The 55,018-nt window shown below is 63.4% G+C and carries 59 protein-coding genes (1 of these 59 cut by a window edge); 35 read left to right on the forward strand and 24 right to left on the reverse strand.

All coding sequences use genetic code 11. From position 1 onward, the window contains the following. The first annotated feature begins 80 nt into the window (after positions 1–80). The 7 genes from ureB (at position 81) to ACFSUD_RS15125 (ending at position 6,312) form a co-directional block, all read left to right on the forward strand. Entirely contained in the window at positions 81–341 is a 261-nt protein-coding gene (ureB, locus tag ACFSUD_RS15095) for an urease subunit beta (RefSeq protein ID WP_386375335.1), read from the forward strand. Beyond that, positions 328–2,037: an urease subunit alpha gene (locus tag ACFSUD_RS15100; protein WP_386375336.1), complete on the forward strand. Its 1,710-nt coding sequence runs from the start codon at positions 328–330 to the stop codon at positions 2,035–2,037. The genes ureB and ACFSUD_RS15100 overlap by 14 nt, the downstream gene beginning before the upstream one ends. 35 nt (positions 2,038–2,072) lie before the next feature. Continuing rightward, positions 2,073–2,723 carry an urease accessory protein UreF gene (locus tag ACFSUD_RS15105; protein ID WP_386375337.1) on the forward strand — a complete coding sequence of 217 codons (651 nt, stop codon included), beginning with the start codon at positions 2,073–2,075 and terminating at the stop codon, positions 2,721–2,723. 82 nt (positions 2,724–2,805) lie between these two features. Beyond that, positions 2,806–3,534, forward strand: a complete 729-nt coding sequence (locus ACFSUD_RS15110) for an urease accessory protein UreD (protein ID WP_386375338.1) — start codon at positions 2,806–2,808, stop codon at positions 3,532–3,534. 18 nt (positions 3,535–3,552) lie between these two features. Further along, positions 3,553–4,293, forward strand: a complete 741-nt coding sequence (gene ureG / locus ACFSUD_RS15115) for an urease accessory protein UreG (RefSeq protein ID WP_386375339.1) — start codon at positions 3,553–3,555, stop codon at positions 4,291–4,293. Between the two features lie 190 nt (positions 4,294–4,483). Beyond that, positions 4,484–4,837: an MliC family protein gene (locus tag ACFSUD_RS15120; RefSeq protein WP_386375340.1), complete on the forward strand. Its 354-nt coding sequence runs from the start codon at positions 4,484–4,486 to the stop codon at positions 4,835–4,837. A 212-nt stretch (positions 4,838–5,049) separates the two neighbouring features. Then, the gene (locus tag ACFSUD_RS15125; protein ID WP_386375341.1) at positions 5,050–6,312 is read left to right on the forward strand and encodes an MFS transporter; all 1,263 of its coding nucleotides are present in this window, start codon (positions 5,050–5,052) and stop codon (positions 6,310–6,312) included. 4 nt (positions 6,313–6,316) lie between these two features. On the opposite strand, the gene ACFSUD_RS15130 is transcribed toward ACFSUD_RS15125, so the two are convergent. Genes ACFSUD_RS15130 through ACFSUD_RS15150 form a run of 5 tightly spaced genes read right to left on the reverse strand, consistent with a single transcriptional unit; the run spans position 6,317 to position 11,119 of the window. Beyond that, complete coding sequence (locus tag ACFSUD_RS15130) at positions 6,317–8,185, reverse strand: monovalent cation:proton antiporter-2 (CPA2) family protein (RefSeq protein WP_386375342.1); 1,869 nt, start codon at positions 8,183–8,185, stop codon at positions 6,317–6,319. Further along, complete coding sequence (locus ACFSUD_RS15135) at positions 8,182–9,159, reverse strand: pirin family protein (RefSeq protein ID WP_386375343.1); 978 nt, start codon at positions 9,157–9,159, stop codon at positions 8,182–8,184. The genes ACFSUD_RS15130 and ACFSUD_RS15135 overlap by 4 nt, the downstream gene beginning before the upstream one ends. 15 nt (positions 9,160–9,174) lie before the next feature. Continuing rightward, a complete protein-coding gene (locus ACFSUD_RS15140) occupies positions 9,175–9,474 on the reverse strand; it encodes a GNAT family N-acetyltransferase (RefSeq protein WP_386375344.1) in 300 nt (99 codons plus the stop codon). An 11-nt stretch (positions 9,475–9,485) separates the two neighbouring features. After that, a complete protein-coding gene (locus tag ACFSUD_RS15145; protein WP_386375345.1) occupies positions 9,486–10,193 on the reverse strand; it encodes an alpha/beta hydrolase in 708 nt (235 codons plus the stop codon). After that, the gene (locus ACFSUD_RS15150; protein ID WP_386375346.1) at positions 10,190–11,119 is read right to left on the reverse strand and encodes a ring-cleaving dioxygenase; all 930 of its coding nucleotides are present in this window, start codon (positions 11,117–11,119) and stop codon (positions 10,190–10,192) included. The genes ACFSUD_RS15145 and ACFSUD_RS15150 overlap by 4 nt, the downstream gene beginning before the upstream one ends. A gap of 108 nt (positions 11,120–11,227) precedes the next feature. On the opposite strand from ACFSUD_RS15150, the gene ACFSUD_RS15155 reads away from it, so the two are divergent. After that, a complete protein-coding gene (locus tag ACFSUD_RS15155) occupies positions 11,228–11,569 on the forward strand; it encodes a winged helix-turn-helix transcriptional regulator (RefSeq protein WP_386375347.1) in 342 nt (113 codons plus the stop codon). Here ACFSUD_RS15155 and ACFSUD_RS15160 read toward each other — a convergent pair. Then, entirely contained in the window at positions 11,566–12,474 is a 909-nt protein-coding gene (locus tag ACFSUD_RS15160) for a LysR family transcriptional regulator (protein ID WP_386375348.1), read from the reverse strand. The genes ACFSUD_RS15155 and ACFSUD_RS15160 overlap by 4 nt on opposite strands. 114 nt (positions 12,475–12,588) lie before the next feature. Here ACFSUD_RS15160 and ACFSUD_RS15165 point away from each other — a divergent pair, with 114 nt between their 5' ends. The 4 genes from ACFSUD_RS15165 to ACFSUD_RS15180 all read left to right on the forward strand — a co-directional run bounded on the left by ACFSUD_RS15165 (position 12,589) and on the right by ACFSUD_RS15180 (position 15,327). Beyond that, positions 12,589–13,020, forward strand: a complete 432-nt coding sequence (locus ACFSUD_RS15165; RefSeq protein ID WP_386375349.1) for a DoxX family protein — start codon at positions 12,589–12,591, stop codon at positions 13,018–13,020. A gap of 118 nt (positions 13,021–13,138) precedes the next feature. Beyond that, entirely contained in the window at positions 13,139–13,693 is a 555-nt protein-coding gene (locus ACFSUD_RS15170; RefSeq protein ID WP_386375350.1) for an NADPH-dependent FMN reductase, read from the forward strand. A gap of 36 nt (positions 13,694–13,729) precedes the next feature. Next, positions 13,730–14,353, forward strand: coding sequence for a glutathione S-transferase family protein (locus ACFSUD_RS15175; protein ID WP_386375351.1), 624 nt, complete (start codon positions 13,730–13,732; stop codon positions 14,351–14,353). Next, positions 14,350–15,327 carry a DUF5996 family protein gene (locus ACFSUD_RS15180; protein WP_386375352.1) on the forward strand — a complete coding sequence of 326 codons (978 nt, stop codon included), beginning with the start codon at positions 14,350–14,352 and terminating at the stop codon, positions 15,325–15,327. Before ACFSUD_RS15175 ends, ACFSUD_RS15180 begins: the two co-directional genes overlap by 4 nt. A 15-nt stretch (positions 15,328–15,342) precedes the next feature. Here the strand turns inward: ACFSUD_RS15180 and ACFSUD_RS15185 are convergent, their stop codons facing one another. Beyond that, a complete protein-coding gene (locus ACFSUD_RS15185; RefSeq protein WP_386375353.1) occupies positions 15,343–16,257 on the reverse strand; it encodes a LysR substrate-binding domain-containing protein in 915 nt (304 codons plus the stop codon). 90 nt (positions 16,258–16,347) lie between these two features. Here ACFSUD_RS15185 and ACFSUD_RS15190 point away from each other — a divergent pair, with 90 nt between their 5' ends. From ACFSUD_RS15190 to ACFSUD_RS15220, 7 genes are all read left to right on the forward strand, one after another. After that, a complete protein-coding gene (locus ACFSUD_RS15190) occupies positions 16,348–17,472 on the forward strand; it encodes an NAD(P)/FAD-dependent oxidoreductase (protein WP_386375354.1) in 1,125 nt (374 codons plus the stop codon). Further along, positions 17,438–17,755, forward strand: a complete 318-nt coding sequence (locus ACFSUD_RS15195) for a (2Fe-2S)-binding protein (RefSeq protein WP_386375355.1) — start codon at positions 17,438–17,440, stop codon at positions 17,753–17,755. The genes ACFSUD_RS15190 and ACFSUD_RS15195 overlap by 35 nt, the downstream gene beginning before the upstream one ends. Next, entirely contained in the window at positions 17,748–19,133 is a 1,386-nt protein-coding gene (locus ACFSUD_RS15200; RefSeq protein ID WP_386375356.1) for an FAD-dependent oxidoreductase, read from the forward strand. The genes ACFSUD_RS15195 and ACFSUD_RS15200 overlap by 8 nt, the downstream gene beginning before the upstream one ends. After that, positions 19,130–19,900, forward strand: a complete 771-nt coding sequence (locus ACFSUD_RS15205) for an ABC transporter ATP-binding protein (RefSeq protein WP_386375357.1) — start codon at positions 19,130–19,132, stop codon at positions 19,898–19,900. Before ACFSUD_RS15200 ends, ACFSUD_RS15205 begins: the two co-directional genes overlap by 4 nt. A 23-nt stretch (positions 19,901–19,923) precedes the next feature. After that, positions 19,924–20,715, forward strand: coding sequence for an ABC transporter substrate-binding protein (locus ACFSUD_RS15210; RefSeq protein ID WP_386375358.1), 792 nt, complete (start codon positions 19,924–19,926; stop codon positions 20,713–20,715). A 67-nt stretch (positions 20,716–20,782) separates the two neighbouring features. Continuing rightward, the gene (locus tag ACFSUD_RS15215) at positions 20,783–21,472 is read left to right on the forward strand and encodes an ABC transporter permease (RefSeq protein WP_386375359.1); all 690 of its coding nucleotides are present in this window, start codon (positions 20,783–20,785) and stop codon (positions 21,470–21,472) included. 2 nt (positions 21,473–21,474) lie between these two features. Continuing rightward, on the forward strand, positions 21,475–22,242 hold the full coding sequence (locus ACFSUD_RS15220) for an ABC transporter permease (protein WP_386375360.1): 768 nt from the start codon (positions 21,475–21,477) through the stop codon (positions 22,240–22,242). Positions 22,243–22,321: 79 nt separating this feature from the next. On the opposite strand, the gene ACFSUD_RS15225 is transcribed toward ACFSUD_RS15220, so the two are convergent. Beyond that, positions 22,322–23,221, reverse strand: a complete 900-nt coding sequence (locus ACFSUD_RS15225; RefSeq protein ID WP_386375361.1) for a LysR family transcriptional regulator — start codon at positions 23,219–23,221, stop codon at positions 22,322–22,324. Between the two features lie 113 nt (positions 23,222–23,334). On the opposite strand from ACFSUD_RS15225, the gene ACFSUD_RS15230 reads away from it, so the two are divergent. The 3 genes from ACFSUD_RS15230 to wrbA all read left to right on the forward strand — a co-directional run bounded on the left by ACFSUD_RS15230 (position 23,335) and on the right by wrbA (position 25,407). Then, complete coding sequence (locus tag ACFSUD_RS15230) at positions 23,335–24,267, forward strand: VOC family protein (RefSeq protein ID WP_386375362.1); 933 nt, start codon at positions 23,335–23,337, stop codon at positions 24,265–24,267. Between the two features lie 46 nt (positions 24,268–24,313). Further along, positions 24,314–24,721: a DoxX family protein gene (locus tag ACFSUD_RS15235; protein WP_386375363.1), complete on the forward strand. Its 408-nt coding sequence runs from the start codon at positions 24,314–24,316 to the stop codon at positions 24,719–24,721. A 95-nt stretch (positions 24,722–24,816) separates the two neighbouring features. Then, complete coding sequence (gene wrbA, locus ACFSUD_RS15240) at positions 24,817–25,407, forward strand: NAD(P)H:quinone oxidoreductase (protein WP_386375364.1); 591 nt, start codon at positions 24,817–24,819, stop codon at positions 25,405–25,407. 136 nt (positions 25,408–25,543) lie between these two features. On the opposite strand, the gene ACFSUD_RS15245 is transcribed toward wrbA, so the two are convergent. Continuing rightward, positions 25,544–26,341: a helix-turn-helix transcriptional regulator gene (locus ACFSUD_RS15245; protein ID WP_386375365.1), complete on the reverse strand. Its 798-nt coding sequence runs from the start codon at positions 26,339–26,341 to the stop codon at positions 25,544–25,546. Positions 26,342–26,476: 135 nt separating this feature from the next. Between ACFSUD_RS15245 and ACFSUD_RS15250 the strand changes: the two genes are divergently transcribed. The 5 genes from ACFSUD_RS15250 (at position 26,477) to ACFSUD_RS15270 (ending at position 32,074) form a co-directional block, all read left to right on the forward strand. Then, positions 26,477–27,550: an ABC transporter ATP-binding protein gene (locus tag ACFSUD_RS15250; protein ID WP_386375366.1), complete on the forward strand. Its 1,074-nt coding sequence runs from the start codon at positions 26,477–26,479 to the stop codon at positions 27,548–27,550. Between the two features lie 3 nt (positions 27,551–27,553). Further along, positions 27,554–28,465 (forward strand): ABC transporter permease, encoded by a 912-nt coding sequence (locus tag ACFSUD_RS15255; RefSeq protein WP_386375367.1) that lies wholly within the window; start codon positions 27,554–27,556, stop codon positions 28,463–28,465. Then, positions 28,458–29,261 carry an ABC transporter permease gene (locus ACFSUD_RS15260; protein WP_386375368.1) on the forward strand — a complete coding sequence of 268 codons (804 nt, stop codon included), beginning with the start codon at positions 28,458–28,460 and terminating at the stop codon, positions 29,259–29,261. Before ACFSUD_RS15255 ends, ACFSUD_RS15260 begins: the two co-directional genes overlap by 8 nt. A 20-nt stretch (positions 29,262–29,281) precedes the next feature. Then, a complete protein-coding gene (locus ACFSUD_RS15265) occupies positions 29,282–30,301 on the forward strand; it encodes an ABC transporter substrate-binding protein (RefSeq protein WP_386375369.1) in 1,020 nt (339 codons plus the stop codon). Positions 30,302–30,370: 69 nt separating this feature from the next. Next, on the forward strand, positions 30,371–32,074 hold the full coding sequence (locus ACFSUD_RS15270; protein ID WP_386375370.1) for an amidohydrolase: 1,704 nt from the start codon (positions 30,371–30,373) through the stop codon (positions 32,072–32,074). Between the two features lie 142 nt (positions 32,075–32,216). On the opposite strand, the gene fhuB is transcribed toward ACFSUD_RS15270, so the two are convergent. The 11 genes from fhuB to ACFSUD_RS15325 form a co-directional block, all read right to left on the reverse strand. Next, the gene (gene fhuB / locus ACFSUD_RS15275; RefSeq protein WP_386375371.1) at positions 32,217–34,196 is read right to left on the reverse strand and encodes a Fe(3+)-hydroxamate ABC transporter permease FhuB; all 1,980 of its coding nucleotides are present in this window, start codon (positions 34,194–34,196) and stop codon (positions 32,217–32,219) included. Next, positions 34,193–35,089, reverse strand: coding sequence for an iron-siderophore ABC transporter substrate-binding protein (locus ACFSUD_RS15280; protein WP_386375372.1), 897 nt, complete (start codon positions 35,087–35,089; stop codon positions 34,193–34,195). Before ACFSUD_RS15280 ends, fhuB begins: the two co-directional genes overlap by 4 nt. Further along, on the reverse strand, positions 35,086–35,961 hold the full coding sequence (locus tag ACFSUD_RS15285) for an iron-siderophore ABC transporter substrate-binding protein (protein WP_386375373.1): 876 nt from the start codon (positions 35,959–35,961) through the stop codon (positions 35,086–35,088). Before ACFSUD_RS15285 ends, ACFSUD_RS15280 begins: the two co-directional genes overlap by 4 nt. Positions 35,962–35,979: 18 nt before the next feature. Next, on the reverse strand, positions 35,980–36,741 hold the full coding sequence (locus tag ACFSUD_RS15290; RefSeq protein ID WP_386375374.1) for an ABC transporter ATP-binding protein: 762 nt from the start codon (positions 36,739–36,741) through the stop codon (positions 35,980–35,982). Beyond that, positions 36,741–38,828 (reverse strand): TonB-dependent siderophore receptor, encoded by a 2,088-nt coding sequence (locus tag ACFSUD_RS15295; protein ID WP_386375375.1) that lies wholly within the window; start codon positions 38,826–38,828, stop codon positions 36,741–36,743. Before ACFSUD_RS15295 ends, ACFSUD_RS15290 begins: the two co-directional genes overlap by 1 nt. A gap of 86 nt (positions 38,829–38,914) precedes the next feature. Continuing rightward, positions 38,915–39,958 carry a siderophore-interacting protein gene (locus ACFSUD_RS15300; protein ID WP_386375376.1) on the reverse strand — a complete coding sequence of 348 codons (1,044 nt, stop codon included), beginning with the start codon at positions 39,956–39,958 and terminating at the stop codon, positions 38,915–38,917. Between the two features lie 16 nt (positions 39,959–39,974). Next, positions 39,975–40,850 carry a TonB family protein gene (locus ACFSUD_RS15305; RefSeq protein ID WP_386375377.1) on the reverse strand — a complete coding sequence of 292 codons (876 nt, stop codon included), beginning with the start codon at positions 40,848–40,850 and terminating at the stop codon, positions 39,975–39,977. After that, positions 40,847–41,257, reverse strand: coding sequence for an ExbD/TolR family protein (locus tag ACFSUD_RS15310; protein WP_386375378.1), 411 nt, complete (start codon positions 41,255–41,257; stop codon positions 40,847–40,849). Before ACFSUD_RS15310 ends, ACFSUD_RS15305 begins: the two co-directional genes overlap by 4 nt. Further along, positions 41,254–41,640, reverse strand: a complete 387-nt coding sequence (locus tag ACFSUD_RS15315) for an ExbD/TolR family protein (protein ID WP_386375379.1) — start codon at positions 41,638–41,640, stop codon at positions 41,254–41,256. Before ACFSUD_RS15315 ends, ACFSUD_RS15310 begins: the two co-directional genes overlap by 4 nt. Positions 41,641–41,645: 5 nt before the next feature. Beyond that, positions 41,646–42,344, reverse strand: a complete 699-nt coding sequence (locus tag ACFSUD_RS15320; RefSeq protein WP_386375380.1) for a MotA/TolQ/ExbB proton channel family protein — start codon at positions 42,342–42,344, stop codon at positions 41,646–41,648. 232 nt (positions 42,345–42,576) lie between these two features. Continuing rightward, a complete protein-coding gene (locus ACFSUD_RS15325; protein ID WP_386375381.1) occupies positions 42,577–43,374 on the reverse strand; it encodes a dimethylarginine dimethylaminohydrolase family protein in 798 nt (265 codons plus the stop codon). A gap of 107 nt (positions 43,375–43,481) precedes the next feature. On the opposite strand from ACFSUD_RS15325, the gene ACFSUD_RS15330 reads away from it, so the two are divergent. The 7 genes from ACFSUD_RS15330 (at position 43,482) to ACFSUD_RS15360 (ending at position 49,346) form a co-directional block, all read left to right on the forward strand. Beyond that, positions 43,482–44,270 carry an ATP-binding cassette domain-containing protein gene (locus ACFSUD_RS15330; RefSeq protein ID WP_386375382.1) on the forward strand — a complete coding sequence of 263 codons (789 nt, stop codon included), beginning with the start codon at positions 43,482–43,484 and terminating at the stop codon, positions 44,268–44,270. A gap of 18 nt (positions 44,271–44,288) precedes the next feature. After that, positions 44,289–45,059: a transporter substrate-binding domain-containing protein gene (locus tag ACFSUD_RS15335; RefSeq protein ID WP_386375383.1), complete on the forward strand. Its 771-nt coding sequence runs from the start codon at positions 44,289–44,291 to the stop codon at positions 45,057–45,059. Positions 45,060–45,116: 57 nt separating this feature from the next. Beyond that, on the forward strand, positions 45,117–45,845 hold the full coding sequence (locus ACFSUD_RS15340) for an ABC transporter permease (RefSeq protein ID WP_386375384.1): 729 nt from the start codon (positions 45,117–45,119) through the stop codon (positions 45,843–45,845). Beyond that, entirely contained in the window at positions 45,838–46,611 is a 774-nt protein-coding gene (locus ACFSUD_RS15345) for an ABC transporter permease (protein WP_386375385.1), read from the forward strand. The genes ACFSUD_RS15340 and ACFSUD_RS15345 overlap by 8 nt, the downstream gene beginning before the upstream one ends. A gap of 40 nt (positions 46,612–46,651) precedes the next feature. After that, entirely contained in the window at positions 46,652–47,569 is a 918-nt protein-coding gene (ctlX, locus tag ACFSUD_RS15350) for a citrulline utilization hydrolase CtlX (RefSeq protein ID WP_386375386.1), read from the forward strand. After that, positions 47,566–48,621 carry an ornithine cyclodeaminase gene (locus ACFSUD_RS15355; RefSeq protein WP_386375387.1) on the forward strand — a complete coding sequence of 352 codons (1,056 nt, stop codon included), beginning with the start codon at positions 47,566–47,568 and terminating at the stop codon, positions 48,619–48,621. Before ctlX ends, ACFSUD_RS15355 begins: the two co-directional genes overlap by 4 nt. Before the next feature lie 86 nt (positions 48,622–48,707). Next, a complete protein-coding gene (locus ACFSUD_RS15360) occupies positions 48,708–49,346 on the forward strand; it encodes a TetR/AcrR family transcriptional regulator (RefSeq protein WP_386375388.1) in 639 nt (212 codons plus the stop codon). Positions 49,347–49,442: 96 nt separating this feature from the next. Here the strand turns inward: ACFSUD_RS15360 and ACFSUD_RS15365 are convergent, their stop codons facing one another. From ACFSUD_RS15365 to ACFSUD_RS15375, 3 genes are all read right to left on the reverse strand, one after another. Then, complete coding sequence (locus tag ACFSUD_RS15365) at positions 49,443–50,507, reverse strand: quaternary amine ABC transporter ATP-binding protein (protein ID WP_386375389.1); 1,065 nt, start codon at positions 50,505–50,507, stop codon at positions 49,443–49,445. A 9-nt stretch (positions 50,508–50,516) separates the two neighbouring features. Continuing rightward, positions 50,517–51,542 (reverse strand): ABC transporter permease, encoded by a 1,026-nt coding sequence (locus ACFSUD_RS15370; protein ID WP_386375390.1) that lies wholly within the window; start codon positions 51,540–51,542, stop codon positions 50,517–50,519. A gap of 67 nt (positions 51,543–51,609) precedes the next feature. Continuing rightward, positions 51,610–52,572: a glycine betaine ABC transporter substrate-binding protein gene (locus tag ACFSUD_RS15375; protein WP_386375391.1), complete on the reverse strand. Its 963-nt coding sequence runs from the start codon at positions 52,570–52,572 to the stop codon at positions 51,610–51,612. A 179-nt stretch (positions 52,573–52,751) separates the two neighbouring features. Between ACFSUD_RS15375 and ACFSUD_RS15380 the strand changes: the two genes are divergently transcribed. Further along, the gene (locus tag ACFSUD_RS15380) at positions 52,752–53,726 is read left to right on the forward strand and encodes a LysR family transcriptional regulator (RefSeq protein WP_386375392.1); all 975 of its coding nucleotides are present in this window, start codon (positions 52,752–52,754) and stop codon (positions 53,724–53,726) included. Between the two features lie 15 nt (positions 53,727–53,741). Here the strand turns inward: ACFSUD_RS15380 and ACFSUD_RS15385 are convergent, their stop codons facing one another. Continuing rightward, positions 53,742–55,018, reverse strand: partial view of a trimethylamine methyltransferase family protein gene (locus ACFSUD_RS15385; RefSeq protein ID WP_386375393.1) — the 3' portion only. The gene runs 241 nt beyond the window's last position; the window shows 1,277 of its 1,518 coding nt (coding positions 242–1,518); its start codon lies beyond the right edge, outside the window; the stop codon is at positions 53,742–53,744.

The raw sequence follows: 55,018 nt of genomic DNA on the forward strand, positions 1-55,018 counted from the left end.
TGACGCAACCCTCGAACGGAGAATGCCGCGGGAGAGGCCGCCGAGCCAGTCAGCTCACACGGCGATCATGGGGTCTAGAGGTGACGACAATCCGTGTCGCGAACACTTCCGACCGCCCGATCCAGATCGGCTCCCATTTCCATTTCGCCGAAGTGAACGCGGCGCTCGATTTCGACCGCGATGCAGCCTGGGGCAAGCGTCTTGCCGTGTTGTCCGGCGGTGCGGAGCGGTTCGAACCGGGGGCCGTCGCCGAGGTGAAACTGGTGCCCATTCAGGGCAAGCGCATCGTTCTGGGGCTGCGCGGATTGTGCAAAGGGGAGCTCGACAATGCAAAAGATTGATCGCCGCGAATATGTCGCCTCCTACGGTCCCACAAAGGGCGACCGTATCAGGCTGGCCGATACCTGTCTGACCATCGAGGTCGAGGAGGACCGCTCCGGCGGCGGGGACGAATCCGTCTTCGGGGGCGGCAAGTCGATCCGTGAATCCATGGGGCAATCCTCGCATACCCGTGCGCAAGGCACGCCAGATCTGGTGATTACGGGTGCCGTCATTCTGGACCATTGGGGCGTGATCAAGGCCGATATCGGGGTGCGCGACGGGCGCATTGTCGGCATCGGCAAATCGGGCAATCCCGACACGATGGACGGGGTCGACCCGGCGCTGGTGATCGGCCCCTCGACGGAAATCATGGCCGGCAACGGCCTGATTGCCACGGCGGGGGCGATCGACACCCATGTGCATTTTGTCGGACCCCAGATGTTGCAGGTGGCGCTGGCATCGGGCGTGACCACGGTTACCGGCGGCGGCACAGGCCCGACAGAAGGCTCCAAGGCAACCTTGGCCACGCCGGGGGCATGGTGGATGGAGCGGATGCTGGAAGGCTTCGATCCCTGGCCGGTCAACGTGCTGTTCCTCGGGCGCGGCAACACCATGTCGAAAGAGGCGATGTGGGAGCAGTTGCGCGGCGGTGTCGGCGGCTTCAAGGTGCATGAGGACTGGGGCGCGACGCCTGCCGCCATTGATGCCTGCCTGTCCGTCGCTGAGGAATCCGGCGTTCAGGTTGCAATCCACTCGGACACTCTGAACGAGGCCGGTTTCGTCGAAGACCTGCTCAAAGCCGTCAATGGCCGCACCTTCCACGCGTTCCACACCGAAGGGGCCGGGGGCGGTCACGCGCCTGACATCATCTCCATCGCAGGCGAGCGCAATGTACTTCCCGCCTCGACCAACCCGACGCGGCCTTTCACCAGAAACACCGTGGCCGAGCATCTGGACATGGTCATGGTCGCCCACCATCTCAACCCGCAGGTGCCCAACGATCTGGCCTTTGCCGAAAGCCGCGTGCGCGCAGGTACCATCGCCGCCGAAGATATCCTGCAGGACTTGGGCGCGATTTCGATCATGTCCTCGGATGCACAGGCAATGGGGCGCATCGGTGAAACGGTCATGCGCACCTGGCAGACCGCCCACCAAATGAAGAAACTGCGCGGCTTTGCGCCGGGCGACACCCGCGCTGACAACATGCGGGCGCGACGCTATGTGGCGAAATACACGATCTGCCCCGCGGTCGCACACGGCATGGAACGCGAGATCGGTTCGATCGAGATCGGCAAGAAGGCGGACATCGTCATGTGGCAACCGGCCCTGTTCGGCGTACGCCCCCATACCGTGTTTACCGGTGGCATGGTGGCGACGGCGGCCCTGGGCGATCCGAATGCCTCGATCCCGACGCCGCAGCCGGTGCTGGAGCGGATCGGTTTCAACGTCCATACGCCTGCAACCGGGGCGACATCGCTGGCATTCGTGTCGCAGGCGGCCATTGACGATGGCATCGCGGACCGGATCAACACCAGCCGCAAGTTCGTTGCCATCGAAAACACGCGCGGACGGGGCAAGGAGGATATGCCCGAAAACACCGCCTTGCCAAAAATCGAGGTCGATCCCGATACCTATTCGGTCAAGATCGACGGCGAGATCGCGGATCACGAACCCGCCAGTGAAGTGCCGATGGCACAGCGATACTTCCTGTTCTGATGTTGGATCGCACGGCAGGGCATCAGGCAGCTTTGTTGCTGCTCGCAGACGGTCGTTTACCCGCCGGAGGCTATGCCCATTCCGGGGGGCTGGAACCGGCCGTGCGGGCGGGGCGCGTGCGCAATATGGCGGATCTCGAAGCCTTCCTGATCGGCCGCTCGGAAACGGCGGGCCTTGTCGCGGCGGCCTTTGCCGCTGCCGTCTGTGCAAGGGCCGCCCGGGGGGATCTGTCTGATTTGGCCGGGTTGGAGGCAGAGCTCGACGCACGCATCCCTTCATCGGAGCTGCGCAAGGTGTCTCGCGATCTGGGACGCCAGCTGCGCCGCGCGATGCAGGGCATTCATCCGCATCCGCATTTCGACCTTCTGGGGCCTGCCCCACACCAGCCGCTCGTCATGGGCATCTGCGCGGCGGCATTCGGTCTTGATCCCGCGGCAGCGGCGCTCGCCATCCTGCATGAGAACAATTCCGGCGCCGCGGCAGCGGCTGCCAAGCTGATGCCGGTCGACCCCTTTGAAGTCCATGCGATCCTGGCCCGCATGACCGGACGGCTCACCCTTTTGGCGGAACAGGCCGCCGCCTGTGCCTTTGAGCGGCCCGAAGACCTACCCGCACCCGGATCACCCCTCACAGACATCGCCGCCGAGCATCACAGGAGGTCCGATGTCCGACTGTTCGCTTCTTAAGACCCGCCAGGAGACGACGGGGGCGCTGTTCGCCCGCGCGAACCTGTCAACAGAGCTTGCCGCCGCCGGAAGGGGAAGTCGGGTGAATGTGCTCCGCTCGGATGGGCCGCTGGTTCTGCGCAAGAGCAATCCGAAAGGTCCCGAGCCGCTGACGCATCGCCGGACCGACATTGCGCGGGTGGCGCTTGCCGCAGGCACGGCAGGACCGCTGGGCGGAGACGCCTATACGCTGGATGTCCATGTGGGCGCGGGCAGCACGCTGTTTTTACAGGAGGTTTCAGCCACGCTGGTGCTTCCGGGCCTCGGTGGCGGACAGTCGAGAATGTCGATCAAGGTCAGTGTTGCGCAGGGCGCGACATTCATCTGGTGGGCCGAGCCGATCATCGCGGCACGCGGGTGCAATCATCGACATGATGTGCGCATCGATCTCGCGGCGGACGCGCGTCTCGTTCTGCGCGAGGAAATGTTGCTCGGTCGGCATGGCGAAGCACCCGGTGACTTCAGCAGCCGCCTGCGGATCACCCGCGACGCCCGCGCGCTCTATGACCAGCAACTGAGCTTTGGTCCCTCCGCACAAGGGTCGGACGGTGCGGCGGTGCTGGACGGCAACCGCGCGGCAGGATCGATCGTCGTCGTAGAACCCGATTGGGGCAAAGCCCCCCCGTCGGCGCAGCCCTATCATCGGAATGCAGCACTCGCGCCGCTGGCAGGGCCCGGCGTGGCCATCGGAGCGGTGGCCCCTGACAGCCTCGCGCTGCGCCGCCTGCTGCACGACGGAATGAACAAACTCGGCGCCCCCTGGGCCATCTGAAATGAAGGAGAACCGAAGATGCATGATTTGAACGAGACAAAGCAAAGCCGCGCGCTGCGTCTGGGGGTTGCCGGCCCGGTCGGCACAGGCAAAAGCTCGGTCATTGCGGCGATCTGTCGTCATCTGCGCGATGAATTCCAGATCGGCGTCATCACCAACGACATCTACACCGACGAGGATGCTCGGTTTCTGAGATCTGCAGGCGTGTTGCCCGAAGAGCGCATCCGCGCCGTTGAAACGGGTTCGTGCCCGCACACGGCCATTCGCGACGACGTCACGATGAACCTCATCGCCGTCGAGGACATGGAGCGCGACTTTGCCCCGCTCGACATCGTGTTGGTGGAAAGCGGCGGTGACAACCTCACAGCCACCTTCTCTCCCGCACTGGTGGATGCGCAGCTCTTCGTGCTTGATGTGGCCGGCGGCGGCGATGTGGCACGCAAGGGCGGCCCGGGGATCAGCGGGGCGGATCTGCTGGTGATCAACAAGATCGATCTGGGCGAACATGTTGACGTGGATGTAAAGCAGATGGTGGCAGATGCGACGAACGCGCGCGACGGTGGTCCCGTGCTCGCCCTCTCGCGCAAACGCCCGGAGACTGTCGAACAGCTTTGTGGCTGGGTGCGGGAGATGCAGAAGACCTATGCTGCGGGGGGACATATCCCGAAAGACCCCGGTCCGATGGCTCCGCATCATCACGCGCATGATGAAGGGCACGGACACTCTCATGATCACGACCATGCCCATTCACATGATTGACCGGAATCTCACGGTCGGGGTGTCTACTGCAGGGCTGAGTGAAATGCCGCCAATGTGATGCGCCGCCGCGCTGTAAGGCGCCGCGGAGCGGATCTGCGCACCTGCCGCCGCCGCCGCGCTTCGCACCTTGCAGCGCCGCGGCGCGCGGCCTACCTCAGCGGCTGAAGACCTTCAACATAGGATGATCCCCATGCGTTTCGTATTCACCGCTCTGACCTGCTCGGCCATGGCTCTCCCCGCCACGGCGGAAACAACCCTGAACCTCTCGCTCGGCACTGCCGACAGCGTTGAGACCATCGAGTATGAGTGTGAAGAGGCCGGCCCGCTGCGCGTGCAATATGTGAATGCGGGGCCCAACGCGCTCGCGCTCATGGAGATCGACGGCGCGGCGCGTATCTTCGTCAATGTCGTCTCTGGCTCCGGCGCGCGCTATGTGTCAGGCGCGGATACCTTGTCGACCAAGGGACGTTCGGCGATCCTGGAGAACCAGTTGGACGGCACCAATTTGGGATGCGAACAGACCGCTGATGCGCCCGGAGAGTGAGCCGTCCGACAGGAGGTCGCAGGCTGGGCCCAAGGCGCCTGATCGGCAAATCGGGGACATTACCCACCGCCAGCTGATCCCGTCGGAAACACGGTCGCGGCAGACAGCGTCGCATTATCTGCACGCTGCTGTCGCGAATCGCATATCATCAAGCCCCGGTTTCGGCCGGGGTTTTTTCTTGCACAGCAGCTTTAAGAGGAAGCACGAAAGCCATGGCCCATAGCTTCTTCGCCCTGCTCGCACCGGTCAAAGCCCTGTTTGGCGGAACGATCCTGCTCATGGCGGGCAACAGCCTGCTTGGTGTCGTCCTGCCGCTGCGGATGGAGGCGGCGGGCTATCCTGTCGCCCTGACCGGCGCCGTGATGGCAGCCTATTACATGGGGCTGGCCCTCGGTGGCTTCTATACGAAACATGTCATCCTGCGGATCGGCCATATCCGTGCCTTCTCCGCCTTTGCCGCGCTCACGGCAGCGGTCTGTCTGGCCTATGGGTTCCTGGAACATCCCCTCGCATGGGCCGTTCTGAGGGTGATCAACGGATTTTGCATTGCGGGCATGACCACCTCCATCGAAAGCTGGCTGAACGACCGCAGCAGCAACCAGACCCGTGGGCGGGTGCTCGGCTATTATATGTTGGTCTTCTATCTGGCGATTGCCATGGGGCAGACCCTGGTGAACGCGGGCACGGTCGGGGACAGCGATCATCTGATGATGGCTTCGACCTTGATCGTATTGTCGCTGATTCCGGTCGCCATGACCCGCCTGGGCGAACCGGATCTCAAAGACCTGCGTGTGCTTGACCTCAAGATACTTTTCGATGCCTCGCGGGTGGGAGTCGTCGGCGCGGGCGTCGCGGGTATGCTTGTCGGTTCCTTCTACGCCCTGGGCGTGGTCTTCGCCCGGCAGATCGGGCTGAGCGTGGCCGAGGCGGCCATGTTCATGAGTACGGTCGTGCTCGGCGGCCTCAGCTTCCAGGTGCCCGTTGGGATGCTTGCGGATCGTTTTGATCGACGCATCGTCATGTCCTGTCTGCTGCTGGCGGTCGGTATTTCCCGGGGTCTGCTGTCCAGCGCGCTCGCCGGTGGGCTGCCATTGGCCCTGCTGATCGCCATGGCGCTTGCCTTCGGCGGAGCGGTCAGCAGCGTCTATCCGCTCTGCGTGGCGCAGACGTTCGACCGGCTGGAAAAGCGCTTTTACGTGGCCGCTTCGGGGCGGTTGCTGATGGTCTATTCGATCGGCGCCACGGTCGGCCCGCTGCTGGCGGCATTGCTGATGTCACTCTATGGACCGACGTCCTTTTTCCTGTTCGAGTCCGGCGTCGCCGTCCTCTATGCGCTTTTCGTGCTGGTCACCGTGCGAACCGGCGGCCCGCTTCCCGTCGAGGGGCGCGAGAAATTCGTGCCGCTGCCGGATATATCTCCGGTCGCTGTGGCACTCGATCCGCGCACCCCTGAGGATGAATCCGCAAAAATCTGACGGGCTATCTCTTCAACACCGGCTCCGGGGCGATCATTGCAATGATATCTTCGCGTCCGCTCTCGTCACGCGCGACCGTGATCTGCTGATCCAGCCGCTCAGTATCGCCTTTGCGCAGGCGAGCGATCACGTCATCCGCGTCGCCATCTGCATAGCCCAGAGCTTGCAGGGTCAGCCCGCCGAGCGCCAGCGCAGACAACCAGGTCTCGCGCATGATCGCCTCGTTCGGCACCCCCTCGCCCGCCAGCCGGACCGCATGAATGCGATCATGGGCGCGGACCTGCAGCCCGGCGCCGGGGAACTTGCGCCGGACGATCCTGACGATCTCCAGCGTCGTATCCGGATCATCGGTAGCCACGACAATCACCTTGGCCGTGCCCGCCCCGGCAGCAGACAGCACGTCCGCCCGCCTGCCATCGCCGAAATGCACCCGCTCGTTGAACCGCTTGGCCTCGCGGATACGGTCGGCGTCATGGTCAAGCAAGGTGACGGGAACGCCTTCGGCAAGGAGGGGTTGCGCCACCAATTGTCCGACGCGGCCGAATCCGATGATCAGCACCGTGCCTTCGGCGTCCGTGTAATCTTCGTCGATCGTTTCGCGCGCTGGCTGGCGGACAATTGCGCGATAGAGGCGTTCGGATTGCGACGAGATCGCCATCGACAGGGTCACGATGGCGACGACAATGGAAGCGATGTCGCCGGGCAGCAGCAGCGCGGCGCTGGCAGCGGCAAAGAGCACGAAGCCGAATTCGCCGTGCTGACCCATCGCAAAGGCGATGCGCAGGGCGATGGGATGTGGCGTGCCGAAGGCCCGGTTGACCGCATAGGCGCCGACGCCCTTCAACGTGACTGTGACAGGCACGGCCAGCATGATGATCAGCCAATTGTCGGCCAACGCCCGGAGATCCAGCGAGAGGCCAACGGCGACGAAGAACAACCCCATGAACAGCCCGCGGAAAGGTTCGATATCGGCCTCGACCTCGTGACGATAGGAGGATTCTGCCAGCATCACCCCGGCGATGAACGCCCCCATGGCGTAGGACAGGCCCGCCGCAGCCATGATCAGCGCGGCGAACACCACGACGCCGAGGGCGGCGGCGGTCATCAGCTCGGGCGTGCGGGTCCGGGCGACGATGCGAAAGATCGGGTCGAGCGCATAGCGGCCGATGAGGATCAGTAGAGCGATGGCTCCGATGCCGATGGCGGTGGCCCGCAGGTTGTCGGCCAGTGTCGCCCCTTCGCCGGAAGGAGCCAGGAGCGTGACGAGCAGCAGGAACGGCACGATGGCAAGATCCTCGAACAGCAGGACCGCGATGGCGGTCTGGCCGAAGACCGAATTGCGCTCGCCGCCCTCGTCAATGCCGCGCATCACCAGCGCGGTTGAGGACAGGGCCAGCCCAAGCCCGACAATCAGCGCCACGCGCCACTCCAGCCCGACGATCAGCGCCGCCGCGGTCAGCAGCGCCGCGCAGGTCATGACCTGTGCCAGCCCGCGGCCAAAGATCGTGCCGCGCATTTCCCACAGGCGCGCGGGACGGAACTCCAAACCAATGACGAAGAGGAACAGCACGACGCCAAATTCGGCGAAATGCAGCAATTCCTCCGGATCGCGGGTGAAGGAGATCGACAGGCCGACCCCCGCCACCACCCCTGCCGCCAGATAGCCGATCACCGTGCCCATCCCCAATGCCCGGGACAGGGGCACGCAGACACAGGCCAGCGCGATCAACGCCAGCGCCTCGAGAAACGCCAGCTCCATGCCGACGAGGCCGAACATGCTGCGGGCGTTCTCCGTCTCGGCGGCGAGAGCAGGCGCGCCCGCCGTCACCGCGATCAGGGCAAGGGCGGTGCAGAGGACGGGCACATGCCTCATGGGTAGTAGACACCGCCCTGCGCGCGCATGATCTTGGGCTTGCCCTCGGGCAGCGGGATGAATTCTTCCTCGTCGCCCGGCACGGTCTCGAACCGGCCACGGCGCCATTCCTCGCGGGCCTGTTCGATACGTTCGCGGCGCGATGACACGAAATTCCACCAGATGTAGCGCGGACCTTCCATCGGCGCGCCGCCAAAGAGCATGAAGCGCGCGTGATCGCCGGTGCCGTCATCGACGCCCTTGACCGAAACTTCATCGCCCGGACGCAGGACCAGCAATTGACCCGGCTCGAAAGTATCGCCGGCGATGTCGATCTTGCCGCGGATGGTATAGAGCGCGCGTTCCTCGGTATTGGCCGCGATGGGCGCTTTCGCCCCGGGCGCGAGGGTGACGTCGGCGTAAAGCGTGTCCGACGCGGTCTTGAGCGGCGAGGCGGCGCCGAAGGTGGAACCGGCGATCAGCCGCGCGGTCAGTCCTTCGGCTTCCACCGTGGGCAGGTCTGTCTTGCCGTGATGCATGAAGTCGGGGGCGGATTCCTCTTCATTTTCAGGCAGGGCCATCCATGTCTGCAAACCGAACAGCCGTTGGCCCGAGGCCTTGCGCTCGGGCGCGGTGCGTTCGGAATGGACGATCCCCTTGCCCGCTTTCATCCAGTTCACCGCGCCGGGCTCGATCGCCAGATCGGTGCCGAGACTGTCACGGTGGTGGATCTGCCCCTCGAAGAGATAGGTGAGCGTGGCAAGGTTGATATGCGGATGCGGGCGCACGTCGATGCCCTGATCGGTCAGGAATTCCGCCGGGCCCATCTGGTCGAAGAAGATGAACGGGCCGACCATCTGGCGTTTGTCGGACGGCAAAGCGCGGCGCACTTCCATTTCCCCAAGATCGACCGCACGGGGCACGATCAGGGTTTCGATGGCATCGACACTCTGCACGTCACCGGGAACGGGATCGGGGCAAGGGCTCCAACTCATGGCATATCTCCTTTGTCAGCTTCTGTTTTGCAGGACATCCTGCCATTCGGCATGGCGTTCGATCTGCGCCTTGGCGAAAGGGCAAAGCGGCACGATCTTGCGACCTTCGGCACGGGCATCCTCGACCCCCCGACGCACCAGCGCCTGACCGACACCGCGGCCGCGCAGTGCGTCCGGCACGCCGGTGTGGTCGATGATGATCGTGCTTTCGCCCAGGCGGGAATAGGTCATCTCGGCCTCGTGGCCGTCGACCATGGCCACATAGCGCCCCTTGCTGTTGCCCTCTTCTCGGGTGATGTCGATGTCGGTCTCCATGTGCTCTCCCTTCAGCCTTCGTTGTTCAGATGCCTGCGCAGCCACGTGGCCTCCTCGGCGATGATACCATGTCCGGCGCCGGGGATGACGAGCGTGTCGATCTGCGCACCCATCGCGTCCAGAACAGTAGCGCTTTCGCGCACGCGGGCGAGCGGGATATGCGGATCCTGCTCATGACAGCCGATCAGGACAGGCACATCGGCGAGCCGACCTTCGTAGACGAAAGACTTGGCCGGACGGTCGTAGAGATCGGCGCGGGGCGGGCCACCGGCTTCACCCGTACCGACCAGACCCCCCGAAAGCGCCGCCACCGCGCGGAACGGGCGGGCGAGCCGCGCGGCAGCCTCGACCGCCAGACAGGCGCCTTGCGAAAATCCGACAAGCGCCACCCGTTCCGGTCCGAAACCCTGTTCCGCCAGATCGTCGAGCAGGTTCGAGATCACGCCCAGTCCACTGCTCAGCCCCGGCTCATTCGCCGCCAGCGGTGCGAGGAAGCTGTCCGGCCACCACGAGCGCCCCGCGGCCTGCGGCGCAAGAACGGCGAGGTCCGGCAGGGCGAGGTGATCGGCAAGGCTCACCATATCCTCGGGCGCGCCACCGCGCCCGTGAATCATTACCAGTGCCAGCCGCGCCCGGTCGAGCGGGGCTCCGGCTGTCACCAGCCGTTGCCCCGCATGCGGACCGGTACCGCGGGTTGTGGTCGCCAGCGCGCCGCTCATGACGGCACCCGGATTTCCGGCAGCACCTGCTCGATACGTGCGCGATGCGCCTCGTATTTCCCGGGCAGTTTCAGCGCCTCGCCGAGATGCGCCGGATCTTCGTCCACGGCAAATCCCGGTGGATCGGTGGCAATCTCGAACAGCACACCGCCGGGCGTGCGGAAATAGATCGCGTCGAAATACTGCCGGTCGATCACCGGGGTGACCTGCTGACCGGCAGCCGAGAGCCGCTCGCGCCATTCCAGCTGTTCCTTTTCATCGCGCGCCCGGAAGGCGACGTGATGAATGGTGCCCGCCCCCGGCCGCCCGATGGAGCGAGCATCCGAGGTCATCAGATCCACTGCCGAGCCGCGCTCGGGATCGGTGGAGCGATAGCGTATGCGGGTTTCACCGCCGCCCGTGCCGCCGGTCGCGGTGCTCTCTTCCGCCTCGCGCTCATAGCCCATCGCCTCCAGCACCTTGGCGGTGGAGGTGACCTCGTCAAGCCAGAGGGTGACGGAATGGAACCCCTCGTCCCGCGCGCCGCCTTCGATCAGTTCCACCCGCAGGCCATCGGGATCTTTCAGCGCAATCGCCCGCTCGCCGAACCGCTCGAACGGTCCTTCGAAGTCGACAGCCGCTTCGGCCAGATCACCCATGCGCTGGTCGAGATCGGGGATCGCATAGGCCACTGCAGAAGCCATGCCCGCCCCGGCCCGGCCCGGTCCGGCATCAACGAAGGGGAAGAAGGTCATGATTGACCCGGGTGCCGCATCCCTGTCACCGTAATAAAGGTGATAGGTGCCCGGATCGTCGAAGTTCACCGTGCGTTTGACAAAGCGCTGGCCCAGCGTGCCGACCCAGAAATCGAGGTTGTCCTGAGGCGGGCCGGAGATGGCGGTGACGTGGTGCAGGCCGGGGATGGCCGGGGATTTGGCATGAGACATGATGCTCTCCTTTCGGTGCCAAAGGGCTGGAAGGGCCGTCTGGCATGTTGTGTTCGTCCGTTGGAGGCTTATGTAGGCTGCAAGTTACAAAGCGAAAGTCGTTACCAAATGGAAACCACCCGAAAAAATGCACCGGCCCCGGATAACGCGGTTGAAATCGACATGCCCTGCGGGGCCGACAGGTTGCTGCGCAAACTCTGGGGTCAGTGGAAAACCCATGTGATCTATGTGCTTGGCGAACATCAGGCCTGTCGTTTCGGCGTATTGCGCCGAAGGATCGCAGGGATCTCGCCAAAGGTGCTGACCACCCGCCTGCGCGAGTTGGAGGCCGACGGGCTGGTCTGGCGCGAACAGGAAAACACCATTCCGCCGAAAGTGACCTATGGGCTGACCGAGACGGGGCTGGCCGTCCATGCCGTCCTGAAAGACATCGAGAAGATCGAGGTCTAGCTCTGCTCCCAGGGGAAGTCGGCGGCGGTTTTGACCAGATGATCGACGAAGAGCCGCAGTCGGGTCGGCTGATAGCGGTTGGGGCGAAACAGCAGGTGAATGTCGCGTTCCGGCCAGGTCTGACAGGTGGGCAGCAGGTGTTGCAGGTGTCCTTCCCGCAGATGCTCCGCGACATATAAGACCGGCAGGATTGCGATGCCGATCCCCTCAATCGCGGCACGGCAGAGCATCTCGCCTGAATCGGAGCGGAACGACCCGCCGAGAGAGACCCGCCCCACCTGCCCCCCGGTATCCCTGTAGCGCCACTCATGCAGGCTTTGGTTGCCCGAATAGGCCAGCACGTCATGCCTTGTCAGATCGTCGGGTGTTTCGGGCAATCCGTTGCGCGACACATAGTCAGGACTGGCGCAGAGCATGAACGGGCATGACGCGAGCCGCCGCGTCATCAACGAGGAATCGGAAAGCGAACCGATCCGCACGACCACGTCATAGCCATCATTCACCGGGTCGATGAACCGATCATTCAGGCTGACGTCGAGCGCCACATGCGGATGCGCGTCGGCAAAACGCGCCACGCAGCAGGCCAGGTATTTCACGCCGAGACTGTGCGGCAGGCTCACCCGCAGCGGCCCGCGCGGCTTGGCCTTCAGCTCATGGATTTCCTCTTCGGCCTCTTTCAGATCGATCAGCGCCTGCTTGGCCCGTTCGAAATAGACCGCGCCTTCTTCGGTTACCGCCACATGACGGGTGGTGCGGTTGAGCAGCTTGACCTTGAGGTCCTGCTCGAGGTTCTGAATCTGTTTCGACACCGCGGAGCTGGTCATGCCGAGCGTCCGCGCGGCCCCGGCAAAGCTCTGCGCCTTCACCACCGCAACAAAGATGCCGATGCGGGAAATCTGGTCCATGGGATTATCAACCTTTTGGAACGGGTAAGCTGCCATATCTTTATATTATCAAACACAGCGCAATGATCGATATAGGGAGCAGAACACAACGGACAGTCTCACAGGAGACAGACAATGACTTTCGAAACCAACACCAACGTCGGCGCCACCCTTGCCCGGCTGTCGCTCGGCACCATCCTTCTGGCGCATGGCTTGCTCAAGCTCTTCGTATTCACCCTGCCCGGCACCGTGGCCTTCTTCGGCAGCCTCGGTCTTCCGGCGATCGTCGCCTACCTGACCGTCTTTGCCGAAGTCGTCGGCGGCGTCGCGATCATCGCGGGCCTCTATACCCGCCTTGCCGCTCTGCTGTCGCTGCCGGTTCTGATCGGATCGTTCTGGGCACATGCCGGGAACGGCTGGCTCTTCAGCAACGAGGGCGGCGGCTGGGAATTTCCGGCTCTGCTGGTCGCGCTTGCTGTCATCGTCGCCATTCAGGGCGGTGGCGCATTCGCGCTGCGTCGGCTGCCGGTGATCGACGCCGTCCTGCCACAGGCATTGAAGGCCTGACGGATCAGGTTACCTCTCACTCCAAGAGGCGCTGCTCGCGCGGCGCCTTTTCCGCACGAACACAGGTCGCAGCCAGCCGGACGCAGGACCGCGTGACAAGGCTCTGGAAGGAAGATCAATGACGCAGATACTTGGAATTTCGGGCAGCCTCAGACAGGGTTCTTTCAATACGGCACTGCTGCACGCGGCGCAGGATCTGATGCCCGAGGGCAGCAGCCTGGTCGAAGGCAGCATCGCCGATATTCCGCTGTACAACGCGGATGATGAGCAGGCCCATGGCCTTCCCGCGGCAGTCGAAAAGCTGAAAGAGCAGATCATCGAGGCCGACGGCGTGTTGCTGTTCTCGCCCGAATACAACAACTCGATCCCCGGCGTGTTGAAGAACGCCATCGACTGGACCAGCCGCCCGGCCGGCGACATTTCCAAGGTCTTCGGCGGCAAGCCTTTCGCCGTGCTCGGTGCCTCCCCCGGCGGTTTCGGCACGATCCTCGCCCAGGATGCATGGCTGAGCGTCCTGCGTACCCTGACCACCCGGCAATGGCACGAGGGCCGCCTGATGGTCGCCCGCGCGGGGGGCATCTTCGACGACGTCGGCGCGCTCACCGACGAGAAAATGAAGGACCGTCTCAGGGCGTTCGTCACCGGCTTCACCGAATTCGCCGTCAAGCAGTAAGCCCCGGATTTCATCAACCTACAAAGGACAAGCAATATGCCCACACTCTACACAATGCCCGGAACCTGTTCGCTCGCCCCCAATATCGCGGTGGCATGGCTCGACGCGCCTGTCGAAGTCCATACGATGGCCTATGGCGATCACAAGAAGGACGATTATCTGGCGATCAACGACAAAGGCAAAGTCCCCGCCCTGCGCTTTGAGGACGGCGATGTGCTGACCGAAGCTGCAGCGATCCTCAACTGGCTTGGCGCGGCCCATGGCGGCGAAGGCTATGCCCGGGACACGGTACTGGGCTGGAAAGAAGCGGAGGCGCTTTCCTATATGACCTCCGAGGTCCACGCCGCATATGGGGGTCATTTCGGGCCGCAGAACTTTGCCGAAAGCGATGCCGCGATTGATGAGGTCAAACGCAAGACCTATGAGAAGCTCGACACCCATTACCGCCGGATGGACGGAATCCTGAGCGGGAATGGCGACTGGTATCTCGGCAAGCGCAGCTTTGCGGACACGTTCCTCTATGTGCTGACCCGTTGGATCGATCAGACGCCTCTCTCCTTGGACGACTACCCGGCGCTGAAAAAGCATATCGGGCGCATGGAAGCGGATGCGGGCGTGCAGCTTGCGTTGAAACGCCAGGATATGGAGCCGATGGGATGACCAGCGCAGAAAAGGGCGCCTGGCCCGCGCTGGACGACGGCGAATGGTCCGGAACCTGCGCGGTACTCCACCTTTGGACGCAGATTCTCGGCAAATACCGGTTGGCCCATACCCCCTGGGTCAACCATTCCTGGCATGCGACGCTCTATGTCACCCCGCGCGGCCTCACCACCGGTCCCGTACATGAGGCCGATGGCTGCCTGACCCTCACGCTTGATCTGGTCGATCATCAGTTCGTCGGCGAAGCCGACGGCGGCGCGGGAGAGTCTTTTCCGCTTGAAGCCATGCCCGTTGCCACCTTTCACAAGCAGACCGCACAGGCCGTCGAGGCGCTTGGCGGCAGCTTCGACATTCACGGCGCACCGAACGAATTGCCTGATCCGACGCCCTTTGCCGAGGACCACGCGGAGCGGCCCTATGACGCCGAAGCGGTGACACGCTATCACGGCGCCCTGCTGCATATCGTGCCGGTGTTCGAACATTTCCGCACCGGTTTTCTTGGCAAGGTCTCGCCCGTACATCTGTTCTGGGGCGCGCTAGATCTGGCCGTGACCCGCTTCTCGGGCCGACGCGCACCGCTGCACCCGGCGGGCATTCCGAACCTGCCGGACGATGTCGCGCAGGAGGCCTACAGCCACGAAGTCTCTTCGGCGGGGTTCTGGCCCGGGGGCAATGGCGTGGAGGAACCGATGTTCTATGCCTATGCCTACCCCACGCCCGAAGGTTTTGCCGAACATCCGGTGCAGCCGGAGAGCGCCTATTTCGACAAAGACCTCGGGGAGTTTCTCCTGCCCTATAAGGCTGTGCAGAGCAGCGACGATCCCCGCGCCACGCTCATGGCGTTTCTTCGATCGACGTATGAGGCTGCTGCGAAGACCGGGAACTGGGACCGTCAGGCGCTGGAATGTGGGCTGGGCAAACCCGGCGTTCCCCGGAGGCTAGACCCGCTCGCCCCGCAAGACCGGCGTAAGTAGCACCGACACGCGACGCTATGCCCGGACACCGATGAGCGTTTCAAACCGCGCTTCGACCAACTTCAGAAACTGCCCGGCAACGCGCGACGGCTGGCGGGTGGCCGGCAGAAGCAGGTCATAGCGAAAGGGCTGCGCGGGCGACAAAGGGCGCACCGCGATCCGGCCGAGATTGGCAAAATGCGTTGCCGTCACCGGCTCCACGATCGATATGCCGGCTCCGGCCGCGACCATTTCGCAGATCGACGCGGACAACTGCGCCTCGGCGACGATCCGGGGGCGGGCACCGCCTGCGGACAGGAAAGCATCCGTTTCCGAGCGGGTCCCGATCTCGGCTCCAAGCGCGATGAAGGGGCGCCGATCGAAATCTTTCGGCTCCAGCACAGGCTTCCCTTCCAGCTCATTGCCCCGCGGCAGCGCGGCCAGCATCGGCGCCGTGAACAACGGACGGCGCAGCACGGCGGGATGGTCATTGTCCAGCGCGGCAAACCCGAGGTCGAATTGCTGCGAACTGAGATGGCGCAGCACCGCCCGAGAGCTTCGCGTGCGCAGGGATACGGTGATGCCCGGTTCTTCGGCGACGAACTCCGCAATGACATCGGGCAGGAGCTTCAGAGCCAATGCCGGCATCCCGGCGATGAGTAGGCTGCCGGTCCGGAAGTCCCGAATATCCTCGATGACGCGTGAAATCTCCATCATCCCGACGAAGGCCCGCTCGACCTCTTCATAAAGCGCGCGGGCCTCCGGGGTCGGCACTACCTGACGGCCCTGGCGTTCGAACATGTCAAAGCCAGCCGCACGCTCCAGGTCCGCGATCAGCTTGCTGACCGACGGCTGCGTTGTCCCGAGCGCGGCGGCGGCGGAGGTGATCTTGCCGGTCTCCATCACAGCGCGGAAGGCTTCGATCTGACGGTGGGTAAGACGCGGGAGCATGACAATCCATAATCTGTGGGAATGATTTGTGCAAATAATACGATTATTCTTATGAAAACAATGCTGCGATTTTTATCGCGGAGGAATCACATGCAACAGCGCAGTCCTGAAATCACCATCATCGGCGGCGGGCTTGTTGGCCTGTCTGTGGCGCTCGGTCTGCTGCTGTCCGGGCGGCGCGTTCGGGTGCTGGATGGGGCTGACAGCGATGCGCGTGCCTCGCAGGGGAACTTCGGTCTCGTCTGGGGCCAAGGCAAAGGCTGGGATTTCGCGCCTTACGCCAATTGGACGATGGACGCGCTCGCCGTCTGGCCGGAATTCGCGCGGCAGTTACAGGAGCTTTCGGGCATCGACGTGGCGCTGGATCAATCCGGCGGCTACGAGTTTTTCACTAATCCCGCGGAGATGGACGGCTTCAGGGCGGAGCTGGAGCAACAAGCGGCGCATCTGGGTCACCGTGCCAACTATCAAATGCTCAATGGGGATGATCTACGCAGCCAGTTGCCGGGCATCGGACCGGAGGTTGTCGGCGCCAGCTTTTCGCCGCGCGACGGCCATGTGAATCCGCTCCGCTTCCTGCGCGCCCTGCGCTCTGCGGTTCAGACGGCTGGCGGGCGCGTGACCATGAACGCCACAGTCGCAGTGGTCACGCCGCAGCGGGGCGGCGGTTTCGCGCTGGCGCTGGCCGATGGGGAAGCACTCTACACGGAGCAAGTCGTGCTCTGTGCCGGGTTGGGCGCTGCCACTTTGGCCCGAGATCTTGGGTTCATCACGCAGGTCCGGCCGCAGCTTGGCGAATTGCTCATCACCGAGAAACTGGGCAACCGCCTGCCGTTCCTGTCCAGCACCATCCGGCAGGTCGACGAGGGCGGCGTGCAGATTGGCGGCACCAAGGCGAATGCAGGGCTGGATGATCGTGAGACTTTGCCCATCATGTCCAAACTCGCGCACCATGCTGTCACCGTCTTCCCGGCGCTTGCCGATGTGCGGGTTGTCCGGGCATGGGGGGCGCTGCGGGTCATGTCGCCGGACGGCTACCCGGTCTATGCCAAATCCAGCCTATATCCCGGTGCCTTTCTGGTGACCTGCCACAGCGGGGTCACGCTGGCTCCCCTCCACGCCAGCGTGCTCGCGGATTGGATAATGAACACATCCCCCACCCCTGATCTGGAGGCTTTCGATGAATGTCGCTTCGCGCTTTCGCACGCTGCCTGAGATCGGGGATCACGTGCAGTTCACGCTGGATGGCGAGCCTGTCACTGCGCCTGCCGGGGTCACTGTCGCCGCGGCGCTGCTGGCCCATTCGGGCGCGTGGACGCGGCAGACCGCGCAGGGCGCACCCCGCACGGCCTATTGCATGATGGGTGTCTGTTTTGACTGTCTGGTTGAGGTCGACGGCACACCCAACACCCAAGCCTGCATGACCCTTCTGCGCGAGGGGATGACCGTCCGACGCCAAACGGGCCTGCGTGAACTGAACGGAGGTCGGCGTGCCTGAGGTGGATCTGATTATCATCGGCGCCGGACCTGCTGGCATGTCAGCCGCAGCCGTCGCGGCGCGGGGCGGTTTGCAGGTGTTGATGCTGGACGAACAGCCCCAGCCCGGCGGCCAAATCTACCGCAATGTGGCGCAGAACCGGCGCAAGCGCGGCTTTCTTGGCCAAGCCTACGCTGCGGGGGCGGATTTGGTTGATGCGCTCGATCATCCCGGCATCACGCTCCAATCTGGCGCAACGGTTTGGCGGCTCGATAGGGGGCCGCAGGTCACATGGTCGCGCGGCGGTAAAAGTCAGACGACCTCGGCCGCCCATGTACTGCTGGCAACTGGGGCGCAGGAACGCCCTGTGCCTTTTCCGGGCTGGACGCTCCCCGGTGTGATGCCAGCCGGGGCCGCGCAGATTTTGATGAAGACCGCGGGGATGCTGCCTAAGGATGCCGTGCTCGCTGGGTCTGGCCCGCTGCTCTATCTGATCGCGGCGCAGATGATCGACGCCGGAAGCCCCCCACAGGCGCTGGTGGAGACACAGACCTTTGCGCAAATGCTGGGCGCATCACCGCATTTGCCCCGCGCCCTGTTTGGCTTGCCAACCTTGCTGAAAGGGCTGAGCCTGATTGCCAAGATTCGCAAAGCAGCCGTGCCGCGCTACACCGCTGCCTCGGGTTTCCATGCCACCACGACCGAAAGCGGCAAGGTCGACTTCTCCTTCCGGGCGAAAGGGCGCGATCAGAGCCTTACCTGTGGTCTGCTGCTGACCCACCAAGGGGTGATCCCTGGCACCCATATCACAAGAGCGGCGGAGATCGCGCATCACTGGAACGCCGCGCAGGGCGCCTTTCAGCCGCAGCATGATCTTTGGGGGGCGACCGACCAGCCGGGACTGCATGTGGCCGGAGACGGTGCCGGGATTGGCGGGGCGGAGGCGGCGGCGGCGGCGGGTGAATTGGCCGCGCTGAACATCCTGTGCCAATCCGGCCAGCTCAGCACCGACACCCGCAACCAACGTGCCGCCCGAGCCCGCGCTGCGCTGTTCCGCGCCCGCGCCATTCGGCCCTTCCTTGACGCCGCATACCCCCCGCCCGCCGAGATCCTTGCCCCTACAGACGAAACCATCGTTTGCCGTTGCGAGGAGGTCTCCGCCGGGGCCGTCCGGCAGGCCATTTGCGAAGGCGCGCAAGGCCCCCGCCAGATCAAAACATCCCTGCGCTGCGGCATGGGCCCCTGTCAGGGCCGCATGTGTGACGCGACCATGCGCGGGCTGCTCAGCGAAGGCAACGCAAACCAGCCCATCTCCCCACCCCGCGCCCGCTCCCCGATCAAACCGATCGCCTTGGGCGAGTTGGCCGCACTCTCACACCCTCAGGAGGAACCCGCATGAGCGCCCCCGCTGCCCTGAAAGTCAAAGACCTGCACAAGAGCTTCGGCTCGCATGAGGTCATCAAAGGCGTGTCGCTTGAGGCGCAAAAGGGCGAGGTCATCGCCATTCTGGGGGCCTCTGGCTCCGGCAAGAGCACCTTCCTGCGCTGCATCAACCTGCTGGAGACGCCCAATTCTGGCGAGGTTTGGCTGGCGGGGGAACAGATGCGGATGACGCAGAACCGCCGGGGCGAGATCGTGCCGCAAGACCTGCGACAGGTCGAAGCCATGCGCGCCCGTTTGGCGATGGTGTTTCAGGGATTTAACCTTTGGTCGCATATGACCGTGATGGAAAACGTCATGGAAGGCCCGCTCTACGTCCAAGGCACCCCCAAAGCGCAGGCGCGTGAGAAAGCCGAAGCGCTGCTTGCCAAGGTCGGCCTGTCGGACCGGGCAGACTACTACCCCGCCCATCTCTCGGGTGGCCAGCAGCAGCGTGTGGCGATTGCCCGGGCGCTGGCGATGGACCCTGATGTGATGCTCTTTGACGAGCCGACGTCGGCGCTGGACCCTGAACTGGTGGGCGAAGTGCTGGGCGTCATGCGCGATCTGGCCGAAGAGGGCCGCACCATGTTGGTCGTGACCCATGAGATGGGCTTTGCCCGCGATGTCTCGACCCGAACCGTGTTTCTGCATCAAGGCGAAGTCTGCGAAGAAGGCCCGCCCGCGAAGCTGTTTTCCAACCCGCAAACCCCAGAGTTCCAAGCGTTTCTTTCGCGCATGAACTAATTAACCACAGAGAGGACCACACCATGTTTCGTAGAACCATCCTTAGCAGCGCTGCTGCCATTGCACTGAGCGCCGTCGCCCTGCCACTGGCCGCCCAAGACACGCTGCGCATCGGCGTCGAAGGCGCCTACCCTCCGTTTTCCTCCAAGGAATCCGACGGCACGCTTGTCGGCTTTGACATCGACATCGCCAAGGCACTCTGCGCCGAGATGCAGCGCGAATGTGAATTGGTCGAGCAGGAATGGGACGGCATGATCCCGGCGCTGAAGGCGCGCAAGTTCGATGCCATCGTCGCGTCCATGTCGATCACCGAAGAGCGCAAGCGCCAGATCGATTTCTCCGACAAATACTACAAAACCCCGGCCCGTCTGGTGGCTCCCAAGAATGCCGACTTTGAAGGCACGCCCGAAGGTCTGGCCGGAAAGCGTATCGGTGTGCAGCGCGGCGCAACCCATCAGTGCTACGCGGAAAAGATGTTCCCCGATGCCGAGATCGTTCTCTACGGCTCGCAAGACGAAGTGTTCCGCGATCTCGCACTTGGCCGCGTGGACGCGCAGCTGTCTGACAGTCTGATCGCGCAGGAAAGCTTTCTGAGCGCGGAGGCCGGTGCCGATTACGCCTTCCTTGGTGGCGATCACACGGACGTTGAATGCTACGGCGAAGGCGTGGGCATTGCCGTGCGCAAGGGTGAGGACGCGCTGCGCGAGGACCTGAGCAAAGCAATTGCCGCGATCCGTGAGAACGGCACCTATGCCGAGATCAACGACACATACTTCCCCTTCGACATCTACGGCGGTCGGCCTGCGGGCGAGTAAGTCTCCGCCCTACACCTTTCATCAGGGCGGCCCTGCGCTGCCCTGATGATCCTTTAAGGAACACGCGATGAACCTGCTTTTGGAATACCAATCCCAATTGATCGACGGCACGATCATGACGATCAAACTGGCGCTCACCTCGCTGGTCATCGCCCTGATCTTTGGCCTGCTCGGTGCCTGGGCCAAACTTTCGCACAACCGGCTGGCCCAGCGACTGGCCGCTGCCTACACCACCATCGTGCGCGGGGTGCCAGACTTGGTGCTGATCCTGCTGGTGTTCTTTGGCGGTCAGGTGACGCTTAACAAAATCGGCGCGGTGACGGGGCTTTGGGGCTACGTCGAGGTCAGCCAGTTCGCAGCGGGGGCCGGTACGATCGGCGTGATCTTTGGGGCCTATTTCACCGAGACCTTTCGCGGGGCGATCATGGCGATCCCGCGTGGGCAGATCGAGGCTGGTATCAGCTGCGGAATGCGCAAATCGCTGATCTTTCGCCATATCATCTGGCCGCAGATGATCCGCTATGCCCTGCCGGGCTTTACCAACAACTGGCTGGTGCAACTCAAGACCACGGCGCTGGTGTCAGTCATCGGGCTTCAGGACCTAGTCTATAACGCCTTCACAGCCGGGCGTTCGACGGGCCAGCTTTTCACCTTCATGGCGGCGGCATTTGTCATCTACCTGCTGCTCACCGGCATCTCTGATCTGCTGCTGCGCGCGGTGGAGCGGCATTATAACCGTGGCGTGGTGAGGGCGTGATGATGGAAAACCTGCTGACCTATATCCCGCTCGACATCTCCCTGATCGCAGAGAACTTTGACCGTTTCCTCTATGGCGTTTGGGTGACGCTTAACCTGACCTTCCTGTCGCTGTTGCTGGGCGGCTTGCTGTCGATCCCCATGGCCATTGCCCGCGCGTCGAAACACCGGGTCTTTAACCCCTTGGTGCAGGGCTACACCTATGTCTTTCGCGGCACGCCGCTCTTGGTGCAGACCTATCTGATCTATTACGGCGTCGGCCAGTTTGAAGTGATCCGCCAGAGCTTCCTGTGGGATCCGATCCTGTCCTCGGCGTGGTGGTGCGCGCTCATCGCCTTCACGCTCAACACCGCCGCCTATACGACCGAACTGCTGCGCGGTGCCATTGCCGATACGCCGACCGGAGAGGTCGAGGCGGCTATTGCCACCGGGCACTCCTACCGCAGCCGGATGCGCCGGATCATTTTGCCCTCGGCCTTCCGTCGCGCGATCCCGGCCTATTCCAACGAAGTCATCTTCATGCTGCACGGCTCGGTCATTGCCAGCACGATCACCTTGCAAGATATCCTTGGCGTTGGGCGCTGGCTGAACGGGCGCTATTACCTCGCCTATGAAGGCTTCATCACTGCTGCCCTGCTCTATTTCCTCATTGTGCTGTGCATCACATGGGCCTTCCGCGGGTTTGAGCGCCGTTACCTGCGCCATTTGACCCGGCGCGACACCAACGCCTCGTCCCAAGCGACCCGCCTTCCAACCGCTGAGAGGATATGATCACGAACGAGCGTTTCCGAACCAATCAGGCCGGGAAAGCCACGTGCCCTGTTCCGGTCGGATCATCCGGCGCGGGGCGTCAAAGGCTGCACACCGTCGCCACATGCGTTTCGAAGAAGTCCGAGAACGTCGCCACGCGCAGCGGAAGCTGGTCGTAGGGCGGATAATACAGCGTCAGCCAAATCTCGGGCAACGCCCAATCCGGCAGAACCTGAACGAGGCGTCCCGCCTCGATATCGCGCGCGACGATGAAACGCGGCAGCATCGCGATCCCCTCGCCGTTCAGCACCAGCCGGGCCAGAAGATCACCGTTATTGGCGCGGAACCGGCCTTCGACCCTGTGGCTGCGCTGCGATGATCCCCTTGTCAGATCCCAGATTTCGTCGCGCGCATCCTCCGCGTAGCCAAGACAGACATAGGCGCCCAGATCCTCTGGCATCTTCGGCGCGCCGTTCGCGGCAATATACTCGGCCGAGGCGACCAGAACGCGCGGCACCGGGCAGATCTTGCGCCAGATGGTGGATTTGTCACCCGGCGGCCCCGAGACGCGGATGGCCAGATCGTAATCGTCCTCGACGATATCGACGAAACTGTCCGACAGATGCACGGCCACCTGGGTGTGCGGATGCAGCGTTGCGAATTGCGACAGCACCGGGGGGAGAACCTCGACCCCCAGCGACATGGGCGCGCTGATGCGGATGCTGCCTGCGGTCATGCCCTGCGCCTCGCGGGTTTCCTCGACCGCGCGCGACAGCTCCTGCGCCAGCGGCGCCACGCGCGCCGCATAGAGCGCACCGGCCGAGGTCAGCGACACCCGCCGCGTCGTGCGCACCAGAAGCTGCAACTGCAACCGGTCCTCCAGCGCCGCGACGGTGCGCGTGACCGAGGCTGGTGTCATCCCGAGCTGGCGCGCCGCCCCGGCAAAGCTCTCCAGCTCGGCCACGCTCAGAAAGACGCGGATGGATTCCAATTCTCCCATGCCGCCATTGTTACGCGCAGTGCAATAGTCAATGCAAGATTATAGCTGTTCAGCTGAATGACGCCCGGCCCTATCTTCAGGTTCAAGCAAGTTCACCAACCGAGGAGTCTGCCATGCTCACCCAGATCAAAGGCCTGCACCACGTCACGTCGATAGCGGCGGCTGCGCAGCAAAACAACGATTTCTTCACCAGGATTCTCGGCATGCGTCGGGTCAAGAAAACCGTGAATTTCGACGCGCCCGAGGTCTATCATCTCTATTACGGAGACCAGACCGGCACCCCCGGCACGATGATGACCTATTTTCCCTTTCCGCATATCGTGCAAGGGCGCCGCGGGACGGGGGAAGTGTCCGAAACCGCCTTTGCCATACCCGTTGGCACGCTCGGCGTCTGGCGCGATCGCCTGTCGAAGGCCGGGGTGAATGGCCTCGAAACGCTTGAGCAATTCGGCGAGAAACGTCTGCGCTTTTTCGGGCCCGATGGCGACGGCTTCGCACTGGTCGAGGTTCCGGGCGACACGCGCACGCCCTTCGACGGTGGCCCGGTCCCGACCGACATGGGCATCCGCGGCTTTCGCGGCGTGACCATGCGCCTGCGCGATGCCGAGGCGACGGCGCGTCTGCTCGGCTTCATGGGTTACCGCGAGATTGCCCGCGAGGGTGCGCTCATTCGCATGGGCCTCGAGAACGGCAACGGCGCCGATGTCATCGACATCGAAACATTGCCTGATGCCGAGCGGGCCCGCGAGGGCGCCGGATCGGTGCATCATGTCGCCTTTGCGGTCGAGGACCGCGCGGCGCAGGCCGTAGTGCGCAAGGCACTGCTGGAGGCAGGCGTGCATGTCACGCCGGTCATCGACCGCGATTATTTCTGGGCGATCTACTTCCGCACCCCCGGCGGGGTGCTCTTCGAGATCGCAACAAACGAGCCGGGATTTGACCGGGACGAAGACCTTGCCCATCTGGGCGAGGCGCTGAAGCTGCCCGATCAGCACGCCCATCTGCGCCCCCGGCTCGAGCGCGCCCTGCCCGCCCTCATTGACTGAACGCGACAGCGGGATAACTCATGCCAATCAGAAACGGAGTAAGAATATGAACGTCCGGAACTACCAAACCGTCTGGAATCCGCGTTTGCTCAGCATCTTGCGTATCGCTGCCGGGTTGACCTTTCTTTCCTACGGTTCGGAAAAGATCCTCGGCTTTCCCTCAGGCCGCACGCCCGAGATGTTCTCGATGTCCTGGAATGCCGGCCTGATCGAGCTTGTCACCGGGGCGCTGCTGGCTTTGGGACTGTTCACCCGTCCCGCCGCCTTTGTGGCGTCCGGCACGATGGCGGTTGCCTATTTCGTGGCCCATGCACCGCGGAGCTTCTTTCCCTCCGTCAATGACGGTGCCGCGGCGATCCTGTTCTGTTTCGTGTTCCTGTACCTGGTATTCGCAGGTCCGGGACCCTGGAGCCTGGACGCGATGCGCGCCAAGGCGCCCGGCAGAGATATCTGACACAACCCTCAAAACGTGCCCTTTGACCCGGCGACAGCGGATCTGTTGCCGCCACGGGCAATCATCTTTGACCACCAACCAAATGGAGAACGAAAATGACCGTCAAACTCGCAATCGTGTATTATTCCAGCTATGGCACCAATCACCAGATGGCCAGCATTGCCGCCGATGCGGCGCGCGAGGCCGGTGCCGAGGTGCGTCTGCTCAAGGCAGCGGAAACCGCGCCTGATGCGGCTGTCAACAGCCAGGACGCCTGGAAGGCCCAGGCCGAAAAGACCGCCGACATTCCCGAGGCCACAGCCGCGGATATGGAATGGGCCAACGCCTATCTCATCTCGGCACCGACCCGCTTTGGCGTGATGGCAAGCCAGATGCGCGCCTTCATCGACACGCTGGGCGGTGCATGGTCGAGCGGCAAACTGGCAAACAAGCCGGTGTCGGCGATGACCTCTGCGCAGAACGCCCATGGCGGTCAGGAAACGACGCTGCAGTCGATCTATGTGACCGCGATGCACTGGGGCGGATTCATCGTGGCGCCCGGCTACACCGACGAGGTGCTCTTCAAGACCGGCGGCAATCCCTATGGCTACAGCCACACTGCCGGAGAGGAATTCTCGGACGACGCCAGGTCCGCCATCGCCCACCAGGCCCGCCGCCTCGTCGACGTGGCCGGCAAGCTGGCCTGATCTTTATCTTTCGCGTTCGCGGATTGCATGTTCCGCGGGCGCGTCACCGATCCGCAGGCGATTTTGCCGCCGGGTGAGGCTGCTTGTTGTCCGACGCTTGGCCCATTGCGGTCCCACGGAAACTCGCAAGCGCCGGTCACAGCAGGTGCTTGAAAACGCCGAAGAGGTCGCGCTGCGATGAGATGACAAGCTTGCGGTAAAGGTTGCGGCGATGGACCTTGCAGGTCTCGGTTGCGATATCCAGCAGCCTTGCCGCCGAGCCGTTCGAATGTCCCTGCAAGACCAGCCCGGCGATCTGAGCCTCGCGCCGGGTCAAGCTGATGTTCAGCCGGTTCCGGGCATGGCCCCGGATCGCATCGGCAAGCGGCGGGCGCGTGGCGGTCGGCTGGATTGGGGGTGCCGGTGCCACCGCTTCGCAATGCTGCACCAGAAGCTCCAGCAACAGGGGCGCATAGCTCTGCAAATATTGCAATTCGGTGCGCCGGAAGGGCCCCTGCCCGTCCCGCCGGTTCAGCGACAGATGCGCGACACCGCCGTCCTGCAGGGGGGCGAGCAGGCCAACTTCGTCACAAAGCCCGGTGCCGCGATAATACTGCAGGTAATATTCGCTGGAAAAGAACCGGTCCGGCGCGATGTCGACCAGGCGGAACACGCCGCCGCCCTCAGGCGGGGGCCCATGCAGATAGAAAGGGTCAAAGCCGTAGCTGCTCTCTATATAATCTTCGAGGGGGCGGCCGAGCAGTTTCCCCGGCTCGATCCAGTGGTCCAGGAGAAGGGGCGGTCGGCCCGCATCGAAACGCAGCATCAGGAAAGTGCCAAAGGCCATGCGCGCGCTGAAAAGGGCCATGTAGGCCTCGAAGAAATCAGAAGTGCCGACGGCCCGAAAGGCATCGCGCAATTGCGCAATCGCCAGTTTTGTCAGCGCGTCGCTCAAAGGTACTCCAAGATCTGATCAAAAATTGAAGAACACTACCCCTCATGGGGTATATTCACCAATTGATATTGGCGCAATCATGCAGGTCAGGCTTTGCTCAAAAACAAGAACCAGGCTAGGCAATCAGGGGGAAAGATGGCGAAGGCAATCACCGCTCGGGCACTGCGCAAAGTATATCCTGGCCATCCGCCGGTCGAAGCGCTGGCAAGCATTGATCTGGAAATCCAGGACAACGAATTCTTCACGCTGCTGGGGCCATCGGGCTGTGGCAAGACCACTCTGCTGCGGCTGATCGCAGGGTTCGAACATCCGACCTCGGGAAGTCTGGAGATGTTCGGCGAAAGCCTGCTGGACTCTCCGCCCTACAAACGCCCGATCAACACCGTCTTCCAAAACTACGCGCTGTTCCCGCATATGACCGTCGCCGAGAATATCGGTTTCGGATTGCAGATGCTGGGCACGCCCAAGGCCGCGATCAGGTCCACCGTCGCCGAGATGATGGAACTGGTGCAGATGACGCAGATGGCGGATCGGCAGACCAGTCAGATTTCGGGCGGGCAGCAGCAGCGGGTCGCCCTTGCCCGCGCCTTGGCCCCCCGGCCCAAGATCCTGCTTTTAGACGAACCCTTGAGCGCACTTGATTTCAAGCTGCGCAAGAAGATGCAGCTTGAGTTGAAACGGCTTCAGACAGAGACCGGCATCACCTTTATCTTTGTGACGCACGATCAGGAAGAGGCGCTGACCATGTCGGACCGTATTGCGGTCATGTCCAACGGCGCCGTGCGGCAGGTCGGACGCCCGCGCGAAATCTATGACCGCCCGGCAGATCGTTTCGTTGCGGATTTCATCGGCGATACCAATTTCCTCCCGGCAAAAATCATCGGGCGCGACGGCGAGACCGCGCAGCTGCGCCTGCCCTCGGGCAAGATGGTCCAAGCCCATGCGAATGAGGCAAGCGCCGGCCAAGTGACCCTCGCGCTGCGGCCTGAGCATGCGCAACTGACCTCAGAAGCCGAAGGGCTTTTGGCCGGAAGCCTGCGTGACGTGGTCTATTTCGGGACGGATACGCATTTCCATGTCGGTCTGGACGACGGCAGCGAGTTTGTTCTGCGCCAGCAAAACGGCCCGACGGTCGCGCATTCCTATGTCACGGGTGACCGGGTTGGAGTGTCCTTCCCCGATGGGGCCGCTCAAGTGCTGAGGGACTGACGCATGGCAGAGCTTTCAAACACCGTCGTCAAACGCGCCGCCCGGACCCGTTGGCTGCTGCTGACACCGGCGCTGATAATCCTGATCTTCGCCGCCAGTGGGCCGTTGTTGATCACCTTGGTCTATTCCTTCCTCACACCCGGCGATTATGGTGGGGTGGTCTGGGATTTCTCGACCGATGCTTGGTTCGGTGTGCTGATGCAGCGCGATATTTTCGACGACACCATGGGCTGGTCGGATGCGCATCTCAGCATTTTTTGGCGGTCGCTCAAACTGTCGATCCTGACCACGATCGCCTGCCTGTTCTTTGGCTTTCCCACCGCCTATTTCATCGCAACACGCCCGAAAAAGCAGCGGGAATTCTGGATGCTGCTGATCATCATTCCTTTTTGGACGAACCTGCTGATCCGCACGTTCGCCATTTTGGAACTGATCCGGAACGAGGGGACCGTCAATTCGATCCTCATGGGTTTGGGCATTATCGATGAGCCGATCCAAATGCTGTTCACCGAATTTTCGATCATCTTGGGCATGGTCTATGTCTATCTGCCGCTGATGGTGCTGCCGATCTATGCCTCATTGGAGCGGTTGGATTTCCGGCTCGTTGAAGCGGGCTATGACTTGTACGCCACACGGCTTCACGTGCTGCGGCGGGTGATCCTGCCGCTGGTGAAACCGGGGGTGATCGCGGGCTCGATTCTTGTCTTGGTGCCGTCGCTTGGCGCCTATGTCACGCCGCGCGTGATGGGCGGGGGCAACCAGTTGATGATCGGCAACCTGATCGAGTTGCAATTTGGACAGGGACGGAACTGGCCCTTGGGGGCGGCGCTGTCGATCACTTTGCTGGCCATCGTGATGGTGGCGCTGCTGGCCTATGTCCGCGCCGCGGGGAATGAAGAGGTGCAGCATGGCTAATCGCGGTTTCGACATTCGCAAACTGACCGGATTTACCAGCATCGCGATGGCATGTTTCTTCATGCTGTACATGCCGATCATTCTACTGGTGGTCTATTCCTTCAACTCAGGCACCTCTATCGCCATTTGGGAGGGGTTCTCTTGGCGCTGGTATGTGTCGGCTTGGGACAATCAAATGGTGCAGGAGGCGACCGTCCGCAGCCTTGTCATCGCGGTCTCTGCCGCTGCAATCTCGACCAGTGTTGCGGTGCTGGCGGCCCTTGGCACCACCCGCACGGGCAAGTTTCGCGGGCAGAGCACCGTGTTTGCGCTGATCCACCAGCCGCTGATGGTGCCGGAGATCGTGACAGCCGTGGCGCTGCTGATCTTCTTTGCCTCGATCAAGGTCGTCACTGGCTACACCGGGCTGCTCTATCTGATCATCGCGCATTCCGCCTTTTGCATCCCCTTTGCCTATCTGCCCATTCGTGCGCGGTTGCAGGGGATGGACCTGACGCTGGAGCAAGCGGGCGCCGATCTTTATGGCACGCCGTTTCAGGTTTTCCGCCATGTGACCCTGCCGCAGCTTTGGCCCGGCATCCTTGCCGGGGCGATGCTGGCCTTCGTCATCAGTCTTGATGATGTGGTCATTACCGAGTTTGTGAAATCCGCCGGGCAGGACACTCTGCCGACCTATATGCTGGGCCAACTTCGGCGGGTGGTGACGCCAGAGATCAACGCAATTTCGACCGTATTGCTCTGCATCTCTGTTACAATGGTGATCGCCTATACCCTGCTCAGCAGAGCCAAAAAATAATCAACCAACGGGAGCGTAAGATGAAAAAGACATTAACGGCACTGACCCTCATCCTTGCCGGGCCAGCCTTGGCCGAAGGCGAGCTGAACATCTACAACTGGGGCAATTACACCAGCCCTGAGATGATCGAGAAGTTCGAGAAAGAGACCGGCATCAAGGTCACCATCACCGACTATGACAGCAACGACACCGCGCTGGCCAAGATCAAGGCGGGCGGTCACGGCTTTGACATTGTCGTGCCCTCCGGCACCTATGTGCCGATCTTCATCGGCGAAGGGCTGCTGATGGAGAGCAAGCCCAACGAGATGGAAAATTTCAAACATATGGACCCGCAGTGGATCGACGTCGAATTCGATCCGGGCCGCAATTATACTGTGCCGTGGCAGTGGGGGACTGTGGGTGTCACCGTGAACACCTCGGTCTATGACGGCGACATCAACACCGCCGCCGTGATCTTTGACCCGCCAGAAGAGCTGAAGGGCAAGATCAACGTGGTGCCAGAGATGAATGACGTCATGGGCATGGCGATCCATTATGCGGGCGGCGAGCAATGTACGGCCGACAAGGAGATGCTGAAAAAGGTCCGCGACATTCTGCGCAACGCCAAGCCCAACTGGCTGTCGATGGACTATGGCAATATCGAGAAATATGCCAAGGGTGACCTCGCCGCCGGGGTGAACTGGAACGGCGCGTCGTTCCGGGCGCGCAACCAGAACCCCGACATCGCTTTCGGCTACCCGCAAGAAGGCTACCCCGTCTGGATGGACAATGCTGCAATCCTTGCGGATGCCGCCAATGTGGAAGAGGCGAAGACCTTTCTCAACTTCGTGATGGACCCGGAAAACGCCGCGATGCTGTCTGAATTCGCGCGCTATGCCAATGGTATCGCGGGATCAGAAGAGTTCATGCCCGAAGACATGCAATCCGCCCCCGAAGTGGTGGTACCGCAGGAGCTGAAGGGTGCGGCCTATGTCGCCAAGGCCTGCCCGCCGGAAGCGCAAAAGCTCTACACCGCGATCTGGACCGACCTTCAGAAATAAGACCCGCGTTCACGGATAAACGCATTGCGCTCCGGCCTTGGTCGGGGCGCGTATTGAAACAAGGAACCAATGACCATGCCGGCAGATATCGTCATTCATAACGGCGCGCTGATTACCTTTGACACTGACCGGCCCAAAGCCAGTGCGCTTGCCATCACTGGCAATCAAATCACGGCTGTTGGCTCTGACGCTGAGATCAAACCGCTGATCGGCCCGCAGACCAAGGTGATCGACGCAAAAGGCGGTACGGTGCTGCCCGGCTTTATTGACAGCCATGTGCATTTGTTTGGCGGCTCGGTGGAATTGGAATATCTCAGCCTTTACGGCGTCACCGGGCTGGAGGAGATGCGCCGCCTGATCCGGCCCTATGCAGATGCCAACCCAGACGACAGGATGCTGTTTTGCGTCATGGCCGATTACGGCATCCTTGACACAGGCAAGACCCTCACGCGGCACGACCTTGATGCGATCCTGCCTGACCGGCCCCTTGCCATGTTCGCCCCCGATCACCACACGGTCTGGGCCAATACCGCCGCATTGGAAGCGGCAGGTCTGTTGGAAGGCGGAGAGGTCGACGCAGGCTCTGAAATCGTCATGGGCGATGACGGGCGGGCCACGGGGGAATTGCTTGAGCCCGGCGCCTATAGTCCGATCCTGTCGCTCACCCGATATGGGGGCCGCGACATGCTGGGCCTCACCGCTGGCCGCGACCCCGAGCCGCCCGCCACACCGCAAGAACGCGCGATGGACAAAGACGTCATCGCACGCGGACTGGCCCATTGCGCGGCGCAGGGCATCACCGGCCTGCACCTGATGGACGGCAATCGCTACCAGCTTGAACTGTTGTCAGAGTTGGAAGCCGAAGGCCGGTTGCTCTGCCGTTGTCATGTGCCGTTCCACCTTAAGGGCATTGACCCGGTGGCGCGTCTGACTGAGCAAGCCCCGGCCCTGCGCGCAGCGTTTCAGGGGGAGAAAGTCCGCTGTAGCCATGTCAAAATGTTCATCGACGGCGTGATCGAAAGCGGGACCGCGCTGATGTTGCAACCCTATCCGGGGAAGATGGGCAGAGACGGCAATAAGGGCGATGAGGTTTTCACCCAAGAGCATTTCGTCGCCGCCTGTGTCGAGGCTGACCGGCTCGGCTTTCAGATCGCCGTTCATGCCATCGGTGACGCCGCCGTGCGCCGGACCATCGACGCCTTTGAGGCCGCGCAAAAGGCCAATGGAAAGCGCGACAGCCGCCACCGGATCGAGCATATCGAGGTGATCCACCCCGATGATATTCCCCGACTGGCCGAACTGGGCATCGTCGCGTCTTTGCAGCCGGGCCACGCGCCGCGCGGTCATGTCTTTCCACCCGACGGCGTCGGGAACTATATCCGCCCCGAGCAGATCGCTGGAGCCTATGCCTGGCAGACCCTCCGGGAGAGCGGGGCGAAGGTGATCTTTTCAACCGATTGGCCGGTCATCCCCGTGGATGTGATGCCCAGTATCAAGGCCGCAGTCGCGCCGCTCGATCTTGGCAAGGACTGGCCGGACCAGACCCAGACACTTCGGGATACGCTCGCCAGCTACACGCGAGACAACGCCTGGGCCGAATTCGCCGAGACCACGCGTGGCAAGCTGAAAGAGGGTATGACCGCCGACATCGTGGTCTTGAGCCACGATCTGACCCAACTGCCCGCGGGAGATATCACCGAGGCGGTTGCGGTGACCTCGGTGATGGACGGCCAGATCACGTTCCAGCGGGAAGGCAACGGAACTGATCTATAGGCGGGCTTTGACTGATAAACGCTATAGCAGTTCCGGCCCAGCCGGTTGGTGACCCGCCGAGCCCGTTTCCTTGGATGATCCGGATCGCGGCCTGCGGATCGTTCGGTTCTCGGGACTCGATGTGGATCAGGCGAGATAGGCATTATGGCTTTGCGCGGCGTGCGCGGATCATCAGCACCAGTAAGTACCCGCCCCCGAGGATCGCCGCGAAGGTGCCCGCAGGCAGTTGCATCGGATAGACGAGGCTTCGGCCGAGCCAGTCGGACAGCACCAGCAGGCAGGCCCCGAGCAGGGCGCCGAGGCTCACTTGGCTGCCTGCGCGGCGGGCGCCGAGCGCGGTGGCCAGATGCGGCGCCAGCAGTCCGACAAAACTTATCGGCCCCATGATCGCCGTCACGATCCCCGCCAGGGAGGCCGCGAGACACAATCCGAGCAGCCGCACGCGGGTGGTCTCCAGCCCCCGGGCCGTCGCCACCACATCCCCCATGCCGATGAGATCGAGCCAGCGGCGCGCGGCGAAGCTCAGCGCCAGAGCCGCGCTCGCTGCACCGATCAGCGCCAGTGCGCCGAGGGGCGAGATCCGGTAGGTCGAGCCGTTCAGCCAGCCGAGGATCGCAACCGAGTCCGCAGTGCCCGCGGCCATCGCGATCTTGACCAGCGCATCGAGCAGGGCGCCGAGCGAAATTCCCAGGAGGGCGACAAACATCGGGGCATGGCCGTGCCGACGCCCCAGAAGGATCAGCGCCGCCAGGACCACCAGGCTGCCCAGCAGGGCGACGGCGATGCCAAGGGCATGAATGGAGTTTCCGGTGACGAGCGCGGTGGCCACCAGCGCGAAGGTCGCGCCGGATGACATGCCGAGGATATCCGGACTGGCGAGCGGATTGCGGATCACCCGTTGCAGGATCATGCCCGAAACCGCCATTGCCGCGCCCGCGCCGCTGGCCCCCAGAATCCGGGGCCAGCGAAAAGACAGGGTCAGCGGGTCAGGCCAGGCGACGGCCCAGCCCGAAGCGCCGGGGGAGAGGCAAAGGGCGCAGAAACAGGTGCCGAGCACGAGCATACAGATCCCGAGCCGCGTGCGCGGAGCGATCCGCATCGGTCCGGTCGGCATTTCGAGCGCGGCGTGACCGGCGGCGCCCAAGCGGCGGCGCAGGAGCAGGATCAGGGCGGGCGCCCCGGCCAGCGCCGCCGCGGCGCCGGTCGGGACCATGTCGCGCAGCAGGGTGCTGGCGCTCACCGCGATCAGGTCGGCACCGACCAGAAGCGCCGCACCGATCAGCCCGCTCATCAGCATCTCGCGCAGCGGGCCGCGCGCCTTGCCGAGCCCGGCGATATTCGGTGCCAGCAATCCGATAAAGCCGATCATGCCGACCGAGGCGACGCTCACGGCGGTCAGGAACAATGCGAGCAGCGCCAGCAGGCCAAGCCAGGGGGGCAGCGCAAGCCCGCGCCCCTCTGCGCCGCCCGCGCCCAGCCGCAAAAGCCCCAATACGCGCGTGCAGGCGATGGCGGCAAGGATCGCGCATCCCAGACGCGGCCAGGCCCAGCCGATGTCGTCCCAGCCGTTCTGCGCGAGATCCCCGGCACCCCAGATGAAGAGCTGTCCGAAATAGGGGCTTTGCAGCAGAATGATCGCCGAGGCGACCGCGCCGAGCAGGAGATTGACCGCCATGCCCGCCAGCACCCCGCGCAGCCCCATCAAGCCGCGCAGACCGGCGATTGCGACAAGCAGGCCGAAAGCGGCCGTGGCCCCGGCGAGACTGACCCATTCGCGTGCCGAAGCCGCCAGCTCCGGCGCCAGGAAGGTCGCGACGATCATCGCCAGCCAGGCGCCCGACGAGGCGCCCAGCGTCAGGGGCGAGGCCAGCCGGTTGCCGGTCATCTGCTGGAACAGGCTGCCTGCAATGCCGAGCGCGATGCCGACGAGCGTTCCCATCACGATACGGGGCAAAACCGCATGGGTCGCCTGAATATCGGAAAATCCCGCCGGGGCCGCCCCCGTCACCAGCTCGGCCAGTCGGCCCGCCCCGATATCCACGCCGAGCCGGAGATGCAGGAGGACGAAGAGAGACAGCGCGGCGAGCGCAAGAGGCGCGGTGAACGGGAAATCCCTGTTCATCGGGACATCGCCTGCAGGGCTTGGGTGAAGACGCGCGCATGACGCAGAAGCGACAGGTAGCCGCCATAACTCCAGACCGGCGCCGCCTCGGCAAAGCGGTCGGCCTGCACGGCGGGTAAATGGCGCCAGATCGGCGTGTCGAATACCGCCGTACCGGCCATATGCGGGCGGATCGCGATCACGGCACCGGTGCCGACCTCGATTAGCGCCGACAGGGGGCGCTGCACCGCACCCCAGCGCGACGGCGGCTGCGGCAGGGCGTTCTGGATACCCAAAGCCTCAAGGGCGGCGGCGGGCATGGAATTGGCGCCGTAGATCCAGACGCCGGCGTCATCGCGCAACCGCACAACGGCGACGCTGGGCACCTCTCCGTTAAAGGCGGCGAAGAGGGATTGCCGCAAGGCGGACAGCTCCGCGGTCATCGCGGAAATGCGCGCCTCGGCCAGCGCGGCACGTCCGGTCAGCTGTGCAATGGTCTCAAAAATGTCCCGCGCCGCGGCGATATTGTCGTGATCCTTCGAGAAGGCCTCGAAGACACGCACCGGGGCAACCCTTTCCAGCCGCGCAAGCTGGGCAGGATCGAGATCGGAGGCCAGGATGAGGTCCGGGGCCAATGACGCGATCTGTTCGAGATTGGGTTCGCTGCGCAGACCGATATCGGCGACGCTCTCCGGCAGCGCCGGGTCGATGACCCATTCGCGATAGAGCGCCAGCTCGGGCGCGCCCACCGGGGTGATGCCAAGATCCAGCAACTGTTCGGTCAGCGCCCAGTCCAGAACGACAATTCTTTCCGGCACCTGTGCGGATCCCTGCTTCTCGTGCCGCTCCGGGGCCGTCGCGGCGCCGAGCGGATTGGCCAACAGGCTCAGGGTCAGGATCAGCAGGCGGATCATGGCAGAGCCTCGGGATCGATGGTGAGCAAGCCCTCGGCAATCGCCTCGGCCATGTAGCCCAGCGAGACCGCGCCGCCAAAAGCCCAGACCGGCCCGGTCTCGGCGAACCGTCCACCCTGAACGAATGGCATGAAGCTCCAGAGCGCGGAGCCGAAAAGCGCGCGGCGCGCAGGAAACGGGGTGAAATTCACGACGATTGCCCTGTCAAACCTCGCAAGGTCTTCGACAGGCCGCTGCCGGAATCCCCAGCGGTTCGGAGCGCCGGGATCGGGATGGGGCAGGTTCATCATTGCGAGGGCGGCGCGGGCCATGCCGTTGGCACCGTGAATGCGCACCGTTGTCGGACTCAGCAGGCGGATCGGCAGCACTTCGGGGAGCGGCTCGCCAAAATGCGCATGCAATCGCGCCGCTGCTGCCTCGATACGCGCGTCGCTGCGCGCCAGCGCGGCCCTCGCCTCGGCCCCTCGCCCCAGCCGGGTGCCGAGCGCGAGAAATTCCGCCCGGGCGGTCGCAGCATTGTCCTGATCGGCGCTGAACCCCGGAACATGCCAGACCTCGGCGATCCGACCCAGGGCCGGGAGCAGGTCGCGCTGTTGATCGGAGGCGAGGATGAGATCCGGAGCCAGCGCCGCGATGGTTTCGAGGTTGGGCTCCGTGCGCAGCCCCACGTCCGGCGTGTCGAGGGCCAGTTCGGGCCGCCCGACCCAGGTCCGGTATCCCATCACATCCGCCACGCCGATCGGCACGACGCCGATTGCGAGCAGTGATTCCGCCAGCGCCCAGTTGAGGGCAACGATACGCATCGGCGGCTTTTCCTGCGCGGCAAGCGGCGCGGCGAGGGAGAGCAGAATGGCTAGGGCGAGGCGCAGCATGGCCAATACTCCGCAAGCTCAGGCAACGACCGCAACGGGCCCGGCAGGCCCGGCGATCAGCGTCATGTCGAGGTCAAAAAGGGCGCGCAACGTCTCGGGCGCGAGAAATTCGGCAGGAGGCCCGTCAAAGCCCACGCGCCCCTGCCGCAGCGCCACGATCCGGTCAGCGAAACGCGCGGCGAGGTTCACATCATGCAGGACGACGATGATACGCCGTCCCGCCGTGCGCGAGAGCCGGTGGAGCAGGCGCATCACCTCATAGGCATGGGCCAGGTCGAGCGCGGCGGTCGGCTCGTCCAGCAGCATGATCGGCGCGTCCTGCGCCAGCAGCATCGCGATCCAGGCACGCTGGCGTTCGCCGCCGGAGAGATCATCGGCTGGCTGGCCGGAGAATTCCTTGACGCCGGTCGCCAGAAGGGCCGTATCGACCGCCCGCCTGTCGAGATCGTCCCAGCGTCCGAATGCGCCGCGCCAGGCAAAGCGGCCCAACCCGCAGAGCTCGCGCACTGTCATGCCGGGCGCCGTCGGCAGACGTTGGGGAAGAAACGCCACCCGGCGCGCCAGGGCGCGTTGGCCAAACGACGCAATCGGCGCGTCATCGAGCGTGACACTGCCCTGCTCGGGACGTGCCTGCCGGGCCAGCAGCGACAACAGCGTCGACTTCCCGGAACCGTTCTGACCGAGGATCGCCGTGATCCCTGTCTCGCCGAGCGACAGACGGTCGATGTTGAGCACTTCCCGCCCACCGTGCTCCTTTGCGACGTCCCGAAGCGCGAACATCAGAACTTCATCGTGCCGGTCAGCGACACGCTGCGACCCTGTCCGAAATAGCAGGCACCGGTGTCGCAGAAGGAAAGATGATCCTTGTCGGTGAGATTCTGCAGGTTGAGCCGCACATCGTAATCGTCGTTCGACCAGCCCAGCGAGGCATCGAGCAAGGTCACCGCGGGGGTGCGCTGGCTGTCCGAACCCTCCCATTTCTCGCCGATATGCCGGATGCCCGCGCCCAGGATCCAGCCCTCCAGCACGCCGCCCTGCGGCCGCCAATCCGCCCAAATCGAACCGAAATCGGCCGGGACCTGCGCGATCCAGTGACCGGAGACATTCTCGGTATCGAGCCAAGTATAGCCGACATCGAGGAAGACATCGCCGATCCGATGTTTGAGTTCGAGTTCGACACCACGCGAGTTCGCCTCGCCCGACTGAACCTGAAACCCCGGGTTCGCCGGGTCAGCCAGCGCCAGGTTCGATTTGGTGAGGTCGAACACCGCGGCCGAGAAAAGCGTCTGCGGGCCCGCGGGCTGGAATTTCACCCCCAGCTCGTATTGCCTGCCCTGCGTGGGCTCGAACGCGCGCCCGGACGCATCCGCCCCGACGATCTCCTGACGGAAACTCTCCGCATAGCTCGCATAGGGCGCCAGACCGTTATCGAAACGGTAAAGCAGCGCCATATTCGTACTCAGCGCATGGTCCGTCGCGTTCACAGTCCTGCCGGAGAAGGTTCCGCCGGTCTCGCCGGATTCGATCCACCCATAGCGCAGCCCGGCATCGATATGCAGCCGGTCATTCAGCGAGGCGCGGGTCTGGACATAGGCCCCCGCCTCCTCGACCGTATTTGCGGGCGTGTCGGTCACCGCGCCGATACTGACGCCGGTATAGCTGGGATCGAACGGATCGATCGGTCCGTTCTGCGCGCCATAGGCTGTATCGCTGTCATAGAGCGCGCGGGTATAATCGAGCCCGATCAACGTCTGCATATCCCATCCGCCAAGCGCATATCTCGCCGTGGCGCTGGCAGCCATGTTGAAGCTCTCCATGGTGTTCTCCGCGCGATAGACGGTGCGATCGATCGTGCCGTCCGGATTGTAGCGGGTCGGATAATCGTCGAAGGCCCACCACGCGTGGTTGTACTGCGCCTGCGCGTCGATCCATCTGGCGTTGAGATTCATCGTCCAGGTATCGTTGAAGCGATGCGAAAAGAAGGCGGTCAGGCTTGCATGTTCGGCATCGAACCGGTCGAAATCCGGCTCGCCGACGAACAGGTCGCTGTCAAGGAAGGCCCCGTTCGGGGCCGGGAGCAACGTGCCATAGATCGAGGCGAATTGGATATCCGGCGTCGCGTCGTTCTTCTGGTAGCGGGCCAGCAGGGTCAGCTCGGTATCTGCCGTAGGACGCCAGGTGATCGAGGGCGCCAGCGCCAGCGCATCGTCGTGGGAGAAATTAACCCCGGTGGCTGCGTCGCGGGCCAGACCCACAAGACGATAGCTCAGCGTTCCGTCGGCTTTCAGGTCGCCGCCGAAATCGAGCCCCACCTGCTTGCGCGCATGATTGCCGAAGGAAAGCTGCACGATGTTGGGGCTTTGTCTTGCGGAGGTCTTCGACATGGTATTGACCACGCCGCCGACCTCGCCATTGCCGTAAAGACCGGAAGCCGGTCCGCGCAGGACTGCGACGCTTTCCAGCAGGAATGTCTCGGGTTTCACATCGTTGTAATAGCCGAAGCGCGACACGAGGCCGTCATGGAAGGTCGTCGGATTGAACCCGCGGATGTTGTACCAATCCGAGCGCGCATCCTGTCCCCATTGCCCGGCGTTGACGCCGGTAGCATAGCTCAGCGCCTCCTCAACGCTCCGCGCGCCCCGTTCCTGCATCTGCTGGGCCGTCACGACGTTGATCGCACGCGGTGTCTCGGCGATCGGCGTGTCGAGCCTGGTGATGCCGCGACTGTCGAACGCGACGGTTTCACCAAAGAGGCCGCGTTCACTCTGATCTTCGATGGTGATCGCGTCGAGCGCGATGTCTTGGGCCAGGGCCGGTACCGCCGCAAGCAGCGCGCAGACCGACAGGCTTGAGCGCATGCAGAGCATGTCCCTCTCCTTGTATTGAATTTAGGATTGTGGCCTGGCGGGAGTGGCTGGGTCGGGGGTGGGATTATAGTTCCTGACTAAAATAGTCAATATATTGATTCACACCAGTATCCCGCGACATGGCGTTGTGATTTTCCGATGTCCGGCCGACTGCGAAGGTATTGGCGCACGGCAGCGGCCTGCGACTTTTCAGCGGCGAACCAGACATAGGCGCCTTCTCCCGCAGGCAATGGCAGGGAGCGGAAAGCCGTGACCAGATCCTGCGCCGCCGTCGCGCGGTGCAACCAGCGAATGGTGAAACCCGGTGGCGATGCCAGGGCGATCTCGCTTTGAGCATCCGCAACCTCGATCAGGGCCTGACCGGTGATGCCGACGGGCGCCAGCTCGAGCATGCGCGCCATGGCGGGCAGCGCGGTTTCGTCTCCGGCCAGCACCCATCTGTCGCCGGGGGGCAGCCAGCCGCCACCCGGGCCGCTGATGCCGACCTTCTCACCGGGCGCGACCTCCTGCGCCCATCGGCAGGTCGCGCCGTTGCCGTGCAGAAAGATGTCGACGTCCAGCCACCCGGCCGCCGGGTCAACGGCGCGGATCGTATAGGCCGGGATGTGCAGGGCGTCGTCGCCGTCGGGCCATATCGTGCGCCCGTTCGCGCCCACACGCGGCCATGTCGGCGCGCGGCCGGGAGGGGGGATCAGCAGCCGGATGTGCAGACCAGAGCGCGCGAAATCTTCCAGCCGTTCGGCCGCGAGCCGCAGACGCAGGAAGTTTTTCCCGACAAGGCTGCGCCCCAGAACCCGGGCGATGCGCATGCTCGGCGGCAGGCCAGAGGCCCGCGGCGCCAGCCCGGACCACATCAGCTCCACCGGCGCGCCGAGCAGCCGATCGAGCCGCGCGCAGAGGCCCTCGCGCAGCATGTGGAGATTGCCCGCGGTGTCGCTTTCGATCTCGATGCGCAGGGCCGAGGCATCGCAGCCCAGCCGCATCGCGCCGATCCCGGTATCATAGCAAAGCGTCGGTCCCGTTGTCCGTTCAAAAGCCACGTCCTGCGCGGCCAGATCGGCACCCACCGCCTCAAGCAGACCGATGGGATCCGCGTTGTGAAATAGAGCAGTCGCGTTCTGCATCTTCATCGTGATGTCTCCCCTCTCAACTCGAGAATTTCATCGGCAGCGTGAAGGAATAGCTCGACTGCGTCAGTCCTGTCGGTGCTGCGGGAAAGCGTGCGGCGTGTACGGCACGCAGCGCCGCCTGATCGAGTGCGTCATTGCCCGAGGATTGCGTCAGCCGGACATCCTGCAGCCCGCCGCTGCCGCTGATTGTCAGGCGCACGGTGACGGTACCCGACACGCCGCGCGCTGCCGCGGGATAGCGTTTGCGTCGTTCCACGCTATTGCGGATCTGCGCGCCCCAGCGGGCGGTCAGGCTCTGGCGCTCGCCGGTGCTGAGGGTGGCTGCCTCCTGATCCTGCGTGCGCCCGGTATGGGCGCCTGCCCCCGCACCCGAGGCCCGCTGCGCAGGGCTTGGCGTCCGGACCTTCTTTGGCGCACGCTTCGGCTCGACCCTGCGCTTCGGCGGCGGCGCCAGCGATTTGGGACGCAGCTGCGGGCGGGCACTGGTCTGCGTCGGACCTGCCTCTGCGACGTCTTCAGGAGGCGGTGGTGATCGGGTCACCTCCCGGTCGAGCGGCGGCGCGCGTTCCGGCATTTCGGGTATCGCGGGCATGGCAAGCCCTTCAGGCGCGGCAGGTGCATGCATGGCAGGTGCCGGGATTTCGGGCGACTGGATCGTTTCCGGTGCTGTCATGGCGGGCATCGCGGCTGCCGTCGCTTCCTCTGGCGGCCGTTCCAAGCGCTCGACCATCGCGACAAGCTGCGCGTCGGCGGCCTGCAGCGAGATCTGCGCCGCACCCTCCGCTCCCGCTGCCTCCATGCCGCTCTCGCGATCTCCGGCAAGGGCGAGGACCGCGACATGCAGCCCCAGCGCCAGCGTCAGGAAACCGACACTCTCCGCCGCGCGCCTCATGGCCGCGCCGTCAGGAGTTCGATCCGCGCGAAGCCTGCGGCGCCAAGCCGTGGCATCAGCTCGGCCAACGCCGCCGCCGGAACATCGCGATCCGCCCGCAGCAACAGCACCGGCGCTTCCTGCGCGCAACCGGCTTCGCAGGCTTCGCTTCGTGCCGATGCCAGCGCGACCAACGCCGCATCCCCCTGCGAGTCGCGAAATCCGACCTGCCCATCGGCAGAGAGGTGCAGCGTCAACGTGCCGTCGGTCTCGTCGGCTTCACCGGCTTCCGGCGGGCTGATCTCGAAGGGTTCCGGCGGCGCGATCTGTGCGGTCATGAGGAAGAAGATCAGCAACAGGAACACGACGTTGATCATCGGCACCATGTTCTCGGACGGCGCTCTTCGCGGGGACGGAGGAAGGTTCATTCCGCGCCCCCGATCAGCACCAGCCGCCGATAGCCCGCCTGTGAGAGGGTTTCCATCACGGCGACGATACGTTGCAGCACGGCACCCTCGCGGGGACGCAGAATGATCGTGTCTTCGGGCGTTTCGGTCAGCTCGGCGAGGCTGTCCGCGAGCCCGGCAAGCGGGGTGTCGCTCCCGTTCAACCGCAATTCCGACGGAGCGATATCGACAAGCCTCGGCGGTCCCGCATAGGCGCCCCCCGCACTGCCCGCGACGTTCAGAGGCATCTGCAGGTCCAGGCCGAAACGAGAGGCGAGCATGAAGAAAACGAGCAGCAGGAAGACCACGTCGATCATCGGGGTGAGCGACGGCCGACGGCGGGCGGGGGGATCTCCGAAAGTCATGAAGCCTACGCCGCCGCGCGCGGTGTCTCGGACGTTGCCCCGTCGGGTCTGCGGATCTGCAGGCGCGTGGCGTAATCCTCCATCTCGTGACGCAGCCGATCCGCGACAGATTCAAACCAGGTGAGCGCCGCGGAGGCCGGGATCGCCACGACCATGCCCGCGGCCGTGGTCAGCAGCGCTTCCCAGATACCCCCCGCCAGGGTCGCCGGGTCAGCACGGGTGCCCGCTTCCTGCAACGCCTGAAATGCCGCGATCATTCCGAGCACCGTGCCCAGCAGGCCCAGCAGCGGTGCGATGGTCGCAATCAGCTCGAGCGGCCGCAGCCCGCTGCGGGCGCGGGCAAGCAGCCCTTTCGCCACGCGCATTGTCTCGGCCTCGGCACCTGCCGGGTCGAGGCCCGGATCATGCAGCGCGCCGATGGTTGCCAGCACCAACCGGGCACGGCAGCTCCGCCGTCCCTTCAGAAGCGTCTCGGCGTCACTGCCACGGCCCGCCGTCCACAGCAAGACCGCCCGCTCGGCCCGAGCCCCGCCGGTCCAGGCGCCGAGCAGCGCCAGATGCCAGATCTTCCAGAGCACGAGCGCGACGGTGAGGACCGACAATCCGGCGATCAGCCAGACGATCGGTCCGCCCTGCAGGATAAGATCGCTCGCTTGCGGAAATTGCCGGGCGAAACGCGCAAGCAGGTCTGACAGAATGGTCAAGGCAATACATCCTTCTGGACGCCCTCGACCGGGAGTTGCAGCAGGGCGCAAGCGGCTGCCGATCGGGGGCGGTAAACGGGAGGGATTGCCTGGCCACCGGAAGGTGCTGGGTAGTTCGGACGCTTACCTGACTTTTTTTATCGGGGATGTCAAGCGATCGGGGTCATCCCGGCTTCAGGGGCAGTGCCGCACTGGTTACCAGTGGAAACGAAGCCGCGATGCAGTGCCCTCTTTAGTTTACCGGAGGCGAAAAGCGCAGTGACAGGCAGGACATGCCGCCGTCCAGCTTGCCCGCTTCGGTGTTGCCGATCTTTCTCACGTTGTAACCGGCCTCCAGAAGCTTGGCTTCGGTCTTCGGAAAGCCGTCGGGCATCAGCACCAGCTCATTGAAGCGGATCGCGTTGGCGCAGGCTTCTTCGCCGTCTGCGGTGTGAATGATGTCGTAGCCATCCAGCGCACCGGATGTGGCGAGCCTCCGCGTCGCCAGGATCGTGTTTTCGTCCAGCAGGGAGCAGTCGGTCTTGAAGTGCAACACGCCCTCCGGGGTGGCCACCTCACGCAGGGTGTAACCCCACTGGGAGACGATGTCGCGCAGGGCCGCGACGCCCTTGGAATCGGTACGGGCCGATGTGCCGACGAGGATTTCGCGTTCGGTGGTCAGAATATCACCGCCGTCGATAAAGCCGTCACCCTCGATGATGGTCACGTCGCCATAGACTTCCTTCAGGACAGGGGCCATGACCGCGGCTTCGCCGAGCCGACTGGGCGTCCCGGGGCGCATGACGATCGCCGCTTCGGGCAGGCACAGGGCGGCGTCCTCGACAAAGACGGAATCGGGAAATTCTTCGAGGGGATCGAGCTCGATCACGGTGGCGCCGGTGGATTTCAACGCAGCGACATAATCAGCGTAATGCCCAAGGAACAGGTCCAGATCCGGTGTGCCTGTATCGACTGCGCGCAGACCGTTGACAACGCTGGCTCCGGGCTTGCGGGTGATGGCATGCGTGAATGTATAGGAACGTTTCATCATCTTGATCTCCAACAGAATGACTGATTTTGCGCAGCGTTACAGGTGTTGACAGTGTGCTATACGGATGTATAAATTTATGCAAGCGTATAGTCGCGGGGGAGGGCAGGATGCAGGGTGAGGAACAGCCGGGAACACCGGTCATCAAAGTTCGTGATCTGCACAAGACATTTGACCGGCACGAGGTCTTGAAAGGCATCGACCTGACCGCGCGCGTCGGCGAGGTTACCGCGCTTATCGGCGGCAGCGGGTCCGGCAAATCGACGACGCTGCGCTGCTTGAACCTTTTGGAGATCCCGACGCGGACCCGGACATTTAAGTTGCTGGGCGAGGATGTGGCTTTCAGGTCCAGCATCCGCAAAGGTGTCGAGGTGGTCGACAAGAGACAACTGCGGCGTTTGCGCAGCCGTCTGGCAATGGTGTTCCAGAGTTTCAACCTATGGCCGCATCTGACGCTTGAGAAGAATGTGATGGAAGCGCAGGTTCAGGTACTTGGACGAGCAAAGGACGAGGCCCGCGAAACCGCCCGCAGATTGCTCGACCGTGTCGGGCTCTCGGACCGGCGCGACATGTATCCCTCCTATCTGTCCGGCGGACAGCAGCAGCGCGGCGCGATTGCCCGTGCGCTTGCCGTCGATCCTGAAGTCATGCTGTTCGACGAGCCGACATCGGCGCTCGATCCCGAACTGGTCGGCGAAGTCCTGAGCGTGATGAAGGAGCTGGCCGAGGAAGGCCGCACGATGATCATCGTCACCCACGAAATGAAGTTCGCCGCAGAGGTCGCAGACAAGGTCATGTTCCTCAATGCCGGACGTGTCGAGGAAGAAGGTACATCGGATCAGGTGTTCAACGCCCCCAGATCCGAGCGCCTGAAACAGTTTATCCAGACGATCAACTAGTCAACCAAGGGAGATACCATGAAACTCAACAAGATCCTGCTCGCTGCGGCGGCAACCGCCGGTTTTACCACGATGGCAGCCGCCGAGACCGTTCGCATCGGCGTCGCGACAGAAGCCTACCCGCCCTTTGCGACCTCGGACGCATCCGAAAACTATTCCGGCTGGGAGATCGATATCATCGACGCCATCTGCGACGAGGCGGCGCTCGATTGCGAAATCGTGGCCACGGCATGGGATGGCATCATCCCTTCCCTGCTCGCCGACAAGATCGACGTGATTGCGGCCTCCCTCAGCATCAATGAGGAACGGCTCAAGGTCATTGATTTCTCGAACAAGTACTACCAGACAGGCGCCTCCATCACGGCGGCCGTCGGCAGCGGTGTAGAGCCGACCCCCGAAGGCGTGGCCGGTCGCACCATCGGCGTGCAATCCGGTTCGATCCACCAGACCTATGCATCGCAGTATTTTCCGGACGCCACGATCCGCGAATATCAAACCCAGGACGAAGCCAACCAGGATCTCTTCGCGGGCCGGATCGACGCGACCCTGGCCGACGTTTTGGTTCTTGCAGAATTCCTGAGCTCGGATGAAGGCACTGCCTGCTGCGAGGATGTGGGTCTTGTCGCCAATGACGAAGCCATCCACGGCCTTGGCATCGGCTTTGGTCTGCGCAAGGGCGAAGACGAGCTCAAGCAAAAGCTGAATGAAGCAATCGACGCGATCCGCGAGAATGGCACTTACGACGAGATCACCGCGAAATACTTCGATTTTAATATCTTCGGCGAATAAGAGCGGATCGGCCGGGAGGGCGGGCGTGCCCTCCCCGGCCGACATCGCGGGGGCCCAATGGCAGTCAATTACAAGGAAATGAGCGCGGCGGAACTGCTGGCGCTGGCGCCGCCCGGATGGGGAGGCGCTTTGCTGGACGGGCTGTTGGTCTCCGTGCAGGTCGCCCTTTCGGGCTATGTCATCGGGCTGGGGATCGGCCTTGCCGGGGCCAATCTCAAACGCACGGGCGGCCCTGTCGTGCGTGATCTCATGGCGGTCTACACCACGATGGTGCGGGCGATCCCGGAACTGGTCCTGATCCTGCTGGCCTATTTCGCCTTGCCGACATTCATCAACCAGATCCTCACCGGTTTCGGGTTTGAGCGCGTCGAGATCAGCGGCTTTGCCGCGGGTGTCATCGTCATCGGCTTCGTGCAGGGCGCCTATGCAACGGAAGTGTTCCGCGGGGCGATCGGGTCGGTGCCGTTCGGCCAGATCGAGGCCGCGCAGAGTTTCGGCATGCACCCGTTCAAGGTGTTCTACCGTGTCACCTTGCCAATCATGCTGCCTGCGGCGCTGCCGGGGCTGTCGAACCTCTGGCTGATCGCGGCCAAGGATACCGCTCTGCTGGCCGTCGTCGGGTTTACGGAACTCACCCTCGTGGCGCGTCAGGCAGCGGGCGCGACCAAGCATTACTTCCTGTTCCTCATGGCCGCGGGTGCGCTTTACCTTATCCTGACGCTGCTTTCGGTCTGGGGCTTCAAGCTCATCGAGAACCGGGTGAACCGGGGGGCGCGTCATGCCTAAGTCGGGCCTGTTCCAACCGCATCGTATCGTCATGGTCCTGATTGCCATCGCCGCTTTGCTTGCCATGGCGCTGAACATGGACTGGAGCTGGCTGCCGAAATACGCGCCTCATATCCTCAAGGCGCTATGGGTCACCGTCGCCCTGCTGGTCAGTTCGATCGTCGCGGGCATCTTCCTTGCGATCCCCATCGGGCTGGTCCAGGTGACTGGACCGCGACCGCTCGCCTGGCTGGCGCTGTCGTTTTGCACGTTGATCCGGGGCACGCCGATCCTGCTGCAGATGTGGTTGCTGTATTACGGTCTTGGCTCGCTTTTTCCCTATATCCCGGGACTGCGTCAGACATGGATCTGGCCCTGGCTGATCGAGGCATGGCCCTATGCCTTCGTCGCGCTGACCCTGTCCTTTGCCGGCTATGAAGGCGAAGTCATGCGCGGCGCGTTCAAGGGCGTGCCGAAGGGCGAGCTCGAGGCGGCCACGGCGATGGGGATGCATCCCTTCACCATCCTGCGCCGCATCTGGCTGCCACGCGCCGTACAACGGGTGCTGCCGACCCTTGGCGGCGAATTCATCCTGCAACTGAAGGCGACCCCGCTGGTGGCCACCATCGCCGTGGTGGATGTCTTCGCCGTTTTCGGCCGTATCCGTCAGGAAACCTTTATCGTCTATGAACCGCTATTGATGCTCGCCCTGATCTATCTGGTGCTGGCGGGGATCATCACGCTGGGGTTCAAGCTCCTTGAAAACAAACTCCCCTCACGAGGCTAAAATGCGAAAACGCAGTATTCAGGCTCCCTCAGCCGCGGTGATGATCAGGCCGCACCAGTTCAGACCGAACCCCGAAACCGAAGCCGACAACGCCTTCCAGACGCCCGCAGGCTCCACCGACTGGCGCGCGCTTGCGCAGCGGGCCCACGGCGAGGTCACACAAGCCGCCGAGACCCTGCGCAAGCTGGGTGTACGGATTGACCTGTTCGAGGATGAAGGCAGCGCAACGCCGGATTCGGTGTTTCCGAACAACTGGTTTTCGACCCATCCCGGCGGTCATGTGGCAATCTACCCGATGTTCGCCGCAAGCCGCCGTGCCGAACGCCGTATGGATGTGATCGAACTGCTGAAACGGGATTTTCGCGTGCAGGACGTGATTGATTACTCAGGTCTGGAGCCGGACGGTTTGTTCCTTGAAGGCACGGGTGCCATGGTCCTCGATCATCAGGACCGTATCGCCTATGTAATCCGCTCCAACCGCGCTGATCCTGTTTTGCTGGAACGGTTCTGCACGCATTTCAACTATGAGCCCATGGTCTTTGACGCCGTGGACCGCAAAGGCAGCCCGATCTATCACACCAACGTCCTGATGTGCATCGCAACCGATTTCGCCCTGATCGGTACAGAGATGATCAAGGACAGCACCCGCGCACAGGAAATCACCGCGCGGCTGGCGTATGTCGGCAGGAGTGTGATCGACCTGACCACGGAGCAGATCGAGCGTTTCGCAGGCAATGCCATCGAGCTTCAGGGCCGCGAGGGGCGGCTGCTCGCCTTGTCGCAAACGGCGTTTGACTGCCTCAACGAGGCACAAAGGGAGATCATCGGCGAAAGCGCGCGGATCGTGCCGTTGCAGGTTCCGACCATCGAAATGGCCGGCGGATCGGTGCGCTGCATGATCGCCGGCAATCACCTCGCCGACCGCGCGTCACCCCGAAGCCAGGGAGATAGACAATGACGACGGACCTGAATACCGTCCCCTTCGTGAGCGTCGAAAACATGATGCGGCTGACCCATGAGACCGGGATCGAAGAGGCCCTCGCCGAGATCGCAGGCTATATCGAGGATGATTTCCGCCGCTGGCCCCTTTTTGACAAGACGCCGCGCGTGGCGTCGCATTCCGAGGTCGGCGTGATCGAATTGATGCCGACTTCCGATGGCACCGAATACGGGTTCAAATACGTCAATGGCCATCCCAAGAACACCAAGGAGGGCCTGCAGACCGTCACCGCCTTCGGCCTGCTGGCCGATGTGGACACCGGCTATCCTGTGCTGCTGACCGAAATGACCGTCCTGACCGCCCTGCGCACGGCCGCGACATCGGCGGTGGCGACGAAATACCTGGCCCGCAGGGATGCAAAGGTCATGGCGATGATCGGCAACGGCAGCCAGTCGGAGTTTCAGGCCCTCGCCCTGCACAAGATCTGCGGCATCGAGGAAGTGCGTCTGTTCGACACCGATCCGAACGCGACCCGCAAATGCGCCGAAAACCTGAAAGGCACCGGCCTGCGCGTCGTCAGCTGTGCGACCGGTCAGGAGGCCATCGAAGGGGCCGATATCATCACCACCTGCACCGCCGACAAGCAGAATGCAACCATTCTGACCGACAACATGGTCGGCGCCGGTGTCCATATCAACGCCATCGGCGGCGACTGCCCCGGCAAGACTGAGTTGCACCGCGATATCCTCATGCGGTCGGATATCTTCGTGGAATATCCCGAACAGACCCGCATCGAAGGCGAGATTCAGCAATTGGCACAAGACCACCCCGTCACCGAGCTTTGGCAGGTCATCACCGGCGAGATCACCGGCCGCCGCGACGACCGCCAGATCACGCTGTTTGACGGTGTCGGCTTCGCGATCGAGGATTTCAGCGCCCTGCGGTGGGTGCGCGACAAGCTCAGAACGTCAAACCGCTTCGACATGCTCGACATGATCGCGGACCCCGACGACCCGCGCGACCTGTTCGGCATGTTGTTGCGTGAAAAGCAACGGATGGCCGCGGCATGATCCCTTTGCGACCGCGCAGGCGGAGGGCGGGCGAGCCGCCTTTCGACACATTTGCGACACTCCCGGATTTCAACTAAATCAGTGGCATGCAGGAAAAGACCGGCAAGATTCAACGGGCCAACACGGACACGCGCCGCGCCGACCTGATTGCGGCCACCCTGCGCGTCATTGCCCGCGACGGTGTGCGCGCCGCGACCGTGAGGGCGATCGCCAAGGAGGCCGACGTCACCCAGGGGCTGATCCGCTATTACTTTTCCACCAAGGACGACCTGATCACCGCCGCCTACGAATTGCACATGGCGACCCTCGTACGCGCCGCCGACGAGGCGTCCAAGGGAAAGGCCTCCGCCCGCAAGCGCCTGTCCAAGTTCATTCAGGTGTCCCTGCAGTCACCTGTGACCAGCCACGAATCCATCGCGATCTGGGCCGGGTTCTTCGCCGTTCTGCTTCATGATCCGGCGATGGCCGACAGTCACAAGCGCAGTTACGATTTGCTTCGCCTGCACCTCAAAGGGCTGATCGCGGCCGTGTTGGAAGAGGCAGACATTGCCACGGACCCCCGGAAACTCCGCCGCCTGAGCATCGCCGGGAACGCCATTCTGGACGGTCTGTGGATCGAAGGCGGTGCGTTGCCCGACGTCTTTGGCGACAACGAACTGGTGCAGGTCGGGCTTGAAAGTTTCAGCGCCCTAATCGGTGTCGAACTGGAAGGAACGTCCGGTTGACATCGACAGGCGCGACGCAACCCGGACGCATCTCGCCCTACACGGCTGCCGGAACAACCTCCACACTGCCCTGACCATCCTCGCGCGGCCACAGCATCAGGAGGCGAGCGCGACTTCAGCCTCACCGCGCGGCGCCGAACGATAGGGCACCAGCGCGGCCAGCAGCGCGCCCATCTCGATCCGCCCCGCGACCTCCCCGTTCCGTCTCACCGCGACCGTCGCATCGAGCCGACCGCGCGCCAGGGTGATGATTTCCTCGAGCGTGTCGTTCCAATCCACCTCCCCGACCACGTTCACCTCCGGCCTCCCCGGATCCGCGATCGTCCCGGCGCGCAATACCCGTGCCCGGTTGATGTCGCCGACGAAGGCCTCGATATAGGGATCGGCCGGGTTCATCACGATGTGCTGCGGGCTGCCCTGCTGCACCACCGCGCCGTCCTTGAGGATGACCAGATGATCGGCCAACTTGAGCGCCTCGTCGAGATCATGGGTGATGAAGACGATGGTCTTGTGCAGCTCCCGTTGCAGCTCGATCAGGAGGTCCTGCATGTCGGTGCGGATCAGCGGGTCGAGCGCGGAGAAAGCCTCGTCCATCAGCAGAATGTCGGAATTGGCGGTCAGTGCCCGCGCGATGCCGACGCGCTGTTGCATGCCGCCGGAAAGCTGTTGCGGATAGCGGTGCTCGAAGCCCGAAAGCCCCACCCGCGCCAACCATTTCAGCGCCTCCGCCTCGCGTTCCGGCTGCCCGACGCCGCGGATCTTCAGGGCGGTGGCGGCATTCTGCGCCACCGTGCGATGCGGCAGCAGGGCAAAGTTCTGGAACACCATCGACATGGCATCCTGACGCAGACGGCGAAGCTCGGCGCGATCCATCGCCGTCACGTCCTGACCGTCCAGCAGGATCTGCCCGGAGCTCGGGTCGATCAGCCGGTTCAGATGCCGGATCAGCGTCGATTTTCCGGAACCCGACAGGCCCATGATCACCGTGATCTCACCTGCCCGCATGTCGATATCGATATCATGCAGCCCCAGCACATGGCGGTGTTTCTTCAGCAGCTCGGCCTTGCTCACCCCTTGATCGCGGACCAGCGGCACCATGGCGCCAGGATTCGAACCGAAAATCTTGTAAAGATTGCGGATGCTGATCTTGGGAGTGTCCATGTCGGGCCCCTATTGCGATTTGTGAGCGGGATCGATACGCCGCATGGCCGCTTTCGAGCAGCGATCGAGCACCACCGCCAGCAGCACGATGCCAAGTCCCGCCACAAGGCCCACCCCGAGTTCGAGATTGCGGATCCCGCGCAAGACCAGCACGCCCAGACCCGGCGCCGAGACCAGCGAGGCGATGACCACCATGGCGAGGCTCATCATGATGGTCTGGTTGACCCCGGCCATGATATTGGGCAGCGCCAGCGGCAATTGCACCTCGAACAGCTTCTGGCTTTCCGGCATGCCGAAAGCCTCCGCCGCCTCGATCACACCCGGGTCCACCAGGCGGATGCCGAGGTCGGTCAGGCGGATGATCGGCACGATGGCATAGAGAATGATCGCGATGCCGTAGAGCTTCGGCTCGGTCACCGAGAACAGGAAGATCAGGGGGATCAGATAGACGAAGCTCGGCAGGGTCTGCAGCATGTCGAGCACCGGCAGCATCACCCGCTGTGCCCGGTCCGAGCGCGACATCAATATTCCCAGCGGCACGCCGAACAACACGCTGAGGCCAGTGCAGACGAAAATGATCGACAGGGTTTGCAGGGCCACATCGAGATGATCGATGAAGCCGAAAAACATGAATACCAGCGCCACGAAGAGGGTGATGCCCCATTGTCGTGTGGCGGCCCAGGCGGCGGCGATCAACAATGGGATCAGCACCCACCAGGGGGTGGCGCTGAAAGCATAGAGCGCCCCTTCCAGCAACCAAGACAACGGCTGCGTCAGCGGATCGAGCACCAGTTTGAGACTATCCTTTGCTCCGAGGAACCCGGCTTCGACCGCGGCGGTCAGCTGCCTTGTCTGCGGAATTGCCGCGCAGGAGGCGTGCAGCGCATCGAGCGAGGGAAAGGGCAACGGCTCGCCGCCGCCGCCCGTCCGGTTTTGTGCCAGCAACTGTGCCATGCTACGTGGTGCAGCGTCGGCATCGGCGGCGCACCAGTCGCGCAATCCAATCAGGTCGATCATCGTGTCATAAAAGGCCATGTGCGTCCCCTGTCTGCCCGGACCGTCTGCCGGGCTTCCCCGGCCGGGCTGCCGCTGTTTCCGCTTCTTATTGCAACAGTGCCGAAACGTTCCGGCGTGCTGCGTCGCTGAGCCATTCCGACCACAGATCCTGGTTGTTGCTCAGGAAATAGACCGCCCCCTCTTCGGCAGAGGCGTTGTTGTCCTCCATCCAGGCGAGGATCCCGCCCATCTGTTCGCTGGTGAAGGAGAGTTTCGACATGAACTCGGCCACCTCCGGCTCGCGGTCGCGGAAATCGACGGTCGCGGCGGTTTTGACATCCGCACGCGGATAGGCCGAGACACCGGGCGCGCCGCAATCCTTGCTGCTGTTGCAGGCGTGGGTCTCGGCGTCAAAGCCTCCCATATCGACCAGCACCATCGGGTATTTCCCGAGGATCGCGGTGGGGGCCCAGTAGAAACCCACCCAGGGTTCCTCGTTGGCATAGGCCGCCGCAAGGGCAGTGGCGAGGGTCTCACCGGAACCGTGATTGAAAATCACGATCCCCTTGCCTTCCATGTCGATGACCTTGTTAATATTGTCGTTCACCGTGCGGCAGGCCCAGCCGTCCGGACAATTGTCGAACCGCCCCCCGACCAGATCGGGATTGGCAAGGATACCCTCCAGCGTGGCAGCCTCAGGATGTTCATCGACCACGTATTGCGGCACCCACCACCCCTCGATGCCGCCGTCGGAAAGCACATCGGCCAGTTCCACCAGCTTTCCCTGCCCGACAAGCTCGGCATAGGTCGGCGCGGTATTGACCCAGAGCTCGGTCAGCAGATCGGGCTTGCCCGTTTCGGCCACCGAGGTCAGCGCCGTCGGTGTCGAGGAGGGCACCGCGGTCACATCACAGCCATAGCCCTGTTCCATCAAGAACTTGGCGACCGAAGTCACCACATTGGCCGAGGCCCAATCCATCTGGGTGATCGTCACCTCGCCACATTCCTGCGCCCAGAGCGGTGCGGCAAAGCCAAGGCTGCACGCGGATGCCAGTATCAATCGCTTCATGTCCGTCTCTCCCGGTTTCGGCTGCGCCGGTTTCGGCTCGACAGCTCTGTTGATCGGAACGCTTCCACAATTCCCGGCATCGGCGGATCGAGAAGCAATTGCTGGTAATATTTGAGATTGTTATTTCGATATTCTCGCAGATGATGGGCAGCAACGTCGATTTCTGAAAGACAACGCAGATGACACGTCTCTCGCCCCGCAAGGATCTGAGCCTCAAAGCGCTTGAGCTGTTCCAGATTTGCGCCGAGAAGGGATCGCTGCAGGCGGTCGCGCAGGAAACCGGGCTGTCGGTCAGTACCATCTCGCATCACCTGCGCAGCTTGGAGGAGCATCTCGGGGTGGAGCTGTTCAACCACAGCCGCCGCCCGATGGTGCTGACCCCCAAGGGGCGGGCCTTTCTGCGCAATATCGACCCGGCGCTGCACGCCATCCGCAAGGCCAAGGCCGAAGCCTCGGCCGGGAATATCGGTGACGCCAGCTATCTGAGGCTGGGCACGATCGAGGATTTCGACAGCGACATCATCCCCGAGCTGGCTGTGTTCATGTCGCGCAACATGCCGCGCTGCGATTTCATGTACCACACGGATTCAAGCCATCAGATCATCGAACTGCTGCGCAACCGCCAACTCGATCTGGGGATCACCTCCAGTCCGACGGAGCGCCTGCCGGATCTGCAGGACCGACCGCTGCTGCGCGATCCCTTCGTCGTCGTGCTGCCGCTGGGCAATGAGGTACCAATCGCCGATATCGTCGCGGGGAACAGCCGTCTGCCGTTCCTGCGCTTCTCCGCCAACCTGATGATCGCGCGCCAGATCGAAACCCAGCTGCGCCGCCTCGGCGTGACCCTGCCGCATCGCTTTGAATGCGGTAACAACCAGACGCTGATGGCCATGGTTGCCGCCGAGGGCGGGTGGACGATCACCACGCCGTTGCTCTTTGCCCGTGCGAAACGGTTTCACCCGCGGCTGCGGATGCACCGCTTTCCGGGCAAGCGGTTCGCCCGGCGGATCTCCATCGTCACGACACCGGATTGCTCGCGCTCGGTGCTGGATCTGGTCGATGCGAGGATGCGGGCAATGATCGTCGAGCGGGCGATCAAGCCCTTCCACCTCAGCAATCCCTGGCTTGCCGACAGTTTCGTCCTGATCGACTGAGCCTCGTTCGGGCGGCTAGAGGATGCGGAACCGGGCGCGGATCTCGCGATCCTGCTCCGGCGTCAGGTATTCCGGGTGATGGTCCTTCAGGATCTGCCTTGCACGGATGTTTGCCACGCCCCAGGCATCCTGCGCTCCCTTCTCCGCCCAGGTGCGGGGCTGGTCGCGGTCCGCGAGCGAAGGATAGAAGTAATCACGCTCCATGGCGGCATAGGTATGCTGCCCGCCGAGGAAATGCCCATCGCCCAGCACGGCTTCGCAGATCGCGGCATATCCGAGGTTCTCTTCGCTCACCTCAATGCCGCGCAGCGCCCGATAGCTGTGTGAATGCATCTCGTCATCCAGAACGAAAGCCTCGAAACTTGCTCCCAGCAACGAGGCCGTCATGCCGGAGCTTTCATAGATCAGATTGCCCCCGGCCAAAGCCGCCGTCAGCGAGGTAAGTCCCTTCTCCATGCCATATTGAGCATCGATCGCCTTGGCGTCGGTCATCGAGCAGGCCACTCCCGAAGGCAGGCCGAGCCAGTTCGACAATTGTGCCGAAGCCGCGTTGAGCACGGCGGTCTCGCCACTGCCGCCCGAGAACGCACCGGTGCGCAGGTCGATCACCAGGGGCCAGTTCGAAAAGATCATCGGGAACCCGGGCGAGATCGCGTGAACCATGACCAGGCTCGCCAGCGTCTCGGCCAGCGATTGCGCCAGAAATCCCGCCAGCGTTGCCGGTGCAGTGGCCCCGGCCTGAGCCGCGGTGATGCAGGAGATCGGGATGTTGTGACGAATACATTCATAGACCACATCGACCGCATCTTCGCCGTAGCGCAGCGGCGAGATCACCGGGCTGATATGGGCCTTGAGGAAAGGCCGTCTGGCAAATTCACCCGGCCCGCCCGCAGCGATGTCGAGCATCTCCACGATCGGTGCCACATGCTCGGCGAGGGTAAAGGACGTCGCGGTCGGCTTGCTGGTATTCTTCAGCAGCGCATAGACAGTGTTGACGTCGAGGTCGAAATTGTCCGGCACATCGGTGGCCACGCAGCAGCGGGTGAACCAGCTGACATTTGCGAGCACATCCTGCAGGCGGGTGAAGTCGTGCAGATCCTGCAAGGTGGACGAGCGGTAGGCCCGGCTCTCCATGTCGAGGGTCTGCACCGCCGCGCCGCCGGTGCCGAAATAAACCCGGTTGCCCCCGACCTCGATCGACCTTGCCGGATCGCGGCCATGCAGGGTGAAGGTCTTGGCCGCCTGATCGACGGCGGCAGCCACCAGCGAGGGCGGGAACAGGAGCCGCCCGG

This window comes from Sulfitobacter aestuarii, assembly GCF_042685005.1.
Lineage (GTDB): Bacteria > Pseudomonadota > Alphaproteobacteria > Rhodobacterales > Rhodobacteraceae > Sulfitobacter > Sulfitobacter aestuarii.

Bases quoted from the DNA above. Each gene is read 5' to 3' on its own strand.
- ACFSUD_RS15100 (WP_386375336.1), top strand. From the start codon at position 328: ATGCAAAAGATTGATCGCCGCGAATATGTCGCCTCCTACGGTCCCACA.
- ureG (WP_386375339.1), top strand. From the start codon at position 3,553: ATGCATGATTTGAACGAGACAAAGCAAAGCCGCGCGCTGCGTCTGGGG.
- ACFSUD_RS15120 (WP_386375340.1), top strand. From the start codon at position 4,484: ATGCGTTTCGTATTCACCGCTCTGACCTGCTCGGCCATGGCTCTCCCC.
- ACFSUD_RS15125 (WP_386375341.1), top strand. From the start codon at position 5,050: ATGGCCCATAGCTTCTTCGCCCTGCTCGCACCGGTCAAAGCCCTGTTT.
- ACFSUD_RS15130 (WP_386375342.1), bottom strand. From the start codon at position 8,185: ATGAGGCATGTGCCCGTCCTCTGCACCGCCCTTGCCCTGATCGCGGTG.
- ACFSUD_RS15135 (WP_386375343.1), bottom strand. From the start codon at position 9,159: ATGAGTTGGAGCCCTTGCCCCGATCCCGTTCCCGGTGACGTGCAGAGT.
- ACFSUD_RS15140 (WP_386375344.1), bottom strand. From the start codon at position 9,474: ATGGAGACCGACATCGACATCACCCGAGAAGAGGGCAACAGCAAGGGG.
- ACFSUD_RS15145 (WP_386375345.1), bottom strand. From the start codon at position 10,193: ATGAGCGGCGCGCTGGCGACCACAACCCGCGGTACCGGTCCGCATGCG.
- ACFSUD_RS15150 (WP_386375346.1), bottom strand. From the start codon at position 11,119: ATGTCTCATGCCAAATCCCCGGCCATCCCCGGCCTGCACCACGTCACC.
- ACFSUD_RS15155 (WP_386375347.1), top strand. From the start codon at position 11,228: ATGGAAACCACCCGAAAAAATGCACCGGCCCCGGATAACGCGGTTGAA.
- ACFSUD_RS15160 (WP_386375348.1), bottom strand. From the start codon at position 12,474: ATGGACCAGATTTCCCGCATCGGCATCTTTGTTGCGGTGGTGAAGGCG.
- ACFSUD_RS15165 (WP_386375349.1), top strand. From the start codon at position 12,589: ATGACTTTCGAAACCAACACCAACGTCGGCGCCACCCTTGCCCGGCTG.
- ACFSUD_RS15170 (WP_386375350.1), top strand. From the start codon at position 13,139: ATGACGCAGATACTTGGAATTTCGGGCAGCCTCAGACAGGGTTCTTTC.
- ACFSUD_RS15175 (WP_386375351.1), top strand. From the start codon at position 13,730: ATGCCCACACTCTACACAATGCCCGGAACCTGTTCGCTCGCCCCCAAT.
- ACFSUD_RS15180 (WP_386375352.1), top strand. From the start codon at position 14,350: ATGACCAGCGCAGAAAAGGGCGCCTGGCCCGCGCTGGACGACGGCGAA.
- ACFSUD_RS15185 (WP_386375353.1), bottom strand. From the start codon at position 16,257: ATGCTCCCGCGTCTTACCCACCGTCAGATCGAAGCCTTCCGCGCTGTG.
- ACFSUD_RS15190 (WP_386375354.1), top strand. From the start codon at position 16,348: ATGCAACAGCGCAGTCCTGAAATCACCATCATCGGCGGCGGGCTTGTT.
- ACFSUD_RS15195 (WP_386375355.1), top strand. From the start codon at position 17,438: ATGAATGTCGCTTCGCGCTTTCGCACGCTGCCTGAGATCGGGGATCAC.
- ACFSUD_RS15205 (WP_386375357.1), top strand. From the start codon at position 19,130: ATGAGCGCCCCCGCTGCCCTGAAAGTCAAAGACCTGCACAAGAGCTTC.
- ACFSUD_RS15210 (WP_386375358.1), top strand. From the start codon at position 19,924: ATGTTTCGTAGAACCATCCTTAGCAGCGCTGCTGCCATTGCACTGAGC.
- ACFSUD_RS15215 (WP_386375359.1), top strand. From the start codon at position 20,783: ATGAACCTGCTTTTGGAATACCAATCCCAATTGATCGACGGCACGATC.
- ACFSUD_RS15220 (WP_386375360.1), top strand. From the start codon at position 21,475: ATGGAAAACCTGCTGACCTATATCCCGCTCGACATCTCCCTGATCGCA.
- ACFSUD_RS15225 (WP_386375361.1), bottom strand. From the start codon at position 23,221: ATGGGAGAATTGGAATCCATCCGCGTCTTTCTGAGCGTGGCCGAGCTG.
- ACFSUD_RS15230 (WP_386375362.1), top strand. From the start codon at position 23,335: ATGCTCACCCAGATCAAAGGCCTGCACCACGTCACGTCGATAGCGGCG.
- ACFSUD_RS15235 (WP_386375363.1), top strand. From the start codon at position 24,314: ATGAACGTCCGGAACTACCAAACCGTCTGGAATCCGCGTTTGCTCAGC.
- wrbA (WP_386375364.1), top strand. From the start codon at position 24,817: ATGACCGTCAAACTCGCAATCGTGTATTATTCCAGCTATGGCACCAAT.
- ACFSUD_RS15250 (WP_386375366.1), top strand. From the start codon at position 26,477: ATGGCGAAGGCAATCACCGCTCGGGCACTGCGCAAAGTATATCCTGGC.
- ACFSUD_RS15255 (WP_386375367.1), top strand. From the start codon at position 27,554: ATGGCAGAGCTTTCAAACACCGTCGTCAAACGCGCCGCCCGGACCCGT.
- ACFSUD_RS15260 (WP_386375368.1), top strand. From the start codon at position 28,458: ATGGCTAATCGCGGTTTCGACATTCGCAAACTGACCGGATTTACCAGC.
- ACFSUD_RS15265 (WP_386375369.1), top strand. From the start codon at position 29,282: ATGAAAAAGACATTAACGGCACTGACCCTCATCCTTGCCGGGCCAGCC.
- ACFSUD_RS15270 (WP_386375370.1), top strand. From the start codon at position 30,371: ATGACCATGCCGGCAGATATCGTCATTCATAACGGCGCGCTGATTACC.
- fhuB (WP_386375371.1), bottom strand. From the start codon at position 34,196: ATGAACAGGGATTTCCCGTTCACCGCGCCTCTTGCGCTCGCCGCGCTG.
- ACFSUD_RS15280 (WP_386375372.1), bottom strand. From the start codon at position 35,089: ATGATCCGCCTGCTGATCCTGACCCTGAGCCTGTTGGCCAATCCGCTC.
- ACFSUD_RS15285 (WP_386375373.1), bottom strand. From the start codon at position 35,961: ATGCTGCGCCTCGCCCTAGCCATTCTGCTCTCCCTCGCCGCGCCGCTT.
- ACFSUD_RS15290 (WP_386375374.1), bottom strand. From the start codon at position 36,741: ATGTTCGCGCTTCGGGACGTCGCAAAGGAGCACGGTGGGCGGGAAGTG.
- ACFSUD_RS15295 (WP_386375375.1), bottom strand. From the start codon at position 38,828: ATGCTCTGCATGCGCTCAAGCCTGTCGGTCTGCGCGCTGCTTGCGGCG.
- ACFSUD_RS15300 (WP_386375376.1), bottom strand. From the start codon at position 39,958: ATGAAGATGCAGAACGCGACTGCTCTATTTCACAACGCGGATCCCATC.
- ACFSUD_RS15305 (WP_386375377.1), bottom strand. From the start codon at position 40,850: ATGAGGCGCGCGGCGGAGAGTGTCGGTTTCCTGACGCTGGCGCTGGGG.
- ACFSUD_RS15310 (WP_386375378.1), bottom strand. From the start codon at position 41,257: ATGAACCTTCCTCCGTCCCCGCGAAGAGCGCCGTCCGAGAACATGGTG.
- ACFSUD_RS15315 (WP_386375379.1), bottom strand. From the start codon at position 41,640: ATGACTTTCGGAGATCCCCCCGCCCGCCGTCGGCCGTCGCTCACCCCG.
- ACFSUD_RS15325 (WP_386375381.1), bottom strand. From the start codon at position 43,374: ATGATGAAACGTTCCTATACATTCACGCATGCCATCACCCGCAAGCCC.
- ACFSUD_RS15330 (WP_386375382.1), top strand. From the start codon at position 43,482: ATGCAGGGTGAGGAACAGCCGGGAACACCGGTCATCAAAGTTCGTGAT.
- ACFSUD_RS15335 (WP_386375383.1), top strand. From the start codon at position 44,289: ATGAAACTCAACAAGATCCTGCTCGCTGCGGCGGCAACCGCCGGTTTT.
- ACFSUD_RS15340 (WP_386375384.1), top strand. From the start codon at position 45,117: ATGGCAGTCAATTACAAGGAAATGAGCGCGGCGGAACTGCTGGCGCTG.
- ACFSUD_RS15345 (WP_386375385.1), top strand. From the start codon at position 45,838: ATGCCTAAGTCGGGCCTGTTCCAACCGCATCGTATCGTCATGGTCCTG.
- ctlX (WP_386375386.1), top strand. From the start codon at position 46,652: ATGATCAGGCCGCACCAGTTCAGACCGAACCCCGAAACCGAAGCCGAC.
- ACFSUD_RS15355 (WP_386375387.1), top strand. From the start codon at position 47,566: ATGACGACGGACCTGAATACCGTCCCCTTCGTGAGCGTCGAAAACATG.
- ACFSUD_RS15360 (WP_386375388.1), top strand. From the start codon at position 48,708: ATGCAGGAAAAGACCGGCAAGATTCAACGGGCCAACACGGACACGCGC.
- ACFSUD_RS15365 (WP_386375389.1), bottom strand. From the start codon at position 50,507: ATGGACACTCCCAAGATCAGCATCCGCAATCTTTACAAGATTTTCGGT.
- ACFSUD_RS15370 (WP_386375390.1), bottom strand. From the start codon at position 51,542: ATGGCCTTTTATGACACGATGATCGACCTGATTGGATTGCGCGACTGG.
- ACFSUD_RS15375 (WP_386375391.1), bottom strand. From the start codon at position 52,572: ATGAAGCGATTGATACTGGCATCCGCGTGCAGCCTTGGCTTTGCCGCA.
- ACFSUD_RS15380 (WP_386375392.1), top strand. From the start codon at position 52,752: ATGACACGTCTCTCGCCCCGCAAGGATCTGAGCCTCAAAGCGCTTGAG.